The organism is Nocardia sp. NPDC058519, from assembly GCF_042719755.1.
Taxonomy (GTDB): Bacteria; Actinomycetota; Actinomycetes; order Mycobacteriales; family Mycobacteriaceae; genus Nocardia.
Window position 1 is genome coordinate 230,687 of the sequence record NZ_JBHXNK010000004.1, and the last position, 57,671, is coordinate 288,357.

The following is a 57,671-nucleotide window of genomic DNA, read 5'->3' on the forward strand; positions in this document are numbered from 1 at the left end:
GAACTGCCCGGCGGCGGCATCGGCGAGGTCGCGTTGACGCCGGTCCTGGCCGACTTCCTGACCACCGGTTCGAGTGACCGCTTCGCCCAGACCATGGTCCTGGCACTACCCGAGAACATCGACCGTGCGGGCCTGAAGACAACCATCGCCGCGGTCCTGCGCCACCACGACATGCTGCGCTCGCGCCTGCGACGCGACGGCGACGATTGGCGATTGGAGGTCCTGCCGCCCCACGCGATCGATGTGGACTCGCTGATCACCGAGATCGACGCTGGTGCCCGAATGGCAAGCGCGGCAACGGACTCGTCGTTCGAAGCCGAAACATCACTCGCTTCCAGCGACACGGCGATCGCAGATACGCTGACGCGAATCGGCAGCGCCGCAATGGATTCGGCGCTCTCCGCGCTGGATCCTGCCGAAGCCCGGATGATCGCCTTCACCTGGATCCGCAGGAACGGCGCACGCGATGTCCTCGCGGTCGCAGCCCACCACTACGTCATCGACGGCGTCTCCTGGCGAATCCTGCTACCCGACCTCGTTGTGGCGTGGGCCCAGCACGCGGCAGGTCAACAGATCACCTTGCCGCCGGTCGGCACCTCGTTCCGCCGTTGGGCGCACGGCCTCGCCACCGCCGACCGCACCGCCGAACTCGACCACTGGCAACAGGTCCTGTCCACCCCCGACCCGTTGCTCGGCGCCCGCGCGGTCGACAATCGCTTCGACACCGAGGCGACGATGCGGTCGATCACGGTGCAGATTCCGGCCGAGATCACCGAACCCCTGCTCACAACCCTGCCCGCGCAGTACCGGGCAGGCGCCGACCACCCACTGCTCGCCGCGCTGGCCTTGGCCGTGCGCGTCTGGCGTGCGCGTCGCGGTATCGACTCTCCCACGCTGCGACTGCGACTCGAAGGCCACGGCCGTAAGGAGGACGCCGTCCCCGGTGCGGACCTGACCCGCACCGTCGGCTGGTTCACCACCGTCTACCCCGTCGCCCTCGATCTCAGCGCCGTCACGCCCGCGAACTTCGACGACGAAGCCCTCGCCGCAACGGTCCGCACCGTCAAAGAGCAGCTCCTGGCTGTGCCCGACAACGGCTTCGGCTTCGGCCTGCTGCGCGTCGACCCGCAAACCCGAAACCTGGTGTCCGGCAACATCGGCCAGATCGGTTTCAACTACCTGGGCCGCGCGACCACCGCAGCCCAGCCCACCGACGACGCCGCATGGCTGCCCACCGCCGATCTCGGCGATATCGAGGTCGACTACGACCCCGCCCTGCCCGCGCACACCGCCCTCGACATCAACGCGATCGCCGTCACCACCGACACCGGTCTGCGACTGCGGGCGAATTTCCGCTACGCCACCGGCATCCTCACCGAGTCCGAGGTCGAGGAACTGGCCGAGGACTGGACGAGCTGGCTCACCGCCCTCGCCGACCACACCCTCCACCCGTCCGCCGGCGGGCTCACCCCCTCCGACGTTGCGCTGGTACAGGTTTCGCAAACCGACCTCGACACCTGGCGCCGAACCCATCCGGGCCTGTCGGATGTGCTGCCGCTGTCGCCGTTGCAGCATTCGCTGCTCGCCCTGGGCGACATGCTGGACGAGTCGGTCCACGCCTACGTCATCCAGCTCATGGCCGAACTGACCGGCGAGCTCGACACCGACCGGCTACGCCACGCGGCCGCGACCGTGCTGAACCGGCACGCCAACCTGCGCTCGGCCTTCGTCACCGCACCCGATGGCACCCCGGTCCAGCTCGTCGCCGATGCCGTCGAAGCGCCGTTCCGGATCGTCGAAGCCACCGATGCCGAGCTGCCCGCCCTGCTCGCCGCCGATCAGCGAGCCGGCTTCGACCCCGCGATCGCGCCGCTGCTGCGATTCACGGTGTACACCACCGGTTCCGGGCGCAGCCACCTCGTCCTGACCGGCCATCACATCCTCCTCGACGGCTGGTCCATGCCGCTGCTGATGAAGGAACTGCTCGTCCTCTACGCCACCCACGGCGACGCGACCCCGCTACCGCCGGTGCGCCCCTACCACGACTACCTCGAATGGCTCACCCGCCAGGACCGCCCCGCCGCCGAGCGCGCGTGGTCGGAGGTCCTCGACGGGGTGCGCACCACCATGATCGCCCCCGAGCTGACCTGGCCGCCCGCGACCGGCAACGGCTACGGCCTGTGCGAGTTCGAACTCGACGCCGCGCGCACCTCGGAACTGACCGGCTTCGCCGCGGCCGCCGAGGTCACCGCGAACACTCTGTTCCAAACGGCTTGGGGCCTGGTGGTCGCCGCGAGCACCGCGCGCGACGATGTCGTGTTCGGCGCCACCGTCTCCGGCCGCCCGCCGCAGCTCGACGGCGTCGGCGACATGATCGGCCTGTTCGTCGACGCGGTCCCGGTGCGCGTGCGCATCGATCCCGCCGGCAACGTCGGTGACCTGATCCGCGCCGTCCAGGCCGAACAGGCCACCCTGCTCGACCACCACCACCTCGGCCTCGGCGCGATCCAGCGCGTCGCGGGACTCGGCGAACTCTTCGACACCATGCTCGCTTTCGAGTCCTACCCCGTCGACGTCGAAGGCCTCCAACAGGCAGGCGGAGCGCTCGACAACCTGAGCATCGACGACCTGCAGGGCGCCGACCACACCCACTACCCGATCACGGTCCTGGTCTTCCTCGGCGCCCGCACCCAGGTACAGATCAAGTACCGCCGCGACCTCGTCTCCGATGCCGTCGCGCAGGCGATCACCGACCGGCTCCGCACCGCCATCGACCACCTCATCGCGACGCCGAACACCCCCGCGACCACCATCGCCGAACAACTCGGCGCCGACCCCACCGACCCGATCACGCGTTCCCGGTTCTGGCGCCGAACCCTGGCCGACCTGCCCACCCGGTTGACCCTGCCCACAGACCACCCACTCGCCCGGCCCACCCAACGCGACCGTTGGCCCGCGAACTCACTCACACAGGGCCGCCCGGCCGATCGCCGCGAGAACGCCCGGACTCATCCGCAGGATCGCACCCAGGTGGCGATCCCTGCGACGGTGCACCGCGATCTGCGCCAACTCGCCGACACCGCGAACGTGAGCCGGCAGTCACTGATCCGCACGGCCTTGGCCGTGCTGCTCGCACGACTCACCGCTTCCGACGACATCGTGATCAGAACCGGCGCTCCTGATCTGTTGCTACGCACCGCCATCGATCCCACAGCGCCGTTCCTCGATCTGCTCACCCAGGCACACGAGGCCGAGTCCCGAGCGCTGGCACATGCCGGCATCCCGCTCGCGGACTTCGCCGACCTGCTCGGCGTCGAGCCCCGTTCGCTGGGACAGGTGTCGCTGACGATCCGCTCCGGCGCCGGCTCATCGGCGGGTGCGGACAGTCAACTGCCCGACGGCAACGCCGAGACAGCCGGTGAGCTCGCCGTGACGGTGGTCGAGTCCGAGTCGAGCATGACGATCGAGATGTCTTTCGCCCGAACCCTTTTCGATGACCACGAGGCCGGTACCTTCGTCCGGCGCCTGGTCCGGCTGCTCACCGCCATCGCCGCCCAACCGCGCACCCCGGCGGGCGACCTCCCTCTCTCCGATCACGCCGAGTACACCTTCCTCACCCACATCGGCGACGGCACAATCTCCTCGGCTACGTGCACCCTGCCCGAGCTGCTTGTGCGTGGCACCGGTTACGGCCAGCGTCGAATCGCCGTGCGCGACAACTCGAACAGCTACACCTACGGCACCCTCGACGCCGACTCCTCACGCCTGGCCCGAGTCCTCATCGCCGAGGGGATCGGCCCGGAAACAGTTGTTGCCTCCGCCATCCCGCGCTCCTACGAGTCGATCCTGGTCTTCTGGGCCGTCGCCAAAGCCGGTGGCGTGTACCTCCCGGTCGATCCGAACTACCCCGAAGACCGTGTGCGTCACATGCTCGACGACTCGGGCGCGACAATCGGCCTCACCGTCGCGGCCAGGGCGAACGGACTTCCCGAATCCCTGCGCTGGTTGATCCTCGACGAGCCGACCGTGCGGGGCCGCATCGCCGCCTGTTCGTCGACCCCGGTGCGTGATCGCGACCGCCGAGCGCCCTTGCGCCGCGACAACATCGCCTACGTGATCTACACCTCCGGCTCCACCGGCACACCCAAGGGCGTCTCGGTCACCCATGCGGGGCTGGGTGCCCTCGTCGCCCACTCGGCAGCCCTGATGCGTCTGCGCCACGACCACCGCATGCTGCACGTCTGCTCACCCAGCTTCGACCAGTCGATCGAGGAACTCGGCACCGCCTTCCACCGCGGCGCCACCCTGGTCATCGCACCACCGGACACCCTGGGCGGCACCGACCTCGACGACCTGCTGCGCACCGAACAGGTGACGCACACGATCATCACCCCCGCCCTGCTGAGCACCCTGGATCCGACCGCCCTACCCGAACTCCAGTGTGTGTCGGCAGGCGGCGAAGCCACCACTGCCGAACTCCTGGCCGCCTGGCAACCCGGCCGCAGCTTCCTCAACGGCTACGGCCCCACCGAGGCGACCATCGGCGCGACCTACTCGGCGTTGCGTGCCGGAGACCGCGTCACCGTCGGCCGCCCCGTACCGGGCATGCGAGCGGTCGTCCTCGACGCCCGCCTGCACCCGGTACCGGTGGGTGCCACCGGTGAGCTGTACCTGGCGGGTCCCGCACTCGCACGCGGGTACCGCGGCCGCAGCGCCGCCACTGCCGACCGTTTCGTCGCCTGCCCGTGGGCCGGACCCGGCGAACGCATGTACCGCACCGGCGACCTCGTCCGCTGGGTGCACGGCGATACCTATGAGCTGGAGTACCTGGGCCGCACCGACTTCCAGATCAAGATCCGCGGTTTCCGTATCGAACCCGGCGAGATCGATGCCGTCCTGCTGCGGCACCCGCAGGTGAGTTTCGCCCTCACCGTCGGCGCCGAGAATCCCGCGGGTGACACCGCGCTGGTCTCGTATGTGACGGGCCGCGATATCGATCCCGGCGCCGTCGTGCGGTGGTCGTCATCGATGCTGCCCGCGCACATGGTCCCGGCAGCCGTGGTCGTTCTGGACCGTATCCCGTTGTCGGCCGCCGGAAAGATCGATCGAAACGCCCTGCCCGCACCGGAATTCGCGACGCGCACCTACCGCGAGCCCGCGACCGGGCTGGAACGGACGGTCGCCGAGGTGTTCGCCGAGGTGCTCGGTGCCGAACGCGTCGGCGCCGACGACAACTTCTTCGACCTGGGCGGCAACTCGCTGCTCGCCACCCGCCTGACCGCACGCCTGGGCGCGGCCGTCGACATCCGGGTGCCGGTGCGTGTGCTGTTCGCCGCACCCACCGTCGCCGAATGCGCGCACGAGATCGCCGGATTGACCCGCGCGGCCCACCGCCCCGCCTTGCAGGCGCGGCCGCGACCGGCCCACATCCCCCTCTCACCCGCCCAGCAGCGAATGTGGTTCCTCAACCGCTTCGACACCGGGACCGCCGCTTACAACATCCCGGTCGTGCTCCGCCTGACCGGCGCGCTCGACACCACCGCGATGCGGCAGGCATTCACCGATCTCGTCGCACGCCACGAGATCCTGCGCACGATCTATCCGACCGTCGACCACGCCCCGGCCCAGATCGTCTTGCCGATCGACCACCCGGACGTGCCACGCCTCCAGGTCACCACGATCGCCCGGGGCGACAGCGCGGCATCCGATGACACCGGCGGCGAAGACGTGACAACCACAGTGGCAGAACTGGTTTCGACAGTCTTCGACGTCACCGCCGAGGTCCCGCTGCGCGCCACCCTGTTCGAACTCGGCCCCGACGACTACGTCCTGGCAATGGCGGTCCACCACATCGCGGGCGACGGCTTCTCCGGTGGCCCCCTCACCCGCGACCTCGTCCTCGCCTACACCGCACGCGCGCGCGGAAATGCCCCCACCTGGGCACCGCTGCCCGTGCAGTACGCCGACTACGCGATCTGGCAGCAAACCCTGCTCGGCGACGAAGCCGATCCCACCTCGATGTCGGCTGCCCAGCTCACCTATTGGCAGCAAGCCCTGGCAGACCTGCCCGACCAGCTCGAACTACCCCGCGACCGGCCACGACCCGCGATCCAGTCCTATGCGGGCGGCCGAGTGCCGTTCACTCTCGACACCGCCACGCACGCCGCTCTCGCCGAACTGTCCCGCACCCACGGCGCGACCCTGTTCATGGCCGTGCACACCGCCCTCGCGGTGGTGCTCGCCGAGCTGTCGGGCACCACCGACATCGCCATCGGCACCCCCGTCGCGGGCCGCGGCGACGCGGTCCTCGACGACCTGATCGGCATGTTCGTCAACACCCTGGTCTTCCGCACCCGGGTCGACGCCGGTGCGAGCTTCGCGCAACAGCTGACCCGCCAACGCGAAACCGACCTGGCCGCCTTCGCCAACGCCGACATCCCGTTCGAACGGCTCGTGGAAGTGCTCAACCCGGCCCGCTCCACCGCCCGCCACCCCCTGTTCCAGGTCGGTCTGTCGTTCCAGAACCTGGCCGAGGTGCGGATGGACCTGCCCGACATGAGCGTGTCGTCGGTCGAGCTCGACCGTGAGCTGTCCCAATTCGACCTGCACCTGATCCTGGCCGACCGCTACACCGCCGAGGGTTCACCCGCCGGCATCTCCGGCTACTGCACCTACGCCACCGACCTGTTCGACGCGGCCACAGTAGAGGGCTTCCTCGCCCGGCTCACCCGCCTCATCACCGCGGTGGTCACCGACCCCGGCGCACCGCTGCACACCATCGACCTGCTCGCCCCCGCCGAACGAGCCCAGATCCTCGACACCTGGAATCACACCGCGCGACAAGCGGATCCGAACACCACCCTCGTCTCGATGCTCGATGCCACCGTGTCCCGTGCCCCGGATGCCATAGCCCTCGTCGCTGACGACGTTCGTGTGACCTACGCCGACCTCGATGCCCGAGTGAACCGCCTGGCGCGCTACCTCATCGCGGCAGGCGTGTGCCCGGAAACCCGGGTGGCACTCGCGATGCGGCGATCGATCGACCTGGTCGTCGCGATGTACGCGGTCAGCACGGCAGGCGGCGCTTACGTCCCGATCGATCCCGACCAACCACAGGCACGCACCCAGTACATCTTGGACACAGCGGCGCCACTGTTGATCCTCACCAGCGCCGACACCTGGCTCGGCGCTACGGATTCGCCCGTCAACTGCAGTAGCGGAGACGACCGCACCACCGCAGCATCCAGTGATCTCGGCAGTAACCCTGCGATGGCAACAAGCTCCGCCGCACGCAACAGCGCTGGCTCCGACACCGTGACGGCGACCCCAGTTCTTGCTGTCGAGCAGATGGACCTGTCGACATACAGCCCTGCCCCGGTCGCCGACCGAGACCGCCGTGCACCCTTGCGTCCGGCGAATACCGCCTACGTGATCTTCACATCGGGTTCGACGGGCCGGCCGAAGGGTGTGGCAGTCTCGCACTCCGCGATCGTCAACCAGTTGCGCTGGAGGGCAAACGAATTCGGGCTCACCGCCGCCGATTCCGTAATCCTGAAGACCCCCGCGACGTTCGACGTGTCGGTCTGGGAATTCTGGTCTCCGGCGGTCTGCGGCGGTCGACTGGTCATCGCCGCACCCGACGGCCACCGCGACCCGGCCTACCTCACCGAGCTGATGCGCCGCGAAGAAGTGACCACCCTGCACGTGGTGCCCTCGATGCTCGACGCCCTGCTGATCGAGGGACTGCCACCGTCGTTGCGTCGTGTCATGGCACTCGGCGAAGCCCTCCCGGTCGCCTTGACCCGCCGTTTCGAAGCCGCAGCCCCGAACATCGCCTTGTTCAACGTCTACGGCCCCACCGAGGCCGCGGTCTCGATCACCAACCACCGGGTGAGCCCCACAGACACGACCACTGTCCCGATCGGCACACCGGTCTGGAACAGTCAGGTCTACGTGTTGGACGCCCGACTGCGACCGGTCCCCGCAGGGGTTCCCGGCGAGCTGTACCTGGCAGGCGTCCAACTCGCTACCGGCTACCTCGCCCGCCCCGAACTCACCGCCGAACGCTTCGTCGCCAGCCCGTTCCATCCTGGCACCCGTATGTACCGCACCGGTGACCTCGCCGTATGGAACGGCAACGGTGAAGTCGAATACCGCGGCCGCACCGACTTCCAGCTGAAGATCCGCGGTTTCCGCATCGAACTCGAGGAAATCGATGCCGTCCTTGCCGTACATCCCGACGTCAGCTTCGCCGTCACTGTCGGCCGCGAGAACCAGGCGGGGGCAACAGTATTGGTGGCCTACGTGGTCGCCGAGCACGGTCACGAGGTCAGCGTGGACAACGTCGGCTACGTGGCCGCCCAAGCCCTGCCCGCCTATATGGTCCCCACCACGATCATGGTCCTCGACGAACTCCCGCTGACCAGTTCCGGCAAACTCGACCGGGCCGCGCTGCCCGCCCCCGAACTCGCGACCCGCACCTACCGCGCTCCGGACACGGCCATCGAACAGACGGTCTGCGACATCTTCGCCGACATCCTGCGCCTGGACCGCGTCGGATTGGACGACCACTTCTTCGAACTCGGCGGCACCTCCCTGAGCGCCACCCGCCTGTCCACCCAGCTCGGCGCCGCGACGGCCGCCACCATTCCGGTCACCTGGATCTTCACCACGCCCACCCCAGCGGGCATCGTCGCGGCGTTGCGCGTCGAAGGCACCGACAGTGCGGGCTCCGACGCCGCCTTCGACGTCCTGCTGCCCTTGCGCACCGAGGGCACCAGCGAGCCCCTGTTCTGTATTCACCCCATCAGCGGCATCGCCTGGTCCTTCAGCGGCCTCGCCGCCCACCTCGACCGCCCGCTCTACGGACTCCAATCACCCGCGTTGAGTTCAACTGAGCCACTTCCGGATTCGATCGAGGAATGGGCTCTGCTCTACCTCAAGGAAATCCGCGCCGTGCAAGCCGAAGGCCCGTACCACCTGCTCGGCTGGTCCCTCGGCGGCGTCATCGCCCACGCCATGGCGGTTCAGCTACAGGAAGACGGCGAGGAAGTCGCGGTGCTGGCCATGCTGGACAGCACCCTGTCGTCGGCATCGACGGCCGTCGCGACCACCGTGACCGCTGCCGACCTGCTCGGCGGGTTCGCCGGCGTCGACGAGGTGAACCTCGCCGAACCGGTCGACGTGCACCAACTCGCCCGAACCCTGTTCGAACTCTCCGCCCCGCAAGCGACACTCGACCCCGCCCGCATCGACCGAATCGTCGACGCGGCGATCACCTCGGTCGCCCTCGACGCCGCCTATCGCCCCCGCCGTTTCGACGGCACCATCACCTATTTCACCGCGGCCCAAGATGATCCGACCGGGACCACCGGTGCGTCGTCCTGGGACGAGGCGGTGACCGGCGCTGTCGACAACCATCCCGTGGACGCGACCCACTGGCGAATGACCGAGGACCGCGCCCTCGCCGTCATCGCCGACACCCTACGGGGTGAGTGACCCAGATCACTCTTGCGGTTGACCTTGGGTCAAGGTGGACGCTCATGTCATGACTTCGAACGAGAACAACGCAGCGACCACCACCACAACCACTGCCGCACAGGCTTATCCGAACCTGCAGCAGACCATCCAGGAGATCGTCGACAGCGGTTTGGTCGGCTTGCACCTGCGGGTGGACGACGAACACGGCGCGTGGGTCGGCAGCGCCGGGCACAGCGTGCTGGGCGAGCCCGCGGCGCCGCCGATCAACGGGCGCGTCCGGATCGGCAGCAACACCAAGACGTTCCTCGCGACCCTGGTCCTGCAACTGGTGGCCGAGGGCAAGATCGCGCTGGACACCCCCGCCGTGGACTACCTGCCCCGGTTCGCCCTCGACCCCCGAATCACGGTGCGGATGCTGTTGCAGCACACCAGCGGGATCTTCAACTTCACCGGCGAGGTCTACGAGGACGGGACGACCGCGCCGGGAGTCGTGGCCTGGGGTGGCAAGGAATGGGTGGACAACCGTTTCCAGACCCACCACGCCGATGACCTGGTACGTCTGTCCCTGGCCGAGCCTGCCCGGTTCGAGCCCGGCACGGACTGGAGCTACTCCAACACCAACTACGCGCTGGCCAAGCTGCTCATCGAGGCGGTCACCGGTCACTCGCTGGCCGAGGAGATGCAGCGCCTGATCCTGGGTCCACTCGGGCTGTCCGACACCGTGGTACCGGAGACCTCGACCGAGATCGGCGGACCGCACGCCCACGCCTACTACCGCTACGACGACGCGGGCGTGGACAAGACGGTCGACGTCACCGCGCAGAACCCCTCCTGGATCTCCAGCGGCGGCGACATGATCTCGACCAGCAAGGACCTGCACACCTTTATCTCCGCGCTGCTGAGCGGCAAGTTGCTGCCCGCCCCGCTGCTGGCCGAGATGCTCACCCCCGAAGCCAAGGTCGGCTACGGGCTCGGGGTGTTCGTCCAGAAGACCGAGACCGGCACCGTCATCACCCACAACGGCGGCCACGGTGGCCATGCGGCACTGATGTACAGCACGCCCGACGGCTCCAAGACCATGACCGCCGCGCTGAACTATGTCGACGACGCCGACCTGTCCCTGGCCGCGGCGTTCCAGGCTGCGACCCAACGGCTCGTCGAGGAGGTCTTCGGCGGACAGGGCGCCGCGGCCTGAGTGCATCGGCGATGGCGAACCGGGCCGCGTCCGACCGAGCGCGGCCCGCAGACTTGACCGCGTCGACATCGTCAAGGTCAACTTTCCCGGTAGGACTACCCGAGCAAGGCGGACCGATCAGATGAACAACGGCGTCACAATCGGCCAGGCCGCGGCATTCGCCGGCGTCACGATCAAAACCGTGCGGCACTACGAGAAGAACGGTCTGCTCGACGAACCGGCACGCGACAGCTCCGGCTACCGCCGGTACGGCTCGGCCGAGCTGCTGCGGCTGGTGCAGGTCAGAACCCTGGCCGCCGCCGGGGTGCCGCTGGCCGAGATCGGAACACTGCTCGACGCCGACGCGGCATCGTTCGCGACCGAGCTCGCCGATGTCGAGCGGCGCCTCACCGAACGGATCGAGGAGTTGATCGCCCGCCGTGACACTCTGCACCGCCTCGCCGACGGCGACCGCACGCTGCTGCCCGACCGCGCGGTGGCGCTGCTCGCCCGCCTGCCCGAACTCGGTATCAGCCCGGCAGACATCGCCGCCGCCAGAGAGGGCTGGGTGCTGGCCAAAGCCCTTGTCCCGGAAGGCTTCGACGAGTACCTCGCCAACGTCGAGAACGCCATCGGGGACCCCGAGTTCCTCGCCGTGTACCGGCGCGCCTCCGAGGCCATGAGCTGGGAGCCCGACGACCCACGCGTCGACGACATCGCCGACGCGGTCGCCGAGCACTACCTCACCAACCCCGACCACCTCGAGATCGTGACCGGACTGCAAGCCCGCACCGAAGCCGCGACACGCTACAAATTGATCCGTCACCACGGTGAGGAGCCGGAATCGGCCGCGGCCAAGATGTCCGCGCTCGTCGAAGCGAAACTCCGTGCCGCCGGTGTGAGGATCCCGGGACCGAACTCCCGCTGAGTCGCTGCCACCCTCAGATCTGATGCACCCACGCGACGAAGAACAGCGTGCCCGAGGCCGCGAGGACCAGGGCGATCGGAATCGCCCACCACGATCGGTCACCGCCGAGCACCGTCCGGGTCACCCGCAGCTGCAACCGGCCGAACAGGGCGATCATGGCGACGAACACCGGCGCGATCAGCACGCCGAGCACCGCGTGCACCGCCCACGCCCCCGCCAAGGTGGGCCCGCCCCAGGAGTTCTCGTAACCATCGGCGGCGACCAGCGGATAGGCCAGACCGCGGACAAGAACCAGCACGCTGAGCATCGCGAGGAACCAGCCGAGGAGCCCGACACCGCCGGACAACACCGACTGGATGAGGCACCGCGCCAGTGAAACGTTCTGGGCGCCGACAGGTTCGCGCAGCAGTAGTCGCGGTACCCGCAGCCGGGTCCGCACGCGGGTGAACGCCAGTGGCAGTGCCAGCAGTTCATAGACCGCCGACCGTGCCACCGCGCCGATCACCGCAGCGACCCGGCCGCCGCGAGATCGTCGAACAACAACTGGTCGACAGGCGGAACCAGATCGCGGTCGCCGAACCCGAACCAGGCCAGCGCCTCGATCTCGTTGCTGGCCGTGAGCACCCCGCGGTAGTCGGCGGTGTAGCACGCCATCCGGACGACAGCGTGGTGCCCGTCGGCGAGCGCGGCCTCGTAGGTGCCGACGTGGACCGCGCTCTCGGGCGCGAGTTCGACGGTCAGTTCCTCGGCGACCTCGCGGACCAGGGTCTGCAGGTCGGTCTCGGCTCCCTCGCGTTTGCCGCCCGGAATGAAGAACACGTCCTTACCGCGTGGGCGGGCACACAGGATGCGACCGTTCTCGATCAGCACCCAGGCCACCGTATCGACGAGCTGCTGTTGCGCAGGTTCCACCACGGCCCGGAGCTTAATCGGCACGTGCGCGAGGGTGTTGCCCAGTCCCTTGCACACGGCCGCGGGCAAGACGGTGCTTCGCCCGCGGCATCCGCCGGTCAGTGACCGGGCAGCACGCACACGGTGTCCAGCCCGAGGACACGATTGAGGCGGCCGAACGCCAGCCAGGAACCGATGCTCATGCTCAGCTCCACCACCTCGGCCTGGGTGTACTGCGCGAACATTCTGGCCCAGAATTCGTCGTCGAGGCCGTGATGGTCGGTGGCATAACGCTCGGCGTATTCGGCGGCGAGCCTGGCGCGTTCGTCGAACCGGTCGGTGTCACGCCAGTGGGTGACGGCATCGGCGAATTCCGCTTCGACCTTCTGCCCGTCGCGTTCGGTGCGCCAGTCCTGACAGAACAGGCACCCGTTGATCTGGGCGATCCGCAGCCGAGCCGCTTCGAATTCACGCAGGCCGAGGGTGGAGTGCTCGTAGACCGACAGCGAGAACGCCGCCGCGGCGACCCCGATGCCGGGCACCATCTCGCCCCACACGAAACCGATGGGATCTTTGCCCTCGGGAATGTCGATGATCATTGTGGTGTCCTTCCGAGTTTGCCGACCGCGGCACGCAGCGGCACATCCAGTGCGTCATACAGACCCGGTGGCGCCTCGACCAGCCAGTCGATGGCATTGACCAAACGTCCCACCGCCGTGGCGTTTCCGCCTGCCGCGCGATTGCCGCCCTCGTCGGTCGCTTCGACGCTGACCTCGATGCGCGGCGAGCCCTCGATGATCACCCGGTGGGCGCCGTCGCCGTCGGGTGGTGTGGGCCAGTCCGGTGCGCAGCTCGGATGAATGCGGGTGACATGCTCGATCACGATGCGCGCCTGCCCATCGATGATGCCCTGCACCTCGAATCGCACCGCACCCTGCGTGCCCGCGTCGAACGCTCCCATCTGCGCGGTCTGCACGGTCGTATCGAGGGCGCGCCGTTCGACGGTTTCGCGAATCTCGTCGAGTTCGACACCCAGCGCCCTGGCCATCAGCCGAATCTGGCCGCCCCACACCATCGTCGGCACGCTCGCCATCAGCATCGGCGGCTCGTAGTCCATCGGCTGCCCCATCCCGACGAGATAGCGCACCGAGTCGGGTTGGTCATAGGTGGAGTAGTCGAAGATCTCCTGGCAGCGCACCACCTCGATGGTGGCCGCGAGCCCGCTGATCAACAGTGGCAGCACATCGTTGCCCCAGCCGGGATCCACCCCGGAGACGAACAGCGAACCACCGCCCGCGGCAATGGCTTCCAGTACCGGCTCGCGGATTTCGGCCGGTGCGTTGCGCGGGTCGTAGAGGGCGTAGAGCGCGGGCGTGACGACGACGGCCCCGGCGCGGATCGCCCGCGTGATGTCGGCGAGCGCGTCGTCGGGCCGGATTTCTCCGGACGCCGCGTACATCACCGCCCGCGGACCGGCGCCGAGTAGAGCGTCGATGTCGTCAGTGGCGGCCACCCCCAATTCGGTGTCGAGGCCCGCGAGCACGCCCGCGTCTCGGCCGACCTTGTCGGGATTGTGCACGAGCACCCCGGTGAGAACCAGCGCCGGATGGGCAGCCACGGCACGGATAGCGGCGCGGCCGACATTTCCGGTGCCCCAGACGATCGTGGGGATCATCGAGCCACCGTAGCAAGCGCTTGGTTCGGCGTCCGGGGTATCCGAAATCTCAGCCCGCGCGCAGGCCGAGCCCGCGCGCACCGATGGCCTCGGCAAGGCGGTTCACCGCTGCGGACAGCTCGCGCTTCGGGGGTCTGCGCGCACCGAACATCGACACCACGACCTCGTCGCCGACCTGTTCCCAGGTGCCCGCGATCCGGCCGTCGACCAGCACCAGCGGGGAGATCCAGCCCGCCGTCCTGCTCACCTTCGACCGGTGCTCGGCGGGCAGTAGCACGGTGTCGCCGGTTCCCGGCCCCAGCACGTACTGGTCGAACGGGCCGAGCAGATGGACGCCGCCGTCGAGGGTCGCCGCGGCGAGATCGTCGGCGAACTCGCTCGGAATCCAGCCGATCCGACCCTCGACGTCGACCTCGGTCAGCGCCGGGCGCATGGCCGCGAACCAGCCACGCACCACCGGTTTGCGGACGTTGTTGCGACTGAGCCACGCATCGAACGACTCCGGCGTCGCGGGACCGTACGCGCCGAGATAGGCGCTGATCAATGTCGGTGCGGCGCTGTCAGGTTCGGGTATGCCCGGCCACTCGCCGGTCAGGGCGGCCGGTGCGGTGAAGGTGACCTTGCCGCCGCGCGCGGGACCGTGGCACAGCGCACCCTGCCAGGCCAGCGGTTTGAGCACCGCACCCCACCCGGACCGCAATTGCTCGCCGAGGTGGGCGAAGCCGGGTTCGGCGAGCACCGCCTCGACCAGTTCGTCACGGGTCAGGACCTGATCGGCCAGGACGCCCGACACCACCTCCACCAGGGCGGTCACCTGATCGGGAGTCGCACCGAATGTCTTCTGCCACGAGGGTTTCTCCCACGTGCGCGCCGATCCGATCAGCGACAGCGCCGCCGCGGCCTGCTCGGGCACCATCGCGTGCAAGGTGCCGCGCATCGCCCAGGTCTTGATCAGTGTGCCCGCGCCCAACGCCGCGCCGACACCGCGTGAACGGGCATCGGAACTGCGTAGCGCGACAGCCGTCTCCGCCGCCGAGGCCACCTGCGACTGCACCCCCGCCAACCTGGTCGCGACATCCTCGACCGAGCCCGCGGTCGGTGCCGCGACGAACTGACGGCCCAGCCGCCAGGCGAACACCTGATCCCATCCGACACTGAGCATGCGTCCCCATCCCCGTGACCGATCTAGCTGGACCCCCATCAGATCAGATCACTCCGACACCTTCGAGCTAGCTCGCCTCGGTGCGCCGGGTGGCGACACGGCGCAATGCCGCGCGCAATCCCGCGAATTCGTCGTCACTGATCCGGTCGACGAAATAGTTGAGAACGAGGTCGGACCGCCCGCCGACACCGAGGGCTTCGTGCATGAGCTGGGCGCTGTGTTCCTCGCGGGTCACCGTCGGCCAGTACCGGTACGCGCGGCCCTCGCGCTGCCTGGCCAGCCAGCCTTTGCGGTGCAGATTGTCCATGGTCGACATCACGGTGGTGTAGGCGATGTCGCGTTCGGTCGCGAGTTCGTCGAACAGTTCGCGCACCGTGGTCGTGTCCACATCGCGGTCCCACAGCCGATCCATCAGGACCGCCTCGAGATCCCCGAAACCACGCACCGCCGATCGACTCCTTCACCTTGCCCGAACCGGCTTCACAGTACCGGCACTGCCTCGGTGAGAGTCGCGAGCATGGCAATGGCAAGGAGGGAAACCCACTCCTTGCCACTTCTAATCTATAGCGCACCCCGGGGCTTGCGGCAAGACCCCGGTCGTGCCGCACAATCTCTCGGCGAGCCCGCAACCTGCGGAAATCTTGTCGAAGGGGAGTATTCGATGATCGAGGTGATCGTTGCCGGCGGTGGACCGACCGGCATGATGCTGGCCGCCGAATTGCGGCTGCACGGGGTGCGTGTGGTGCTGCTGGAAAGGGACACCGAGCCGACGAAGATCGTCCGCTCGCTCGGCCTGCACGCGCGCAGTATCGAGATCATGGATCAGCGCGGCCTGCTGGACCGGTTCCTCGCGCTCGGCCGCAAGCATCCAGTCGGCGGCTTCTTCGCCGGGATCCCCAAACCGGCACCCGAGCGACTCGACACCGCCCACCCGTATGTCCTCGGCATCGCGCAACCGCTCACCGATCAGCTGCTCAGCGAGCACGCCGCCGGGCTCGGTGCCGAGATCCGGCGCGGCACCGAAGTGGTCGGGCTGAGCCAGGACGACGATGCGGTCACGGTCGAACTGGCCGACGGCACGCAGCTGCGTTCGCGCTACCTCGTCGGGTGCGACGGCGGCCGCAGCACCGTGCGCAGGCTGCTCGGCGTCGCGTTTCCGGGTGAGCCGAGCCGGATCGAGACGCTGCTCGGCGAAATGGAATTGACCGCGTCACCGGAAACGATCACCGAGGTGATGACCGAAGTCCGCAAAACCCAGCTGCGATTCGGCGCGATGCCGCTGGCCGACGGGGTCTATCGCGTGATCGCCCCCGCGGACGGCGTCGCCGAGGACCGTGCGGTCGCGCCCACCTTCGACGAACTGAAGCGACAGCTCATCGCCACCGCGGGTACCGACTTCGGTGCGCACTCACCCCGCTGGCTGTCGCGTTTCGGCGACGGCACCCGCCAGGCCGAGCACTACCGCGTCGGCCGCGTGCTGCTGGCAGGCGACGCGGCCCACATCCACCCGCCCGCTGGTGGACAGGGCCTCAACCTCGGCGTCCAGGACGCGTTCAACCTCGGTTGGAAACTGGCCGCGCGGATCAACGGCTGGGCACCACCGGGCCTGCTCGACACCTACGAGACCGAACGCCACCCCGTAGCCGCCGACGTGCTCGACAACACCCGCGCCCAGATGGAACTGATGTCGCTCGACCCGGGACCGCAGGCGGTGCGCAGGCTGTTGTCGCAACTGACGGACTTCGACGAGGTGAGCCGCTATCTCACCGAGAAGATCATCGCCATCGGGATCCGCTACGACTTCGGCCATGGCGATCCACTGCTCGGTCGGCGACTACGCGACATCGCCTTGAAACGCGGCCGCCTCTACGCGCAGATGCACGCGGGCCGCGGACTCCTGCTCGACCAGACCGGGCGCCTGTCGGTGCGTGGATGGTCAGACCGGGTCGACCACATCATCGATGTCAGCGAAGAACTCGACGCCCCCGCGGTGCTCCTTCGCCCTGACGGGCATGTGGCCTGGACCGGGGAAGAACAACAGGATCTGCTCGCCCACCTGCCCGTCTGGTTCGGCCGACCGGACCTCGACACATCGCGCTGACGTGTCCAGCGATGTCTTCCGACTCACCAGCGGGGATTGCCTTCCGTGCCGACGTGGTTGCGCCGACTCGCTGTCTCCCGGAATCATCGGCGTATGAGGTTCGCAGGGGTGGCCCGATGACCGAGCTCGACACGTTCGCCACATTCCGGCCGCTGCTGTTCACGATCGCCTACGAAATCCTGGGCTGCGCCGCCGATGCCGAGGATGTGTTGCAGGACAGCTACCTTCGCTGGCGCGACGCGACGGAGGTGACGCATCCGCGCGCGTATCTGGTGCAGATCGTCACCCGTCAGGCGATCAACCACCTCCGCTCGGCCAGGCGCCGCCGCGAGGACTACGTCGGCACCTGGCTCCCCGAACCGATCCGCACCACGCCCGACGCGGGCCACGATGTGTTGCTGGCGGAGTCGGTGTCGATGGCCATGTTGCTCGTGCTGGAAACCCTCGGTCCCACCGAACGTGCGGTGTTCGTCCTGTCGGAGGTGTTCGGGCACAGCCACAGCGAGATCGCGGAGATGATCGACAAGTCCGATACGGCCGTGCGGCAGATCGCCCACCGGGCCCGCGCGCACGTGGCATCACGGCGCCGCCGCTTCCAACCCGACTCCGACACCAGCCGCGCGGTGATCGGCCGTTTCCTGCTCGCCGCCCACACCGGTGACGTGAGCGCCCTCATGGCGGTGCTCGCTCCCGATGTCGTCGAGATCTCCGATGGCGGCGGCCGCGTCTCCGCCGCACGCCGCCCGATCATCGGCGCCGAGCCCGTCGCGCGGTTCCTGATCGGGCTGACCCAGAACTCGATGGCGGGCGCGACGGTCGAATTCGGCAGTTTCAACGCGCAGCCCGCGGTACTCGCCCGATCGACGAACGGCGAGCTGGACACGGTGCTGGTGGTCGAGATGGCCGACGACCTCATCACCGGCCTCTACGCGATCCGCAACCCAGACAAACTGCGGTCCATCGATGTGCTCCGCACCCTCGACATCGCCGCCGACCTGCCCTGACCACAGTCGGTGACGCAGGACACACCCCAGCCGTGTCACGCTGAGCCTGCGAGCGGTGTCTCCGAGAGTGTCCAGCAATGCAGCGGAACGAAAGGACCATCCCCATGAAGGTCATCCTCGTGTGCAAGTCGGTGTCACACGGAAACACCCAGCGCGTCGCCGAGGCCATGAGCCAAGTTCTCGGTGGCCGGGTCGTCGCCCCCGCCGACATCGATCCGGCCGAACTCGCCGACTGCGACCTCGTCGGCTTCGGCTCGGGGATCTACTACATGGATTTCCACCCGGAACTGCGCGGATTCATCGCCGCGCTACCGACCGGGCACCGGGGCAAGGCGTTCGTGTTCCGCACCAGCGGAGTCGCGGAACCACCGTTCCGCCGCTACGTCACCAGCCTGACCAAGAGCATCGAACGGAAGGGCTTCGACGTGGTCGATGCCTTCGATTGCCGCGGCTTCGACACGATGCTCCCGTTGCGCCTCGTCGGCGGCATCCGTAAGGGCCACCCCAACGCCACCGACATCACGGCCGCCCGCGCGTTCGCCGAGAACCTGCGGGCCAGGACTACCGCCACACCCTGATCGGCCGAACTCGTCATACCCCGATGCGAACATATGTTCGTGTCCGATTCCGCCGCCCCGCGTCGCCCGCGTATCCAGTCCCGCGCCGAAGCCTCGATCCTGCATGCCGACCTCGACTCGTTCTACGCCTCGGTCGAACAGCGTGATCAGCCGTGGCTGCGTGGCAAACCGGTCATCGTGGGCGGCGGGGTGGTGCTGGCGGCCAGTTATGAGGCCAAGGCGTTCGGTATCCGCACTCCGATGAACGCGGGTCAGGCCCTGCGCTTGTGCCCGCACGCGATCGTCGTGCCGCCGCGGATGTCGGCCTATGCCGAGGCGAGCAAGGCGGTTTTCGCGGTCTTCGGTGACACCACCCCGGTGGTGGAGGGGATCTCGATCGACGAGGCGTTCCTCGACGTCAGCGGGTTACGCCGGATCAGCGGCGAACCGATCGACATCGGCCACCGGCTCCGCGCACAGGTGGCAGAGCGCGTAGGCCTGCCCATCTCCGTGGGTATCGCCCGCAACAAATTCCTCGCCAAGGTCGCCTCCGCCGTCGCCAAACCCGACGGGTTACGCCTCGTCGAACCCGGCAAGGAACTCGACTTCCTGCACCCACTGCCGGTGGAGCGATTATGGGGCGTCGGCAAGGTCACCTCGGCGACCTTGCACGCCAACGGCATCACCCGCATCGGCCAGCTCGCCGAACTCGGCGAACCCCACCTGCGCGCGATCCTCGGTCCCGCCGCGGCCCGTCACCTGTTCGCGCTGTCGTGGGCTCGCGACCCGCGCCACGTGGAAACCGGCAAACGGCGGCGCTCGATCGGAGCCCAACGCGCTCTCGGGCGACGCCCACGCGAGCCAGAGGAGATCGCCGCCTATCTCGACGGCCTCACCGACCGGCTCGGCCGCCGCCTGCGCGCCGCCGACCGCGTGTGCCGAACAGTGGTGCTGCGCTTACGTTTCGACGATTTCACCCGAGCCACCCGCTCCCACACCCTCGTCGAAGCCACCGACACCTCCGCCACGATCCGCCACGCCGCCCGCCTACTCCTGCACACCGCCCAACCACTCATCACCGAACGCGGCATCACCCTGATCGGCCTGTCGCTGACCAACCTCGACGACGCCGACACCATGCAACTCACCCTGCCCCTGGAGGCACGCGCCGAGAACACTCTCGACGCCACTCTCGACGACTTACGCCGCCGTTTCGGCTCCACCGCCGTCACCCGAGCCGCCCTCCTGCGCAGCGGCGAAGGGATCTCGGTCCCGCTACTGCCCGACTGACCCCGCCGAGCTCCTCCACGCCGACCACTGCGGATCCACCATGCGAGCCGACGTGGAATAATCGCCGAATGCCTTACGCCGTCATCGGCTTTCTGACTCTCGCCCTGTGGGTGTATTGCCTGGTCGACATCATTACCAGCCCCGACGCGGGCATCCGGCACCTACCGAAAATGGGATGGATCATCGTCGTCGTCCTGATCCCTACGATCGGCGCGCTGCTGTGGTTGTTCGCGGGTAGGCCCGTCGGCGAGTCACGACCTGCTTCGAATACCCGGTTCGGTGAATACGATCGTCCCGGCCGCCGGGTCGCGTCGAATCCCGACGACGACGAGGCCTTCCTCCGCGGCCTGCGCGAACGCGCCGAACAGCAGCGTCGAGAGGCCCGCAGGCAACAGGAAGAACGCGACCAGGACCCGGCCTGATCACCCGAAAGGTGCTGGGCCGGTCGCGCATCTACGTGCGCTGGTCGTGCTTGGCGGGCCGGAACAGGGATCGCGTCCCGAACAGCGAACTGTCGAACCGCTTGCCCGCGTCCGGTTCCCGGTGATAGCGCTCGATACGCAACACCTCGTTGCGGGACCCGAAGATGAACGGCACCCGCTGATGCACCTGGGCCGGGGGGACCTCCATCATGCGTTCGTGCCCGGTGGTCGCCGCCCCACCCGCCTGCTCGACGATGAACGCGATCGGATTCGCCCTGTATAACAGCGAGACCCGGCCCGGCAGCGCGGGATTGCGGGTATCTCGCGGGTACAGATACAGCCCACCCCTGGTCAGGATGTGGAACGTATCGGCCACCAGCGACGCCACCCACCGCATATTGAAATCGCGCCCGCGCGGCCCCTCCACTCCCTCCAGACATTCGAGCACGTACCGGCGCACCGGCCGCTCCCAGAACCGCTCATTGGCGGCATTGATCGCGAATCCCGAAGTGTCCTGCGGGATACGCATCTGCGGGTGGGTCAACACGAACGCCCCGATCTCCCGATCGAGGGTGAACCCGTCGACCCCACTGCCGGTGGTGAGCACCAGCATGGTCGCGGGCCCGTACAGCGTGAAACCCGCACACACCTGCTCCACACCCGGTTGCAGGAAGTCGGATTCGGCGGGTTCCGCGTCGCCGGCGACAACCTCTTCGGGCGCCCGCAGAATGCTGAAGATCGAACCGACAGGCAGGTTCACGTCGATGTTGCTCGACCCGTCCAGCGCGTCATAGGCCAGGAGATACTTGCCCCGCCGCTGAGCAGCGGGCAACACCGTCGCGTGCTGCTCGGACAACAACCCCGACAAATGCCCGGACCACTGCGTCTGCCCCACCATGATCTCATCGGTCAGCACATCGAGCCGCCCACTCACCGACGACTCGTCGTCGACCCCCGACCCGATGATCGCCCCACGCGTCACCTGATTGGCAATGATCTTCGCCGCCGTGGCCACCACATTCACCAGCGCGGAGAACTCCCCCGACGAACCGGGATGCCGATGTTCTTCCTCGATCGTGTAGCGAGTAAGCGTTTTCAGTCCATTCGGCATCCGGCAACAACCCCTATGAAATCCGGTGTGTCCCTTGCCCTTTCCAGAATGGCTCACAACACGCTCACAATCAATGTGAACCCGCCCGGCAACACGGGCTGCACCTCGATTGGTCGTCATGCTTGACCTTGCCCCTGGGGGCAGCGTTTACATTCGCTGTATGAGGATCGGAGAGCTTGCGCGGCTGGCTCAGCTCAGCCCCAAGGCCATCAGACGGTACGAGGCTTTGGGGCTGGTCGCGCCGGAACGTCACCCCAACGGCTTCCGCGAATACGACGACCACACCGTCCGGCTGGTGCAGGAAATCCGATCCCTGAATCGTCTGGGAATCCCGGTGGAGGAGACCCGTCCGTTCCTGGACTGCCTGGCGACAGGCAGCGAACACGTGGACGACTGCCCCGCCTCACTGGCCGAATACCAGCGGAACATCGACGCATTGAACGCAGAAATCGAAGCACTCACCGCCCGCAGAGACGCCCTCGCTGATCGACTCCGCGACGCCGCGCATCGCCACAGCACCAACCGAAGGCTCCCGTGGCCGGAGGCGGTCTTTGCGCGGCAGCCCCTGTCGGGCCGCGACCGCCCCACCGAACTGAAGGAATCATGATGACCCAGAGTTCCGCGATCGCAGGCACCGTTGCGGTGACCGATGAATCATTCGACCGCGACGTCCTCACCCACCCCGGCCTCGTCCTCGTGGACGTCTGGGCCACATGGTGCCCTTCGTGCAAAATGATCGCCCCCGTGCTGGCCGAAGTCGCCCGCGAACGTGCGGACACCCTCGCCGTTCGCACCCTCAACGCCGACGAGAACCCGCTCACCGCCCGCGATTACCAAGTGATGGCTGCCCCGACGCTGCTGCTCTTCCGCGACGGCCAACTCCTGCGCACTCTCGTCGGTGCCCGCTCCAAGGCGAAGCTCCTCGCCGAGCTGGACGACGCAGCGAGCCACTGATCCCGGTAGACGGGTGTCAGCACCGTCGGTACGGTCGTCGCCAGGGGCGCGGTCGCTTGGGGTGATGGGTATGGGCGCAGGCGGAACAATGCGGTGTTCATCCACCTCACCTCCGCCGCCGAATGGCAACAGATCACCGGTGAACCGGCACCACCCACCCCGATAACCGCCCAGGCCTACGCCGCCAACGGCCTGCCCTGGTTCGACAACTACGCCGCCGACTCCGACGACCTGCCACCTTCGTCCCAACTCGCCGACGTGCAACCGACAGGCAACTGGCTCGCCGACGAACAACCGAATCCGCCCATCGGATACGGCCTTCCGACGATTCCGCTGGGCGACAACGCCGTCGGAGACGGCAACTGGTAGCTCCCGAAAGCCTGCGGCGGAGGTTCTTGCGCCGCAGGCCAACTGCCGGATCCGGCGAACCCGCCACGGTGGCGCCATTCTCGGACGTACGATCCGAGCGTGGCCGAATCCAAAGGTTCCACCCCGCTGCGTGTGCTGGTCTACAGCAACGATGCCGATACCCGTCAACAGGTGATCCTGGCGCTGGGCCGTAGGCCGCGTGCCGATCTACCCGAGCTCGATTTCTTCGAGGTCGCCACCGCGCCGGTGGTCATCGAGCAGATGGATGCCGGTGGGATCGATCTGGCCATCCTCGACGGTGAATCCGCCCCGACCGGTGGCCTCGGTATCGCCAAGCAGCTCAAGGACGAGATCGATCAGTGCCCGCCGGTGGTCGTGCTCACCGGTCGGCCCGATGACGCCTGGCTGGCCAACTGGTCGCGTGCCGAGGCCGCCGTCTCGCACCCGATCGACCCTATGCAGCTCACCAACGCGGTCGCCGGGGTCCTGCTCGCCCGCTGACGGGAGCGTCCGGGCATCGTCCCGAACCGTCGGATAGTCCGCTTCGCACCTTTCTGTCTATCACCACTGGTAATGCCAGTGGTTCGCTGCCGCATGCCCGTTGGCGATTACCCCCGTATCGCTCATGAATCGCGGTACCGATATCGATCAAACCCCGCCCCGGAAACGTGCGGCGGAGCTCCGAAACGGCGGTAGTCTGTGCTCTAGCTCACACGAGCACGGGCTCTTGTATAACGCTCCGCCATCGCTGCACAGCCTTGCGCGAGCCCCCGTTCGGCGGACAACGTTGTCGGCCCCGTCTCGCCGAAAGCTGCCGTCCGCGGCCGGGCCACACGGCTCGGCCTGCTCCAGCGAGGAGGGGAAGTGCAGTCGTGAATATCGAGGTGCCCGCACTCGTACTCGGCGCCATCGCCGCGGCGTTCGCGGTGTTCTCCGTCATCATGGCGTCGCTGATCGGCCCGAAACGCTACAACCGGGCCAAGCTCGAACCCTATGAATGCGGCATCGAGCCGACCCCGCACGCCATCGCCGGTGGCCCGGGAAATGCAGCGGGACAGCGCTTTCCGGTGAAGTACTACCTCACGGCGATGCTGTTCATCATCTTCGACATCGAGATCGTGTTCCTCTACCCGTGGGCAGTGCATTTCGACACGCTCGGGCTGTTCGGTCTCGCCGCGATGGCGCTGTTCATCGTCAATGTGTCTGTCGCCTACGCCTACGAGTGGCGTCGCGGCGGCCTCAGCTGGGAATGAGTGGGAAATAATGGGTCTCGAAGAGAAACTGCCCAGCGGGTTCCTGCTGAGCACGGTCGAGGATTTCGCCGGCTACCTGCGTAAGGGCTCGGTCTGGCCCGCGACGTTCGGGTTGGCGTGCTGCGCGATCGAGATGATGGCCACCGGCGCCGGACGATTCGACATCGCCCGCTTCGGCATGGAAGCGTTCCGCGCCTCCCCACGTCAGGCCGATCTGATGATCGTGGCGGGCCGGGTGAGCCAGAAGATGGCGCCGGTGCTGCGTCAGGTCTACGACCAGATGACCGAGCCGAAATGGGTGCTGGCCATGGGGGTCTGCGCGTCCTCGGGTGGCATGTTCAACAACTACGCCATCGTGCAGGGCGTCGACCACATCGTCCCGGTCGACATCTACCTGCCCGGCTGCCCGCCGCGCCCGGAGATGCTGCTCAACGCGATCCTGGCGCTGCACGCGAAAATCGCCGAGATGCCGATGGGCGTCAACCGCGAGGAAGCGATCCGCGCCGCCGAAACGGCCGCGCTGGCCAGCACGCCGACCATCCGGATGGAGGGGCTGCTGCGATGACCTTCGACTCCCCCGACAACACCGACAGCCCTGCGGGACAAGAGATTCCGGAGGAATCGCCCGTACAGCCGCAATCGAAACCGCCCGAGGACGAGGTGATCGGCACGCGGCGCGGTATGTTCGGCGTCAGCGGCACCGGCGACACCTCCGGCTACGGCGGCCTGGTCACCCCGGTCGCCCTGCCCGCGGGCACCCCGCCCCCGTATGGCGGCTGGTTCGACTCGTTCGTCGGTACGTTGCGTGCCGCACTCGTCGGACGTGTCATCGCCTTCGACACCGTGATCGAGAAGGTCGTGGTGTTCCGCGACGAACTCACCCTGCACGTGAAGCGCGAACATCTCGTCGCCGTCGCGAGCGCGCTGCGCGACGACAGCTCCCTGCGATTCGAACTGTGCCTCGGCGTCAACGGCGTGCACTATCCCGACGACGAAGGCCGCGAACTACACGCCGTCTACCACTTGACGTCGATCACCCACGGCCGCCGCGTACGGCTGGAAGTGTCCGCGCCCGATGCCGATCCGCACATTCCGTCGCTGTTCTCGGTGTATCCGACAACCGACTGGCACGAACGCGAAACCTACGACTTCTTCGGCATCCTCTTCGACGGGCACCCCTCCCTGACCCGCATCACCATGCCCGACGACTGGCGCGGCCATCCGCAGCGCAAGGACTACCCGCTCGGCGGGATCCCGGTGGAGTACAAGGGCGCGCGCATACCGCCGCCCGACGAGCGGAGGAGCTACAGCTGATGACCGACACCGACTTCCGCCGCGACGAACCACCGGTTGTGACTGTCGCAGGCCAGGACTGGGACCAGGTCAGCGAAGTGATCGACGGCGGCGCCGAAGAACGCATCGTGGTGAACATGGGCCCACAGCACCCCTCCACGCACGGGGTGTTGCGCCTGATCCTCGAGATCGAAGGCGAGACCGTCACCGAGGCCCGCTGCGGCATCGGCTACCTGCACACCGGCATCGAGAAGAACCTGGAATTCCGCAACTGGACCCAGGGTGTCACCTTCGTGACCCGGATGGATTACCTGTCCCCGTTCTTCAACGAGACCGCCTACTGCCTCGGCGTGGAGAAACTCCTCGACATCACCGAGCAGATCCCCGAACGCGCCACCGTGGTGCGAGTGCTGCTGATGGAGCTCAACCGGATCTCCTCGCACCTGGTGGCTCTCGCAACCGGCGCCATGGAGCTGGGCGCGCTCACCCCGATGCTGTTCGGTTTCCGTGAACGCGAACTCATCCTCGACGTCTTCGAAACCATCACCGGCCTGCGGATGAACCACGCCTACATCCGCCCCGGCGGCCTGGCCCAGGATCTCCCCGACGACGGCGTCACCAAAGTCCGTGAACTGCTCGACCTCCTGCCCGGCCGGCTCCGCGATATGGAGCACCTGCTCAGCGCCAACCCGATCTGGAAGAAACGCACCCAGGACATCGGCTACCTCGACCTCACCGGCTGCATGGCACTCGGCATCACCGGCCCTGTCCTGCGCGCCACCGGCCTGCCGCACGATCTGCGCAAATCAGACCCGTACTGCGGCTACGAGAACTACGAATTCGACATCCCGACCACTACCGGCTGTGACTGCTACGGCCGCTACATCATCCGGGTCGCCGAGATGGCCGAGTCGATCAAGATCGTCGAACAGTGCCTGGACAAGCTGCGGCCGGGACCGGTGATGATCGACGACAAGAAGATCGCCTGGCCCGCCGACCTGGAACTGGGCCCCGACGGTCTCGGCAACTCGAACAAGCACATCGGCAAGATCATGGGCACCTCCATGGAATCGCTGATCCACCACTTCAAGCTCGTCACCGAGGGCATCAGAGTGCCTGCGGGACAGGTGTATTCGGCGGTGGAGTCCCCGCGCGGGGAACTGGGTGTGCACATGGTCAGCGACGGCAGCACCCAGCCGTATCGGGTGCACTACCGCGACCCCTCGTTCACCAACCTGCAAGCGGTGGCGGCGATGTGCGAGGGCGGCATGGTCGCCGACGTCATCGCCTCGGTCGCCAGCATCGACCCCGTCATGGGCGGAGTGGACAGATGAGCATTGAACACCGTCCGGGCACTGACCTCTCATTGTGCGGAGTAGACCGATGACTACAGAACAGCCTTCCAGCACACCGATTCTCCTGAAGCTCAGCACGCGCCCGGAACCGTATCCACCGCACGTGCGCGAACGCCTCGAACTGGACGCGAAGGAGATCATCACCCGCTACCCACACCCCCGTTCCGCGCTGCTCCCGCTGCTGCACCTGGTGCAAGCCGAGGAAGGCTGCGTGACCGGCACCGGCATCGACTTCTGCGCCGATCACCTGAACCTCACCGGCGCCGAGGTGACCGCGGTCGCCACCTTCTATTCGATGTACCGGCGCACCCCCACCGGCGACTACCACGTCGGCGTGTGCACGAACACGCTCTGCGCCATCCTCGGCGGTGACGCCATCTACGAAGCACTGCAACAACATCTGGAAATCGGACACGGCCAGACAACCCCCGACGGCGCCATCACCCTCGAACACATCGAATGCAACGCCGCCTGCGATTACGCGCCGGTCATGATGGTGAACTGGGAATTCTTCGACAACCAGACTCCAGAATCGGCGCTCGCCATCGCCGATGCCCTGCGAGCGGGTCACCAGGTCCGTCCCACCCGCGGCGCACCACTGTGCACGTTCCGTGAAACCGCCCGCATCCTCGCCGGATTCCCCGACGAGCGCCCCGGCGTGCTCGAAGGAGCACCGGGCGCACCCACCTTGGCGGGGCTCGAAATCGCCGCAGAAGATGACTCGGCAGGGGGATCGCGATGACGACGCTCACCCCGGTACTCAGTGAACACTGGGCCACCCCGCGGTCCTGGACCCTCGAAAGCTACCGCGCGACCGGCGGCTACGACGGCCTCCGCGCCGCCTTGCGGAAGGCGCCCGACGAGGTGATCCAAACCGTCAAGGACGCGGGTCTGCGCGGTCGCGGCGGCGCGGGCTTTCCCACCGGCATGAAGTGGTCGTTCATCCCGCAGGGCCCCGGCCCCGACGGCACGACGAAACCGCACTACCTCGTCGTCAACGCCGACGAATCCGAACCCGGCACCTGCAAAGACATCCCGTTGATGCTGGCCACACCGCACACCCTCATCGAAGGCATCGTGATCGCCGCGTATGCGATCCGGGCCGCGACCGCGTTCATCTACGTCCGCGGCGAAGTGGTGCCGGTGCTGCGCAGACTCCAAGCCGCTGTCGCCGAGGCCTATTCGGCGGGACTGCTCGGCCACGACATCCTCGGCTCGGGATTCGATCTGGAGCTGATCGTGCACGCCGGCGCGGGCGCCTACATCTGCGGTGAGGAAACCGCCCTGCTCGACTCCCTCGAAGGCAGGCGCGGACAGCCCCGACTGCGCCCACCGTTCCCCGCGGTCGCGGGCCTGTACGCATGCCCGACAGTGGTCAACAATGTGGAATCCATTGCCAGCGTGCCCTCGATCCTGCGCCACGGCACCGAATGGTTCCGTTCGATGGGCAGCGAGAAGTCACCCGGTTTCACGCTGTACTCCCTGTCGGGACACGTCGCCCGCCCCGGCCAGTACGAGGCCCCGCTCGGCATCACCTTGCGCGAGCTGCTCGACTACGCGGGCGGTGTGCGGGCCGGGCACACCCTGAAGTTCTGGACCCCCGGCGGTTCCTCGACACCGATGTTCACCGACGAACACCTCGATGTCGCCCTCGACTACGAAGGTGTCGCCGCCGCCGGATCCATGTTGGGCACCAAGGCCTTACAGATCTTCGACGACACCACGTGCGTGGTGCGCGCGGTCCTGCGCTGGACCGAGTTCTACGCCCACGAATCGTGCGGCAAATGCACACCGTGCCGTGAGGGCACCTACTGGCTCGTGCAATTGCTGCGCCGGCTCGAAGCGGGCCATGGCACCGAAGCCGACCTGGACAAGCTCGCCGACATCGCCGACAACATCAACGGCAAATCGTTCTGCGCGCTCGGTGACGGCGCGGCCAGCCCGATCTTCTCCTCGCTGAAGTACTTCCGCGACGAATACCTCGCGCATCAGCGACTCGGCGGCTGCCCGTTCGATCCGGCCGCCTCGACCGTGTGGGCACCAGCGAAAGAGGACCGATGACAGCCATCGCGCCAGGTAGCAGTAGCGGGGTAGTGCCCACCGACATGGTGAGTGTCACCATCGACGACACCACCATCGAGGTGCCCGCCGGAACCCTGCTGATCCGCGCCGCCGAACTGATCGGCGTGCAGATCCCCCGCTTCTGCGACCATCCCTTGCTCGACCCGGTCGGCGCCTGCCGACAGTGCCTCGTCGAGGTGGAAGGGCAGCGAAAGCCGGTCGCCTCCTGCACGATCCCCGTCACCGACGGCATGATCGTGCGAACCCAGATCAGCTCCCCGGTCGCCGAGAAGGCCCAGCGCGGGGTGATGGAGTTGCTGCTCATCAACCATCCGCTGGATTGCCCGGTGTGTGACAAGGGCGGTGAGTGTCCGCTGCAGAACCAGGCGATGTCCACCGGCAGCGCCGAATCCCGCTTCGACGGGGAGAAGCGGACGTACCCGAAGCCGATCCCGCTGTCCACGGCGGTGCTGCTGGACCGGGAGCGGTGCGTGTTGTGCGCACGCTGCACCCGGTTCTCCCAGCAGGTCGCCGGTGACCCGTTCATCGAACTGATGGATCGTGGTGCGCTGCAACAGGTCGGCATCGCCCAGGCCGAGCCCCTCGACTCCTATTTCTCCGGCAACACCGTGCAGATCTGCCCCGTGGGCGCGCTCACCGGCACTTCCTACCGTTTCCGGGCCCGCCCGTTCGACCTGGTCTCCACACCGAGTGTCTGTGAGCACTGCGCCTCCGGGTGCGCGCAACGCACCGACCATCGCCGTGGAAAAGTGTTGCGCCGCTTGGCCGGTGACGATCCGCAGGTCAACGAGGAATGGAACTGCGACAAAGGCCGCTGGGCCTTCGCCTACGCCACCGAACGCGACCGCCTCACCACACCGATGGTGCGCGGCTGGGACGGCGTCCTCGCCCCCGCCTCCTGGCCCGAAGCACTCACCGCCGCCGCCGCGGGCCTGAGCGCCGCGATCGGCAATGCCGGAGTTCTCGTCGGCGGACGAGTCACCGAGGAAGAGGCCTACGCGTACAGCAAATTCGCGCGAATGGTCCTCGCTACCAACGACATCGACTTCCGCAGCCGGGTGCACTCGGAAGAGGAGGAACGATTCCTCGCCGCCCGCATCGCCGGACGCGGTGTCCAGGTCGACTTCGCCGCACTCGACAGAGCCCCCGTCGTGCTGCTGGTCGGGTTCGAACCGGAAGAAGAATCGCCCATCGTCTACCTGCGGCTGCGCAAGGCCGCACGGACACGCGGGCAGCGGGTGATTTCGCTGGCGCCGTTCGCCTCCCGTGGCCTCGAACGCATGTCCGGCGCGCTCATCCAAACCCCGCCCTGCGGCGAAGCCGATCTCATCACCTCGATCATGGCCGAAACTTCCGCCGATGCCACCGAACTCATGGCGATGCTGAATACGCCGGGTGCCATTGTCATGGCGGGCGAACGTCTCGCGGGCAGCCCCGGCGCGCTGTCGGCGGTGACCCGCCTGGCCGATGTCACCGGTGCCGCGCTGGCCTGGGTGCCGCGTCGTGCCGGCGAACGTGGCGCGCTGGAAGCGGGCGCGCTGCCCGGCCTGTTGCCCGGCGGCAGGCCCGTGGTGGATCCCGCTGCGCGCCAACAGGTTCGACATCGGTGGCAGTCCGGAGAACTCCCGGTCACGCTGGGGCGCGACGCCACCGCGATCCTGTCGAGCGCGGCCCAGCTGGGTGCGCTGGTCATCGGTGGTGTCGACCCGGCCGATATGCCGGACCCGGCGGCCGCACTGGCCGCCATCGACGCGGCCCGGTTCGTCGTCAGCCTCGAAATGCGGCACAGCGCCGTCACCGAACGCGCCGACGTCGTCTTCCCGGTGGCGACCGCGATGGAGAAGTCGGGCACCTTCCGCACCTGGGAAGGCCGACCGCGCCCCTTCACCGCGGCCTCGCTCGACACCACCCGCCGCGTCGCCGCCCCGCTGTCGGACCTGCGGGTATTGCAATCGCTGGCCGCACAGATGGGCGTCCCGATCAACCTGCCCGATACTGCCGCCGCCCGCGCCGAACTCGACTCGCTCGGTCCCTGGAACGGCACCCCCCTCCCGGCACCGGAACTGACCAGCCAGACCCGTCCCGTGCCCGGCCCCGGAACGGCGGTGCTCGCGGGGTGGCGAATGCTGCTCGACGCAGGTCGCATGCAGGACGGTGAACCCAACCTCGCCGGCGTCGCGCGCCCGCCGGTCGCCCGCCTGTCGGCCGCGACCGCCGCCGAGATCGAAGCCGACGATGCTGATCACGTCATCGTCTCCACCGATCGCGGCGAGATCTCGGTGCCGCTGATGATCACGGACCTGCCCGACCGGGTGGTGTGGCTGCCGCTGCACTCGCCCGGCTCGACGGTCGCCGCCGAACTCGGTGTGACACCCGGCGCCGTGGTGCGCCTGCGTCGCGCCGACGACAGGATGAAGGAACACCGTCATGAGTGATCGAGTGCTACTCCTCGCGGCCGACGCCGGACCTGTCTTCGGCACCGACCCGCTGTGGCTGGTGGTGGTCAAGGCGCTCGGCGTGTTCGTCTACCTGATGCTGGTGCCGTTGATCGCGGTGTACGCCGAGCGCAAAGTCGTCGCGTGGATGCAGATGCGGGTCGGTCCCAACCGGATCGGGCCCGGCGGCATGCTCCAGTCCGTCGCCGACGGTGTGAAGATGGCGCTCAAGGAAGACATCATCCCGGCCATCGTGGACAAGCCGATCTTCGTGCTCGCCCCGATCATCTCGGTGATCCCGGCGTTCATGGCGTTCGCGGTGATCCCGATGGGCCCGGAGGTGTCGATCTTCGGGACGCGAACCGCGTTGCAGCTCACCGACATGCCCGTCGCCGTGCTCTACATCCTCGCCATCACCTCCATCGGCGTGTACGGCATCGTGCTGGCCGGCTGGTCGTCGGGCTCGACGTATCCGCTGCTCGGCGGCCTGCGATCGACGGCGCAGGTGATCTCCTACGAGATCGCGATGGCACTGACCTTCGCCACGGTGTTCCTGCTGTCGGGCACCATGGCGACCTCCGAGATCGTCGGCGCGCAGGAGGGCACCTGGTACGTCTTCCTGCTGCTGCCCTCGTTCCTCATCTACTGCGTGTCCATGGTCGGCGAAACCAACCGGGCGCCTTTCGACCTGCCCGAAGCCGAAGGTGAACTCGTCGGCGGGTTCCACACCGAGTACTCGTCGCTGAAGTTCGCGATGTTCATGCTCGCCGAATACGTGAACATGGCAACGGTGTCGGCGCTTGCGACCACGCTGTTCCTCGGCGGCTGGCGCGCACCGTTCCCGATCAGCCTGTGGGAGGGCGCCAACTCCGGATGGTGGCCGCTGCTGTGGTTCACCCTCAAGGTGTGGACGTTCCTGTTCGTGTTCGTCTGGCTGCGCGGCACCCTGCCCCGGCTGCGCTACGACCAGTTCATGAACCTCGGCTGGAAACTGCTCATCCCCACCTCACTGGTGTGGGTGATGGTCGTGGCCGCCGCACGGGTACTCGATCTCGAAGGCCTCCCCGGACAGAACCTGATCCTGGTCGGAGTGGGTCTGGTGATCACCGCCGCGATGATCGCGATGTTCCTGCGCGCGGGCCGCAGCAAGGGTCTACCGCCGCTGCCGCCACAGGAGCCCTCGACCTCGTCGGTGTTCCTCGGATTCCCGGTCCCGCCGATGCCACCACGGCCCGCGAACGACGAGCCCCAGATCGGCTTGTTCGAACCGCTCGCCGGTTTCGCGGTCACCGCGGCCACGATGTTCAAGAAGCCCAACACCGAGTCCTACCCCGAGGAGAAGGTACCGACCGCGCCGCGGTATCACGGCCGCCACCAGCTCAACCGCTACGAGGACGGACTCGAGAAGTGCATCGGCTGCGAGCTGTGCGCGTGGGCGTGCCCGGCCGACGCGATCTTCGTCGAAGGTGCCGACAACACCGAGGACGAACGCTTCTCCCCCGGTGAGCGGTACGGACGGGTCTACCAGATCAACTACCTGCGCTGCATCGGCTGCGGCCTGTGCATCGAGGCCTGCCCGACGCGCGCACTCACGATGACCAACGAATACGAAATGACCGACGACAACCGCGCCGACCTCATCTACGAGAAGGACCAGCTGCTGGCCCCCCTGCAGCCGGGCATGACTCCGGCGCCACACCCGATGGCACCGGGCACGGACGCGGCCGACTACTACCTGGGCCGGGTCGGTCCCGCACCGTCGGAGCAGGAGGTACTGCGATGAGCACCGCAACTGTGCTGGCCGCCGAGATCGCCGACACCTCCACCGGTGAGGCCGTGCTGTTCTGGGTGCTCGCCCCGATCGCGGTGCTCGGCGCACTGGGCATGGTAACCGCGGCCAAGGCCGTGCATTCGGCAATGTGCCTGGCCGCCACCATGATCGCGCTCGCCGTGTTCTACATCGCGCAGGGCGCGCTGTTCCTCGGCGTCGTGCAGATCGTGGTGTACACGGGCGCGGTGATGATGCTGTTCCTGTTCGTGCTGATGCTCGTCGGCGTCGACTCCGCGGAATCGCTGCGGGAGACGTTGCGCGGTCAGCGCATCGCCGCGGCGATCGTCGGGGTCGGATTCGGGATGCTGTTCATCGGCGGCATCGGCGCGGCTCTGCGCGACAGCGGCACCAGCTTCCCCGGCCGCGGTTTCGGCGACCGTGACGTGATCGCCGAACTCGCCGAGTTGATCTTCCTGCGCTACGTGTGGGCCTTCGAACTCACCGGCGCGCTCCTGATCACGGCCACCATCGGTGCGATGGTGCTGGCCCACCGCGAGCAGTTCACCCCCAAACGCGGGCAGCGCGAAATGTCGCGCGACCGCTTCCGCACCGCGGGCGAACGGGCGACTCCGCTGCCGACACCGGGTGTCTACGCACGCCACAACGCTGTCGACAGCCCCGCCCAACTCCCCGACGGCTCCTTCGCCGAACTCTCGGTGAGCACGATCCTGCGTCATCGCCGCACCCGAGCCCACACCGAAGCCGCCGTGGCCTCGGTCGGCACGCTGCGTGAGGACGAGATCAGCGACGACAACCCGACGGCCGACGAGGAAGGCAAGCGGTGAACCCCCAGAACTACCTGTTCCTGTCTGCGCTGCTGTTCACCATCGGCGCCGCGGGAGTGTTGTTGCGCCGCAACGCGATCGTGGTGTTCATGTGCGTGGAGCTGATGCTCAACGCGGTGAATCTGGCGTTCGTCACCTTCGCCCGGTTGCACGACAACCTCGACGGTCAGGTGATCGCGTTCTTCACCATGGTGGTCGCCGCCGCCGAGGTCGTCGTCGGCCTGGCCATCATCATGACGATCTTCCGTGCCCGCCGGTCGACCTCGGTCGACGACGCCAACCTGCTGAAGTTCTGACATGGGTACCGCGATGCTGTGGCTGCTGCCCGCCCTCCCGCTCGCAGGCGCGATCGTCCTGCTCCTGTTCGGCCACCGCACCGACCGATGGGGCCCCTATCTGGGGACCGCGGCCGCAGTGGCCTCGTTCGTCGTCGCCCTTGTGGCGTTCTTCGGCATGCTCGCCCGCCCCGATGCCGACCGCGCCGTGCACAAGGAACTGTTCAACTGGGTGCCCGTCGGTGATCTCCAAGTCGGATTCAGCTTGCAGCTGGACCAGCTCTCGATCTGCTTCGCGCTGCTCATCACCGGTGTCGGGTCGCTGATCCACCTCTACTCGCTGGGCTACATGAGCCACGACCCCGCCAAGCGCCGGTTCTTCGGCTATCTCAACCTGTTCCTGGCCGCCATGCTGGTGCTGGTACTCGCCGACAACTTCCTCGTGCTGTATCTGGGCTGGGAAGGTGTGGGCCTTGCGTCCTATCTGCTGATCGGGTTCTGGTACGAAAAGCCTTCGGCCGCAACGGCAGCCAAGAAGGCGTTCGTGGTGAACCGGGTCGGCGACATGGGCCTGGCTATCGCCATGATGGTCATGTTCGCGACATTCGGTTCCTTCGACTTCCGGACCGTGTTCGCGGCGAGCCCCGGCGCGAGCGAAGGCACCCTCACCGCGATCGGACTGCTGCTGTTGCTGGCTGCCTGCGGTAAATCCGCGCAGGTGCCGCTGCAGTCGTGGCTCGGCGACGCGATGGAAGGCCCCACCCCGGTGTCGGCGCTCATCCACGCCGCCACCATGGTCACCGCGGGTGTGTACCTGATCGCCCGCTCCAATCCGATCTACGATCTCGCCCCGAACGCTCGCACCGCGGTGCTGGCCGTCGGCGCGGTGACGTTGCTGTTCGGCGCCATCATCGGCTGCGCCAAGGACGACATCAAGAAGGCACTGGCCGCCTCGACGATGAGCCAGATCGGGTACATGATCCTGGCCGTCGGCCTTGGCCCCGCCGGCTACACGTTCGCGATCATGCACCTGCTCACCCACGGCTTCTTCAAAGCGGGACTGTTCCTCGGTGCCGGGTCGGTAATGCACGCGATGAACGACGAAACCGATATGCGCCGATACGGCGGCCTGCGCACCCTGATGCCGATCACGTTCATCACCTTCGGCCTCGGCTATCTCGCCATCATCGGAGTGCCACCGTTCTCCGGTTTCTTCTCCAAGGACAAGATCATCGAGGCGGCCTTCGATCACGGCGGGTACACCGGGATCCTGCTCGGCGTGGTCACACTCCTCGGTGCCGCACTCACCGCCTTCTACATGACCAGGGTCATGCTGATGACGTTCTTCGGCGAGCGCCGCTGGAAGCCCGACACCCATCCGCACGAGTCACCCACGGTGATGACCGGGCCGATGATCCTGCTCGCGTTCGGATCTGTTTTCGCGGGCGGACTGTTCGTGTGGGGTTCGTCGCTGGTGAACTGGCTCGAACCCGTCGTCGGCTCTCATCACGCGGAACCGGTGATCCCCGCGGCGGTGGTGACCGGGCTGGCACTGACGGCTGTCGCGATCGGCGTGGCCATCGCCTATCGCAAGTACGCCGAAGATCCCATCCCCGAGGTCGCGCCGGAGCCGGTCGGCGTGCTGACCGGAGCCGCGCGGAGCGACCTCTACGGAGACAAGATCAACGAAACCCTGTTCGAGCGCCCTGGTCGCCATCTCACGAGGGCGCTGGTGTTCCTCGACGCGAAGGGCGTCGACGGGATCGTCAATGGGACGGCCGCCACGATAGGTGGGCTGTCGGCGCGAATCCGCAAGGTGCAGACCGGTTTCGTGCGCTCCTACGCCCTGTCCATGTTCACCGGCGCGGCCCTGGTGGCCGCTGCCCTGCTGGCGGTGAGGTTCTGGTGAACTCGTTTCCCTGGCTGACGACACTCTGGCTCGCCCCCACGATCGGGGCGGGTGTGGTGCTCGTCGTGCCCGCCGCTCGCCGCACCGTGGCGCGCGGTATCGCGTTCGCGGTGTCGATCGGTGTGCTCGCGCTCGCCGTCGTCCTGACGGTCCGGTTCCAACCCGGTGGTGAGCAGTACCAGTTCGTCGAATCCCACGAATGGATCCCGGCATTCGGTGTCGGTTACACCCTGGGCCTGGACGGCATCGCCACCGCATTGGTCCTGCTGACGGCGGTGCTTGTGCCCCTGCTGATCCTGGCGGGCTGGAACGACGACACCGTCTCCGGCGACGGCCGCAAGACCACCCACATCTACATGGCGTTGATGCTGCTGGTCGAGGCAATGGTGCTGATCTCGTTCCTCGCCCTCGACATCCTGCTGTTCTACGTGTTCTTCGAAGCGATGCTGATCCCGATGTACTTCCTCATCGGCGGTTTCGGCACCCGCACCACCGACGCCGCGATCCGCGCACAACGTTCACGCGCCGCGGTGAAGTTCTTGCTCTACAACCTGTTCGGTGGGCTGATCATGCTCGCCGCGGTGATCGGGCTGTACGTGCTGACCGCCACGGCAGGCCTCGGTGAGGGATCCGCGGGCACCTTCGATCTGCGTGTCGTGGTCGCCGCGGCCAACAATGGCGAACTCGGGGGCAGCACCGCGGTGCTCAACGCGCTCTTCCTTGGTTTCATGTTCGCCTTCGCGGTGAAAGCGCCACTGTGGCCACTGCATACGTGGCTGCCCGACGCGGCGGTCTCGGCCACCCCGTCCAGCGCGGTGCTCATGATGGCGGTCGTCGACAAGGTCGGCACCTTCGGCATGCTGCGCTACTGCGTGCTGTTGTTCCCGCTGGCCTCGGACACTTTCGCGCCCTTGGTGATCACCCTGGCCGTGATCGGCATCGTCTACGGCGCGCTGCTCGCGATCGGCCAAACCGATGTGATGCGCCTGATCGCCTACACCTCGATCTCGCACTTCGGATTCATCATCCTCGGCATCTTCGCCATGACAAGCCAGTCTCAATCCGGGGCGACGCTGTACATGGTCAACCACGGATTATCCACGGCCGCACTGTTTCTCATCGCCGGGTTCCTCGTCTCCCGGCGTGGAACCAGGATGATTGCCGAGTACGGCGGCGTGCAGAAGGTCGCGCCGGTGCTGGCGGGCACGTTCCTCATCGCAGGCCTGGCCACTCTCTCACTGCCGGGTCTGGCGCCGTTCATCAGCGAATTCCTGGTCCTGGTCGGCACATTCCCGAAGTATCAGGTGGCGGCGGTGATCGCGACAGGTGCTCTGGTGCTGGCCGCGATCTACGTGCTGTGGCTGTATCAGCGGTTGATGACCGGCCCGCTGAAGCAGGGCAACGAGCACCTGCGTGATCTGGTGCCGCGCGAGCTGGCCGTGGTGGTGCCGCTGCTGGTCGCCTTGCTGGTGCTCGGGTTCTACCCGAAACCGATCCTGGATCTGGTGGATCCCGCGGTGGGACACACCCTGTCGACGATCGATAAGCACGATCCCGCTCCGACGGTCCGCGCTCCCGAAGCAGGTGCGGCCACCCCGCCCGCGGGCGGCCACAAATGAGGACGGACTCCGTGACCATCACCGAGCTCGCGGCCATCGCGCCCGCACCGAGCATCGAATACCACCTGCTCGCCCCGATGCTGATCGTGTTCGCGGTCGGTGTGGTCGGTGTGCTCGTCGAAGCGTTCGTGCCACGGCCCTACCGGTATCTGACGCAGTTGGTGCTCGGGTTGGCCGGTGTTGTCGGCGCGTTGGTGGCCGTGGTGCTGCTCGCGGGATCCGAGGGCACGGCGGTGGTGGGTGCGGTGGCCATCGACGGGGTGACGTTGTTCCTGCAGGGCACGATCCTGCTGGTCGCGCTGCTGGGTCTGCTCTTGATCGCCGAGCGCGGCGCGGTGCCGCGGGCGCGCAGCGGGCCGGGCACGTGGAACCGGGCGGCGGCCGCGTTGGATCGAGGGGTCGACGCGTTCACTCCGCAGGCTTCCGCGGTGCCCGGCAGCGCGCACGAACTCGCGGCGGTGCGTTCCGGTGTCTCGACCACCGAGGTGTTCCCGCTGACGATGATCGCGGTCGGTGGTCTGCTGCTGTTTCCCGCGTCGAATGATCTGCTGACGATGTTCGTCGCGCTCGAAGTGCTGTCGCTGCCGCTGTATCTGCTGTGCGGGCTGGCTCGCCGCAGGCGGTTGCTCTCGCAGGAAGCGGCGATGAAGTACTTCCTGCTCGGTGCGTTCTCCTCCGCGTTCTTCCTCTATGGCGTCGCGATGCTCTACGGGCAGACCGGCACGGTGTCCCTGCCGGGAATCGGTGCGGCACTGGACAAGCAGTCCGAGAACGCGACACTGGCCCTGCTCGGGATCGGGATGCTCGCTGTCGGTCTGCTGTTCAAGATCGGTGCCGTCCCGTTCCAGGCCTGGGTGCCCGACGTGTACCAGGGCGCGCCGACACCGATCACCGCCTTCATGGCCGCCGCCACCAAGATCGCCGCTGTCGGTGCGACCATGCGGGTGCTGATGGTGGGAGTGAATGCGCTGAGCTCGGATTGGCGACCGGTCATCGCCGCGGTCGCGGTAGCGACGATGGTCGTCGGTGCGATCATGGCCATCACCCAGACCGATGTGAAGCGCATGCTGGCCTACTCCTCGATCGCCCACGCCGGGTTCCTGCTCGTCGGTATCGTCGCCGCCGACACCGCCGGTGTCGCGGCCGTGCTGTTCTACCTGCTGGCCTACGGCCTCGGCACCGTCGGCGCGTTCGCGGTGGTCAGTCTGGTCCGCGACGCTTCCGGTGACGAAGCGACCGCGCTGTCGCAGTGGGCAGGCCTCGGACGCCGATCCCCGTGGCTCGCTTCGGCATTCGCGCTGTTACTGCTGTCGTTCGCCGGTCTGCCACTCACCAGTGGGTTCGTCAGCAAGTTCGCCGTCTTCGCGGCTGCCTCCGGTGGCGGCTACACCGCACTGGTCATCATCGGCGTCCTCTGCAGCGCTATCGCCGCCTTCTTCTACGTCCGCGTCATCGTCTTGATGTTCTTCACCGACCCCCCGGCCGACGCACCCACCGTGACCGCCCCGTTCGCCACCACCCTGGTCGTGGCCTTCAGTGCGGGCGCCACGGTCCTGCTCGGCATCTTCCCCCAGCCGGTTCTCGATCTCGCCGACCGCTCCGCCCTGTTCATCCGCTGATGCCGCCTACTCCCCGGCCCGACCCCCGCCCACCGACCAGTCACGAACGCCACGCCGGCCAACCGTGGAACGCGTCCTATCTCGACGGCCCAGCACCGTGGGACATCGGCGCCCCGCAACCGGCTGTCGTCCGCCTGGCGGAGGTGGGCGGATTTTCCGGACCTGTCCTCGACGTAGGTTGCGGCACCGGCGACAACGCACTGTTCATCGCCGCCCGTGGCCTGCCGGTGTTCGGCGTCGATGTGGCCGAAACGGCGCTGGCCATCGCCCGGCAAGCAGCCGATGACCGCGACGTCGACGTCGATTTCGCCATGGCCGACGCCCTGCACCTGCAACGCCTGTACCGCCGCTTCGAAACAATCCTCGATTGCGGCCTCTTCCACACCTTCGACGAGGTCGAACGCATCGAATACGTTGCGAGCCTGGCCTCGGTCGCCGACGACGGCGCCACCCTGTATGTGTTGTGCTTCAGCGACATCGGAGCCGACACGGGCCCCCACCCGGTCAGCAAGAAGGCTCTGACCACCCCCTTCGCCGACAGTCCCGCATGGCAGATCACGACCATCGCCCCCGAACACCTCCGAACCCGCTTCCACGATTCCACCCCCGCCTGGCTCGCGACCATTGTGCGCAGGTAGATCCTCCGGGCCTTGACCTGAAGAGAAGTTGAGCTTCTAGCGTCCGTTCCCCAGCGCCCCTCCGCCCCACGACCGCACTACTCACCGACCTCGATCCGCTACCGCCGCAGCGCCTGAGTTCGGTAGCGTGGCCGGGTGCTTCGATCCTGGATACAAACCGCGATGGTAGGACTGTCGATCGGCATCGTCGTGGTCGTTTCCGGGTGTGGGCAGGTGACTTCCGGGAAGGCCGAGCCCGTGGCGCCGAGCCCGGACCTCTGCGACGCGGTCGTGATGTTCGTGCTCGACGTGTCGTTGTCGATGGAGGCAACCGACGTCGCACCGAATCGCCTCGCTGTCGCCAAGCAAGCGATGAAGGAATACGCGCAGGGGCTGGCACCGGGCACGCACCTCGGTCTGGCCACTTTCGCGGGCACCGCATCGGTGCAGGCGACTCCGACAACCAATCGCACCGCGTTCACCACGGCCCTCGACAGCGTGCGACTCGCCGAGCGCACGGCAACCGGCGAAGGCATATTCACCGGGCTGACGGCAATCGACTCCGTCGACAGGGTCGCGCCCATTACGGGACCTCGCCGGATCATCCTGATCTCGGACGGCAAACAAACCATCCCCAAAGACCTCGACGAGCCCCGCGGCGCGTACACCGCTGCCCGCGAGGCGAACACCGTGCACACCCCCGTCTCCGCGATCTCCCTCGGCACCGCAGACGGAGTTGTCGAGATCCCGGACCACACCGGCCGCGCACGAGTCCGGGTTCCCGCCGACCCGGACTCCCTGCGGGAGATCGCCCGCCTTTCCGGCGGCACCTTCCACAGCGCGGCGACGCTGCCCCAACTCACCTCCGCTCTCACCGACCTGAGCTGCCGCACCTGAAACCTCGAGGACCGAGGCGATCACCTCGATACACCACGCAGGTGGACCTGACCCCGGGCTACCGCGGGAACCCGGCAGAAGGTGGTATGTATGAAGACTCGCAGCACACCATCCCGGGCATGATCACCAGAGAGGTCGGGTACGAGATGGCTTCGAGGAACCATCTCAATTTCTCGCCGACAGCTTCGCGGCGAGGCTTCCTGTTCGGCGCGGTGGGCGCGCTCGCGCTGGGTGCCACGGGGTTCGCGCAGGCCGACACCACCCCCTTCCCACCCGCACCGTTGCCATTGCCTCCGCTGCCGCCGCCCTCCTACACCCCGCTCAACTATCATTCGCCGCCGCTGGAGCCGTTCGTCGACGCGCTGCCGATTCCCGAAATCCGGCCCGCCGCAGGCGAACTGGTCTCGATGTCGGGCATGCACCGATACCACCGCGACCTGCCCGAAACCCGCACGTGGGGCTATTCGCAGCCGGTACTGGGTCCGATCCTGGAAGGACACCGGGACCGACCGGCGCACATCACCTTCCGCAACGACCTCGGTAGCCACGTGCTCGGCCCACACGTCGACGTCACGATGCACGCCACCACCGAACTCGACCGCACCGACCCGCGCTCGACGGTGCATCTGCACGGAGGTGTCAACGCCCCGGACTCCGATGGGCACCCGATGATCTCGTGGCGCAACGGCGGTAGCCAGCGCAACGTCTACAGCAACCGGCAGGAAGCCGCCACGCTGTGGTATCACGACCACGCGATGGGCATAACCCGGCTCAATGTCCAGGCCGGCTTGGCTGGGCTGTACTACCTGCGCGACGAGTACGACACCGGGGCCGCCGACAACCCGCTGGGATTGCCGACCGGTGAGTTCGAGATCCCGCTGATCGTGCAGGACCGCACCTTCAACCCCGACGGCAGCCTGCAGCCGATGGTCGGTACGTATATCCAGCAGGGCTACAACCAGTCCGGCCAGTTCGGGGACGTGGCCTGTGTCAACGGGGTGGCGTGGCCGAACTTCGATGTGCGCCGCACCCTTTACCGCTTCCGGCTGCTGAACGGATCCAATTCGCGCACCTACAGCTTCGGGCTGAGCAACGGGATGCCGTTCTGGGTGATCGGTAACGACCTCGGACTGCTCGACGCCCCCGTGCCGACTGCGCTGGTTCGGTTGGGTCCGGGCGAACGCGCCGACATCCTCGTTGATTTCAGCGACCTACGCGACGGTGAGCAGTTCGAGTTGATCAACACCGAACTCAACGACTTCGGCAACACCGTGTTCATGGTCCCGGAATTGCGGCCCATCATGCGGTTCACGGTCGGCGGCGAGGGCCCGCCCGGTCGGGTGCCCGCCGTGTTGCGCGGCGGACCCGGCCTGCCCGATCCCCTTCCGCCACTGGGTGATCCAACCCGCACACGCACAATGACGCTGATGGGTCTGAACGACTCCGACCGCGCGGCCGCGACCTTCCCGACGATGATGGCGATCAACAATCTGCGGTTCCTCACCGACGACATCGAAGTGGCGGAGGCGGGAACTGTCGAGCGTTGGGACATCGTCAATGTGACCCCGTTCGACCACCCCGTTCACGTGCACCTGGCCAGGCAGCGGATCGGCTCCCGTCAAATGATCCTCAGCTCGGCCTACTGGGCGACGCACCCGCCGCCCGCCCAGCTCGGCGTGCGCTGGAACCCGCCCGCCGACAGGTTCGCCTTCGGCCCCGACCTACCGCCCGCACCGTGGGAGGCAGGCTGGAAGGACACCGTGCATTGCCCGGCCGACACCGTCACCCGCGTCTACGTGTACTGGCCCTCGGTCGACGAACTCGGTTTCGACCCGGATCAGCCGCTGCGGATACCGGCCGGTGCGGAAGTGGTGGCGCCACATGCCGCGATGGGCCACGGCGCCGCTGATACGCAGCCCGAGATCCGCGGTTATGTCTGGCACTGTCACAACCTCGACCACGAGGACCACGACATGATGCAACAGATCCGCGTCTCCGGCTAGACGGGGTGCCGGTAAGAATCGTGTCACCTGGTACGTGAATCCGTAGTAGGAGTCGCCCGGTGGTGTGACTGGATGCGCTGCTATCGGAGTCGAGCGTGTCAGAGGCTGCAGCGGGCGTCGGTGGGCGGGGTTTCGAGCTCGAGGAGATACGCGTTGACCACGTCGTCGACGCACTCGCTACCGCCGAGGAGGTAGGCGCCGTGCTGCTTGCCGTCGACGGTGAGCAGGCTTGCCCCGAGTGCTTGCGCCATCGCGATGCCGCCCTCGTGTGGCGTCGCCGGATCACCGGTGGTCGACACGACGAGTGTCTCGGGGAGGCCTTCGGCATCGGCGAGCCAGGGCTCGTCACGCGTGGGCGGTGCGGGCCACGCCTCGCACTCGCTGTGGTAATTCCTCGCCGTGAACACGTCGAGGTCGAACATCGGTGCGACGTGCCCGATCTCGCGTGCGAGCGCTGTGTGTTCCGCGGGCGTCAGGCGGGGCCAGTCCATGCAACGCACGGCGATGCTGGTGTCGAGGTCAGGGAAGCCGTCGAGCAAGGCGAGCACTTCGTCGGCGCGCCCGGCTCCGAGCGCTGTCAGGGCGGAGATGACTTCTGGCCATTTCGCCTCCGAGTACAGGCCACCGCTGATGCCGAGGTAGACGTCCCAGACGCTGGCGGCGCGGCCGCCGGCCGTCGGCGCCGGCGTCTCGATGAGCGGCCGCACGATCTCGTGCAGGCGATCGTTCGTGGCCGCGGGATCGGTACCGAGTACGCAGTCGGGCGATTCGGCGCAGAGCGCGGCGAGGTCGTCGAACCGGGCCTGCAGGCCTTTGAATTGGGACAGGCGGAATTGGCTCGCCGTCAGGTCGGGCGCGACGGCTCCGTCGAGGACGACCGCGCGGACCTTCTCGGGGTAGGTCGTGGTGTACATGGCGCCGAGTTCGGAGCCGTAGCTGTAGCCGAGGTAGGTCAGCTGGTCGTCACCGAGCACCGCTCGCATGATGTCCATATCGCGCACAACGTTTTTCGACCCGGCGTTCACCAGGTTCGCGACCCCACCGGAGCCGTCGGCGCAGCGCTGTGCGAGCTCAACTGCCTGCTCGGCGCTCGTGATGTCGTACACGGCGCCGAATCGCGGCCCGTCGCCGGCGTCGGATTCCTCGTCGGTGTAGCAGTCGAGGGCAGGAGTCGACGATCCGGTCCCGCGAGGGTCGAAGCCGACGATGTCGAAGCGCTCGTGGACGGGGCTCGCCTGCCACAGCGGCACGGTCGACGCGACGAGGCCGGTGCCGGAGCCTCCCGGGCCTCCCGGGTCGATCAGCAACGAGCCCTCGGCCTCGCCCGTGGCGGGCAGGCGCAGGAGCGCGACCTTCACCTTCGCGCCCTCTGGCTCGTCGTAGTCGCGCGGCACCTCCACCGAGGCGCATTCGAGCGCGGGGTTCGCGAACAGCTCGGCGTCCGCCGCGCTCGTCGCGGTGCCCTCGCACCCGCCCCAGTCGAGCTCTTGCCCGAGGTAGGCGCCGAGGTCCGCATCAGCGCCGGAACCCGGTGCAGGAGAAGCGGACGTACAGCCGGCGAGTAGGAGCGTGGCGGCCGCAGCGAGCCCGGTCGTGAGGCGCCGGGATCGATTCGGGAGTCGAAGACGTGATCGCATGCGTTTCCTTTTGTCGAGCCGCGGGTCATGGTCCTGTCCGGGGTGGGGACAGGAAGGAACATCGCGACGAGATCTTCTAGCATGACCATGCCAAACAAAAAATAGCATGCGCATGCTAGAAGCGCTAAGGTGAGGTTCGTGCCCAAGAGAGTTGACCCGGATATCCGCCGGGAACAGGTCGCCGACGCCGTGATCGACGAGATCGCCGAGCACGGACTCCGCTCGGTGACCCTCGCCCGGATCGCCGCACGCACCGGCTTGGCCATCGGGAGCATCCGGTACTACTTCGGCGACACCGTCCGCGAGGTCATGCGTTTCACCTTGGGCGTCCTCATGCAGCGCGCCGTGCGCCGCGCCACGACGATGTCCGACGACCCGGCCACACGGATCGCGGACGTCATCGCCTTCGCCGCGCCCACCAGCGAGCAGGAGTGCAAGGAGAACATCGCCCTGGTCGAATACCGCGTCATGGCGCGCACGGACCCCGAGCTCGCGGCAGACATCGCTGCGACCTCCCTCGCGGGCGCGGAGGTGATCCGCTCGCTGCTGCGTGATGCGCTGGCCGACGGTGCTGTCGACGAGGAGGCGCTGCACCGCGAGGCGCTCCTGTTGTTCACCCTGATCGAGGGCTTCTCGTTCAGTTCGGCGCTGTTCTCCGCCCCGTTGCGCGAGAAGGACATCCGTGCCGTCGTGACGGCGACCATGCACCGTCTGCGCGGCGCCTATCCGCCTTCCGAACAAGCCCCCGAGGACTGCCGAGGACAAGATCGGCCAGCGCGCTGAACCCTCGCCGCTGCTGACGTGGCCGATAGGACGATTTCACGGAGATCTGCAGCGACCAACTCGCGTCGACGTATCCAGCCCGACCGCACCGGCACCCACCAGCCACTGACCCGGCCGCCGAAAACCGACCCGCGGCATATCGACACAGACCTGCGCACCGGCACGAAACCTGGTCGCAGCTACGATCCGCAAGCGCACTCACGCGCCCGGCTCGCCGACCCTGATCCAATACCGCCGTGCCGGACCGAGTTCGGTGTCCTGAATGCTTTCGAGGACACCACCATGGTGCTCGATCGTCTTCACTGACCCGAGATTCTCGGCGGCACATACGGCCAACACGCGACTCATACCAGCCGATCCGGCCTCGACGATGATCTCCCCCAATGCCCAGGTAGCCACCCCGCGTCGGCGTGCGGAGGGCCGGATCCCGTAACCGATGTGGCCGACCCGCTGCACGAAGTCACTTGTCCCGTGCCGCAACGCGATCGCGCCGAGAACCCGATCCCCCTCGACTATCCAGCGATACGAGCACCGCCCGTCGCCACCCTCCACCGATGCGGCAGTGAGCCGCGCAACCCAGCTCTCGAACCCCGCCACCGAGTCGACATCGTCACTCGGCAGCAGACCGAAGCCGTCCTCATGGGCACCGGGACCCCACTCCGAATGCGCCTCGACCCATGCGCTGTACAGATCGGCAGAGGGCGTGATCAACACGGGCACACTCGGACCGTACCTCGAATCGGCTCGAGGAATGTTGGTGGAGTTGTGGCTGCGGACGGCATCGACGAGGTCATCGGAAACCTGTCGGTTTCGGCATCTACTGTCACGCGTGTGCTCGTCCTCTGTTCGATGTTTGTCGCACCGCTGGTCTGCTGGTCGCTCGTCGCGGAAACCGTCCGGGGGCGAATCGTCGGGATCATGGTTCTAGCCGCTATAGGGGTGGCCCAAGTCGCGCTGGGCGCAGGCCGGCTGGGGCACGATTTCCAGCTCACCGGGATCGCGGTGCTGGCAGTGCTGGTCATGGTCGTGCTGATGACTGCGCCGATCATCGAAGCAGGAACGACAGATGATGTTGCCCCACAGGGAATTACGAAGGCACGCATAGCTGTCGGATGGTTCCTCAGTGGCGGATACTGCGTTCTGAGCGGGGGCCTACTCGCCGTCGGCACTCTCCTCGTTCTCGCGATGGGGCGATGGGCGTGGGTACCACCTGTGGACGCCATCGGGTCGCTACCGGAGAGCCTCGTCCTCAGCGAGACCATCGACGCAGGGTGTGCCGCCCGATCATCGAACAGCAGTTGCGACCGGGAATTCATCATCGATGGGAGAGGCGATCAATCACCCGAGGAGATCGCCGCCCAGGTCCGGCTTCACCTCGAAGACACCGCCGCCTGGACATTCACTTCAGGAACCCCGACAAGGGGCGCCTCGGCTTCATGGAACGGCACCTGCCGAATGGAGGGCTGGCTGTTGGACCGTCACGACTCGTGCCTGCGGGTGGCGCTTCGCGACGACGCCCGAATCTCTGTGTATCTGAGCTACATGGACGACTGGTGACAGACCTCTCGACAGCCGGGGCTGCGGTCCCGAGAGTTCCTGTCTTGTCAGGTCTGTTTTCCCGCACCGATGCTGCCCACGATCAGATCGGTCAGCGCCGAGACCGCTTCCTCGGCTGACGTCGCGCCCAGGTTCAGTTCCGCGGCCAGTGTTTCGGCCGCGCCGAGGACGCCGACGCAGCGCAGCCGGAGCGCCGCGGTGGTGAGGGACGAGAACGGTTGCAAGGTGGCGGCCATCCAGTCTCGGTAGCTGTCGAGCATGTCGTGCTGGATCGACTGGACGTCCGGGTTTCCTTTCAGCGCGGCGGAAATCGCGTCGAACTCGGGCATGTCGGTGGCGCAGGCGAAGTAGGCGGCACTCATCACCCGGGCAATCTCGTCGACGGTGGGGGTGGCGTCGCGGACGGCTTGTTCCGAGGCCAGGCGGTGGCGTTCGTCGAGTTGCCGGTACAGCGCGAGCAGTAGTTCGGGGCGGGTGCCGAAGTGGTCGTAGACGATCGGCCTGCTCACGCCCGCGGCCTCGGCGAGGGTGGCCAAGGTCAGGCCATCAGTGCCTTGCTCACGGACCAGCGTCAACGCGGTGTCGAGCAGTTGCTCGCGTCTGGCGGGCTTCGCCAGTCTGCCCGATCGTGTCGTCATCGTCCTCCCTTGCGCCATTCCCTCAGTTTAGCTACAAAGAGTAAGTTACAACTTGTAGCTTAGATGCCGGAGAGGAATTCACCATGGAGCAATCGGTATTGATCATGGGCGGGTCGGGACAGGCGGGGTCGGACACCGCCGCGCTGTTGCGCCGGTGGTATCCGACCCTGCCGTTGACCATCGCGGGCCGCGATCTCGGTCGCGCGCAACGGGTCGCCGACGAACTCGGCACCGCGACAGCGGTGACGATCGATCTGTCCCGCCGCGATCTCGGTCTCGCCGAGACCACCTACTCGGCGGTGGTCGCGACACTGTGGGACGACCGGCTCAACGGCCTGCACTACGCCCAGGACCGCGGACTGCCCTACCTCAGCATCTCCAGCGGCCTCCTCGACATCGGCCCGGAGATCGTCGCCGGCGCGCAAAGGTCGAGTGCGGCACCGGTTCTGGTCGCCAGCCACTTGATGGCGGGAATCGCCGTGCTCGCCGCACTGGATTCCGCGCGCGAATTCGACCGAGTCGACACGGTCCGCGTCGGCGTCGCGCTCGATGACACCGACACCGGCGGACCCGCGGGAATCGCCGACCTGGAGCGCTGGTCGGCGGTCACGTCGGCGGGTCTGGTGCGGCGCGACGGCGTCTTCACCTGGCTCACCGAAGCTGACGCGCAAGCCGACGTACCCACCCTCGACGGCACCACGCTGCCCGGTCAGAGCATTCCGGTTCTCGATGTGCCGAGCCTGGCGATGGCAACCGGCGCATCGAACGTCCGAGTCGACTTCGCGGTCGGTGAGACCCCGAGCAGACGTCACGGCGAACCCGCCTCCGTCGAGATCCGGATCGATCTCGCCGGAACGGACCGGACCGGCGAAGCGCTCGCCAGGACGCGGCATCTCGTCCATCGGGAAGGGCAGCGACCGCTGACTGCCCTCGGCATAGCGCTCGGCGTCGAACGGCTGCTCGGCCTGCGCGGCGAAAAGCCCGCACCGGGCATCCACACCCCCGAGGCATTGCTCGACCCCGCCTACGCGGTCGAGCGGCTGAACGAGATCGGTGCCGTATGGCAACGAGTTAGCGATGACCCCCGGCCGTGACCGGGGGCCGCTGAGCCCTACCGCAACGAACGGAAGAACTCGCGCACATCCTCGATCAGCAGGTCGGGCGCTTCCATCGGGGCGAAATGCCCGCCGCGGTCATATTCGGTCCAGCGAACGAGGTTGTTCTGTTTCTCGGCGATGCCGCGAATCGTGGTGTCGCCGGGGAAGACCGCGACCGCGGTCGGCACTCCGGAGCTGGGCAGGTCGGCGCCCCACTGCTGGGATTCCTTGTACAGGCGCATCGAGGAGCCTGCGGTGCCGGTGAACCACAGGATCGCTGTTTCGGCGAGCATGGCGTCGCGGTCGAGGGAGTCCTCGGGCAGCGCGGCGGCGGGGTCTTTGTAGGTGTTGACGACATCGACGATCCAGGCGAGCAGACCCGCCGGCGAATCGGTGAGCGCGTGGGCCAGGGTCTGGGGGCGGGTGCTGTGCAAGCCCGCGTAGGCGGAGGTCTCGTTGCTGCTCCAATCCTGGAGTGCGGCAAGCTTTTCCTGATCCTGCTCGGTGTATCCCGCGCCGTCGTCGTTCCAGGCGGGGATGGTGATCGCGGCGTTGAGGTGCACGCCAGCGACTCGCTCGGTGTCGACGCGGCCCAGCTGTGGGGCGATGAACGAGCCCGCGTCGCTGCCTTGCGCGCCGTAGCGTTCATAGCCGAGTTCGCTCATCAGCCGGGCGATCAGTTCCGCGGATCGCTCGGTCGCGGCCTGGCCGGGTTGGTGGGTGGGTCCGGAGAAGCCGAAACCGGGCAGGGTCGGGATGATGACGTCGAAGGCGTCGCGCGGGTCGCCGCCGTGCGCGCGCGGGTCGGTCAGCGGCCCGATCGTCGCACCGAAGTCGGTGAACGGCCAGCCGTGGACCAGGACCAGCGGCAGCGCGTCCGGTTCGGGTGAGCGGACGTGGGTGAAGTGCAGGCGCTGTCCGTCGATCTCGGTGACGAACTGCGGGTGGGCGTTGCGCGCGGCTTCGGCGGCGCGCCAGTCGAACCCGGTCCGCCAGTACTCGGCGAGGTCGCGCAGGTAGGCGGTGGGCAGGCCGTAGGTCCAGCCGTTACCGGGCAGGTCCTCGGCCCAGCGGGTGCGGGCGAGCCGCTCGTGCAGGTCGTCGAGGTCGGACTGCGGGATGTCGATCCGGAAGGTGTCGATGTCGCTCATACCGACAACGCTAGGGACCACTTAGGTCAGTATCGTTCCTAAGTTCCCGGCATGATGGAGAGATGTCCGAAACATCCGCCCGGCTGCTCCGCTTGCTGTCGTTGCTGCAGACCCATCGCGCGTGGTCCGGTGCCGAACTCGCGACCAGGCTCGATGTCACCGCGCGCACCGTGCGCCGCGATGTGGAGCGGCTGCGCGGCCTCGGCTATCCGGTGCACGCGTTGCAGGGCAGCGCGGGCTATCGATTGGGGGCAGGTGCGTCGATGCCACCGCTGCTGCTCGACGACGAGGAAGCCGTGGCCGTCGCCGTCGGCTTGCGCACCACCTCGGGCGGCACCGTCACCGGCATCGAGGACGCGTCGTTGCGCGCGCTCGCCAAGCTGGAACAGGTGCTGCCGTCTCGGCTGCGGCATCGGCTGACCACATTGCAGCAGTCGATGGTGCGGGTCGCCGCCGAAGCACCGCGGGTGGCGCCCGAGACGTTGCTGACGATCGCGGAAGCCTGCCGACGCCACGAGCGTCTGCGGTTCGACTACACCGACCACGCCGGTCACACGTCGCGCCGCGATGTCGAACCCGATTCGTTGGTCAATGTGAGCAGACACTGGTACATGGTCGGTTGGGATGTCGACCGGGCGGATTGGCGGTCGTTCCGCATCGACCGGCTCCAGCCGCGTGTCCCGACGGGCCCACGATTCATCCCGCGCCCGGTGCCAGACGGCGACGCGGCGACCTATCTGTCACGCAGGCTGTCGGTCGCGTCGTGGCCGTGCCGCACCGTTGTCACCCTGCACGGGTCGGCTACCGAGCTGGCCGATCGTGTCTGGCCGGGAATGGGTGTCCTCGAAGCGGTCGACGACATCAGCTGCCTACTGCACCTGGGTGCCGACACCCCTGCCTCGCTGGCCTGGATGATCACCGCTCTGGACATCGAATTCACCGTCACCGACCCGCCGGAGCTCGTCACGGCGCTGCGGACGGTGAGCGAGCGCTGCCGTGACGCGATCGTCAATGCACCCGATGCCGATTTGCATCCTGTGCCACCAGGGCACTGACGGTCAACTAGATGCTTACTCACAGAGCGCGTGAGTGAGCATCCCACCGAGATCGACCGAGGACGATTCGCCGGTGTGGACGATGGTGACCGCGCGGCCGGATCGGGTGGCGCCCGCGACGGTGGAGAAGCCGTGGACGCCGCCGATGTGGCCGACGTACTGGGCACCGCACGGCAGTTGGGTGTATCCGATGCCGAGCCCGTAGGACATGCCATCACCGTTGCCCATGTCGATGCCGTCGAGCATCTGCCGGAGCTGGGGCTCGGGCACGACCTGACCGGCCAGCAGCGCGAGGAAGAACCGATTCACATCGGCACCGGTGCTGACCAGGGCACCGGATGTCCACGGCACCGACGGCTCCATCCGTGTCGTGTCGGTGACGGTCCCCTCGACCGTGGTGTATCCGGTCGGATGGGGGTGGCGCAGACCGGTTTCGCCGGTGGCAGGCAGGTAGGTGTTCGACAGGCCGAGCGGAGTCAGGATCCGGTCGCGCAGCTCGTCGGTGTAGCGATGTCCGGTCACCGTCTCGATCAGCACGCCCGCGACGATGTAGTTGATGTTGGTGTACTCGAATCGGCTGCCGGGCGCGAACTTCGCGGGGTGCTCCAGCGCCAGTGCGATCTCCTCGGCCGGGGTGAAGGTGCGGCCGTTCTTCGCCGCTTCGTGTTCGTCGAGTTCGGGGGATCGGGCCGGTTCGGGCAGGCCACTGCGGTGGCTCAGGATCTGACGGACGGTGATCGCGCGACCGTCCACACCGTCCCCGGTGAGCAGTCCGGGCAGATACGTGTCGATGGACCGGTCGAGGTCGACGCGGTGTTCGGCCACCAGTTGCAGCACGATCGCGGCGGTGAAGGACTTGGTGATGCTGCCGACCCGCACATGCTGGGCGACGTCGGTAGCGATCGGAGTCGCTTCGGCCGCATCGCTCAGCCCGGAGCCGACGACGGTGCTCGCGCCGTTCTCGGTGAGCGTGGCAATGGCACCGACGGCGCCCGAGCCGACCATCGCGTCGAGGTCGCCGCGCACGCTGTCCACGCGGGTTACAGCGACAGGCTCGGCCTCGCTCGTCGTGCAGGCAGACAGGATCAGAGCGGCGATGAGGATCGGCACGGTGAAGGTTCGGCTAGGCATGATCGAACGGTAGGAAGCCCAGGCCCGCACACACATTGGACTGCGGTACTACCACCGCATAGGACTGCGGTAGCGGGCAGGGCGGTCCGGTCGCCCTGCCCGCGACGTCATCCGGTCAGTTCCGGCGCAACGCGAGCACCGGAATGGTGCGAATACCCTTCGTCTTCTCCTCGTATCCGGCGAAACCGGGATACCGTCGCGCCTGCTCGGCGAAGAGGCGGTCACGGTCGGCACCGGTGACTTCGGTGACGGTGACCGCGAAGGTCTCGGTGCCGACCTCGGCTTCCGCTGTGCCCGCGGCGACGAGGTTGTAGTACCAGTCGGGATTGGTGGGGGCACCAGCTTTGGACGCGAAGACGTACATGACCTCGGGGTCGTTCTCGTCGGCCAGATACATCATCGGCGATACCAATTGCCGGTCGGTGCGCCGTCCCCGGTGATGAACCAGTGCTATCGGCGCACCGTCGAAGGGGCCACCCACGCGCCCTTCGTTTTCGCGGAACTCCGCGATGATCTTGCTGTTCCAGTCCTGCGATTCGCTCATGCCCGGCATCCTCTCCCCCGGCCTCCGCATATGCGAGTAACCACGCTCACGGCTCGTCGAGTACTTCTTGCAGACGGGCGGCGAAGCTGACGGGATCGTTGACGAATCCGATGTGGTCGCCGGGGAACAGGACCGGGTCGACGCCGAGCGCCGCCGCCAGTTCTCGTGCGGTGTGATCGCAGAACTGGCCGGACGACTCGGCACCGATCCCGACGATCACGCGGGTGGGGATCGAGCGCAGCAGCGGCGGGTCCGGTACCCAGGCGGTGGTCGGGCGCAGTTCGTGAGCGAACCAGAAGCGTTCGCTGGCCACCTGCCGAGGATCGCGGTCGCCGCCGAAGATCTGTTCGAGCATCGGGTCCGGGATGGGAATCTCGGCTTGGGCGAAGAACTTTCGCCAGGCGCCGATCACATCGCCGGTGGCGTAGGTGGCGATGATGTCCTCGGTGAGCGCGCGCTGGGCCTCGGCGTCGGGGAGCAGTTCGCGCAGCGGCGGTTCGTGGGCGACGGCGGTGGTGACCAGGTCGGGGTTGGTCTGGGCCAGAGCCAGCGCGGTGACGGCGCCACCACTGGATCCGAAAACCACGGCCGGACCCGCGTCGAGGTGGGTGATGAGCCGGGCGAGATCCTCGGCGCGGGCGAGCACCGTCGAATCCTGGTCCGGGTCGTCCAGGGGGCTGGCGAAATGGCCGCGCGGGTCGGTGGTGAGGACGGTGTTGGTGATGGCGAGTTGCTCGGCGGCCCCGGCGAACGAGGCGGCGTTCATCGGAGCGCCGACGAGCACGAGCAGCGGTCCCGCCCCACGGACCTCGTAGTACAGGCGGGCGTCCGGCACCACGAAGGTGCCGGTGGTGACGGCGGAACTGGCGGTCATGAGGCTCTCCCGGATCTCGGCTACAGGTAGCACTCATACAGACGGTGCGTGCCGAACGAACTCATCGCTCGCCGCGAAAATTATTTCACGACAATCGTTTCCCCAGGTCACAGCAGCGGAATCCTGAAGCTGCCCCGAGCCGCAAAGTAGCCTGGCACTCAGGCTGATCCGTCTACGACGTCCGGCGCCGTCGCACCCGCGATGGCACGCAGATAGCGGTTGGCCAGTGCGTGAATCAGCTCGACCAACTCCGGCGGATCACCGACAGTGAATTCGATGCCGTGCATCCCCAGCTGTCCGATGTTGATCGCCAGCGCCTCGGGGGTGTCCGCGCCGGTACGCAGCACACAGGTCGTGTCGTCGATCGCTTCGATGGTGCCCGCGGCCGGGGGGATACGGCTGGTGAGGAATTCGGCGGGTGCGTGCACGGTCACCGATGCCCGGAATCGCCAGGCCGCCGCGGATACGCCGCGGGTCACCCGGTCGGTCATGTCGTGCGGCAGTTCACGGGGGGCGAATCGCGGCCCGGTCTGAGTTTTCGGGGTGATGCGGTCCACCCGGAAGGTGCGCCAGTCGTCCCGGTCGATATCGAACGCGACCAGATACCAGCGTCGCCCCCAGTTGACCAGCCGGTAGGGCTCGACCACCCGCAAGCTGTCGCCGTGGTTGTGGTCGAGGTAGTCGAATCGGAGCCGCTCGTGATCACGGCATGCGGCCGCGATCACCGTCAACGTCTCGGCGTCGACACGCGGACCCGTGCCCTCGCCCGGAACTACGACGGTATATGCCTGCAACGCGTTGACCCTGCGCCGCAACCGATTCGGCAGCACCTGCTCGAGTTTGGTGAGAGCCCGCAATGCGGTTTCCTCGACTCCGGCGATGCCGCCCCCGGCGGCGGTGCGCAGGCCGACGGTCACCGCGACGGCCTCCTCGTCGTCGAGTAGCAGCGGCGGCAGGCTGGCGCCCGCGCCGAGTCGGTAGCCGCCTGCCGTTCCCCTGGTCGCGTGCACCGGGTAACCGAGGTGGCGCAGCCGTTCGATGTCGTTGCGCACCGTCCGTGTGCTGACTTCCAGCCGTTCGGCCAGGGTTGCACCGTTCCAGTCGCCCGGGATCTGCAAGAGCGACAGCAGCCGCAGCAGTCGCGCCGAGGTGTCCAACATTTCTTCAGTCTGCCATTTCATTAGGAACGAAGTGTTCCTAAATACCTCCTAGGGTTCCGGACATGACATCGAAGACCACCGCGATCACGCCCTTCCGCATCGATATCCCGCAGGAGGACCTCGACGATCTCCAGGAGCGGCTGGCGCGGGTGCGCTGGGCCGGGGAACTGACTCTCGAGACCGAGGGGCAGGTCCAGACCGGGCCGGTGCCGCCGGGGTGGGAGTACGGAGTCCCGCTCGACTATGTGCAGCGGCTGACCGCTTACTGGCGCGATGAATACGACTGGCGCGCCTGGGAATCCAAGCTCAATGCTTATCCGCAATTCACCACCGAGATCGACGGGCAGCTCATCCATTTCCTGCACGTGCGCTCGCCGGAGGTCGATGCCACCCCGCTGATCCTCACCCACGGGTGGCCGAACTCGGTGTTCGAGTTCCTCGATCTGATCGGTCCGCTCACCGATCCCCGTGCCCACGGCGGGAACCCAGCCGAGGCATTCCACCTGGTGATCCCTTCGCTGCCCGGTTTCGGGTTCTCCGGATCCACTCGGGAGCAGGGCTGGAACCGCTACCGCACCGCCGCGGCCTGGGCAGAGCTGATGAGCCGACTGGGCTACGACCGCTATGGCGCCCACGGCAACGACGTCGGTTCGCACGTCTCGCCCGAAGTGGGGCGAATCGACCCGGACCATGTGATCGGGGTGCATGTCACCCAACTGTTCTCCTTCCCTTCCGGCGACCCCGCGGAGCTCGCCGACCTGACTGAGGCGGAACAGCAGTACGTTCAGCATCTGAAGTACTTCAACGACAACATGTCCGGATATGCCCGGCTGCAGGAGAGCGCGCCCCAGAACATCGCGCACGCGCTGGCGGACTCACCCACCGGACAGCTCGCCTGGACCGCACAGCTGCTGGCCGCGCTCGACGATGATCATGTTCTGACCAACGCGACGCTGTACTGGCTGACCAACACCGCGGCCTCGGCAGCCCGGTTCTACTACGAGGACCACCACACCCAGCACCCGACCGAACAGACCACCGCTCCCACGGGACTGGCCAGCTTTGCCTACGACTTCACCCCACTGCGCCGTTTCGCCGAACGCGATCACAGCAACATCGTGTCCTGGAACGAGTTCGACCGGGGCAGCCACTGGGCGACCCAGGACGCACCCGAGTTGTTGATCGCCGACATCCGCCAATTCTTCAGCGAACTCGAGTAGGCAGCGCCGAAGCACTGTCTCCCTGTGGGGTTGGTGCCCCGCCACCAACCCCACTCGTGTCGAAAGGTTCTACTGAATGACGCAGGTACTCAGTCGCCGGGCGCTCAATCGCGCCACCCTCGATCGGCAGTTGCTGTTGCGCCGCTCCGAGTTGTCCGTCGTCGACGCGGTGCAGCACCTGGTCGGGCTGCAGGCCCAGACCCCGCACACCTGGTACATCGGATTGTGGTCACGGCTGGCCGGATTCGTCCCCGAACAGGCCGCTGAGCTGCTCACCGGCCGCGAGTTGGTTCGAATCGCTTTGATGCGCTCGACGATTCACCTGGTCACCCCGGATGACGCCCGCGCGCTGCGTCCGCTGATCCAACCCGTCTTGGATCGTGATCTCTACCGCAACCACACGCACGGCAAGCCCATCGAGGGCATCGACATGGCGAAACTGATTCGCGACGGTGTCGAGCTGCTCGCCCCGGAACCGTTGACCAACAAGCAACTCGGCACGCTGCTCGGTAGGCGATGGCCGGACCGCGCGCCCACCTCGCTGGTCTACGCCATCCGCAATCAGGTGCCCTTGGTGCAGGTGCCGCCACGCGGCGTCTGGGGCCGCAGCGGGCCGATCGCGCACACCACCGCCGACGCATGGATCGGCACCGACCACACCATTGCCCCTTCGCTAGAGCGAATGATCCTGCGCTACCTGGCCGCGTTCGGCCCCGCCGGCGTGAAAGACATGCAGATGTGGTCCGGCCTCACCAAACTGCGCGAGATTGTCGACCGGATACGGCCGGGCTTGAAGACTTTTCAGGATCAATACGGCCAGCAGCTGTTCGACCTACCCGATGCTGTGCTCCCGGACCCCGACACTCCGGCACCGCCGAGGTTTCTGTACGACTTCGACAACGTCTTGCTCTCCCACGCGGACCGCACCCGCGTGATCACCGACGAGCACGGCGAGCAGGGGTACCGCACCCAGCGCCCCGTTGCGCAGATCCTGCTGGTCGACGGATTCACCGCGGGCGACTGGACGATCAGCCGGGACAACGGATCCGCGACAATCACCATTCGCCCCTATAGCCGGCCGTTCACCACACACGATGCGGTCGCCGTCACCGAAGAAGCTCACGCGTTGCTGGCATTCACCGACGCTGACGCCGAGACCCGCAATGTCGTCCTCGACGGACCCCGTCAACGTGTGTGATCAGACCTGGCGGGCCGTCCAATTGCCCCGCATCTGAGCTTCGTGTATGCCCAAGGCCCTCCGCGGCTACGCAAGCTCCCGACTCCGAGTCCTGACCGTCCATGCCGCGTCCTCTCAGCCGATCGCGCCTCGAGGGTCCCGGCGGCCGACCCCGCCCCAAGGCTGTCTGCGGGCAGGCAGTATTGCTGCAGGCGAAGGAACGACGAGCTCCAGCGCGGCACGACGGCGCATTGCACCACGGCATCGTGCATCCGGACGCAGCGGCGGCGAGCGCAGTTCTACAAAACCGGACAAGTACGGATAGCGTCGGGAGCCGTGTCACCAGAAAATGTAGCGCAGTCCAGCCATCTCACCGCCGCCATACGGGTGGTGGCAGGTCTGCTCGTGCTCGCGTCCATCGTGCAGACGGTGCTGCGCGTATTGAACCCCTACCCGGTGGTGGCACCGCTGTTGTCCAGCGATACCTACGCGGTGCACGTCGACTTCGACACCTTCTGGAACTCGGCCGTGGCCCTCACCCACGGCATCGACATCT

General features: G+C 67.3%; 50 protein-coding genes (2 of these 50 running past the window's edge). 35 read left to right on the forward strand and 15 right to left on the reverse strand.

Features of this window, described 5'->3' with window-relative positions; genetic code table 11:
- The 3 genes from ACFWPK_RS07150 to ACFWPK_RS07160 form a co-directional block, all read left to right on the forward strand.
- Positions 1–9,498, forward strand: the 3' portion of a protein-coding gene (locus ACFWPK_RS07150) for an amino acid adenylation domain-containing protein (protein ID WP_378913674.1). 7,065 nt of this gene lie to the left of the window's left edge; the window shows 9,498 of its 16,563 coding nt (coding positions 7,066–16,563); its start codon lies off the left edge, out of view; it ends in the stop codon at positions 9,496–9,498.
- 49 nt (positions 9,499–9,547) lie between these two features.
- Entirely contained in the window at positions 9,548–10,675 is a 1,128-nt protein-coding gene (locus tag ACFWPK_RS07155) for a serine hydrolase domain-containing protein (protein WP_378913675.1), read from the forward strand.
- Between the two features lie 121 nt (positions 10,676–10,796).
- Positions 10,797–11,582, forward strand: coding sequence for a MerR family transcriptional regulator (locus tag ACFWPK_RS07160; protein WP_378913676.1), 786 nt, complete (start codon positions 10,797–10,799; stop codon positions 11,580–11,582).
- A gap of 13 nt (positions 11,583–11,595) precedes the next feature.
- Here the strand turns inward: ACFWPK_RS07160 and ACFWPK_RS07165 are convergent, their stop codons facing one another.
- From ACFWPK_RS07165 to ACFWPK_RS07190, 6 genes are all read right to left on the reverse strand, one after another.
- Positions 11,596–12,075, reverse strand: a complete 480-nt coding sequence (locus ACFWPK_RS07165) for a hypothetical protein (protein ID WP_378913677.1) — start codon at positions 12,073–12,075, stop codon at positions 11,596–11,598.
- Between the two features lie 8 nt (positions 12,076–12,083).
- Positions 12,084–12,518: an NUDIX domain-containing protein gene (locus ACFWPK_RS07170; RefSeq protein WP_378913678.1), complete on the reverse strand. Its 435-nt coding sequence runs from the start codon at positions 12,516–12,518 to the stop codon at positions 12,084–12,086.
- Positions 12,519–12,592: 74 nt separating this feature from the next.
- Positions 12,593–13,072: a carboxymuconolactone decarboxylase family protein gene (locus ACFWPK_RS07175; RefSeq protein WP_378913679.1), complete on the reverse strand. Its 480-nt coding sequence runs from the start codon at positions 13,070–13,072 to the stop codon at positions 12,593–12,595.
- Positions 13,069–14,148, reverse strand: coding sequence for a dihydrodipicolinate reductase (locus ACFWPK_RS07180; protein WP_378913680.1), 1,080 nt, complete (start codon positions 14,146–14,148; stop codon positions 13,069–13,071). Before ACFWPK_RS07180 ends, ACFWPK_RS07175 begins: the two co-directional genes overlap by 4 nt.
- A 49-nt stretch (positions 14,149–14,197) precedes the next feature.
- A complete protein-coding gene (locus ACFWPK_RS07185) occupies positions 14,198–15,310 on the reverse strand; it encodes a winged helix DNA-binding domain-containing protein (protein WP_378913681.1) in 1,113 nt (370 codons plus the stop codon).
- Positions 15,311–15,377: 67 nt separating this feature from the next.
- Positions 15,378–15,755, reverse strand: coding sequence for a BlaI/MecI/CopY family transcriptional regulator (locus ACFWPK_RS07190; protein ID WP_378913682.1), 378 nt, complete (start codon positions 15,753–15,755; stop codon positions 15,378–15,380).
- Between the two features lie 216 nt (positions 15,756–15,971).
- Here ACFWPK_RS07190 and rox point away from each other — a divergent pair, with 216 nt between their 5' ends.
- The 5 genes from rox (at position 15,972) to ACFWPK_RS07215 (ending at position 20,684) form a co-directional block, all read left to right on the forward strand.
- Complete coding sequence (gene rox / locus ACFWPK_RS07195; RefSeq protein WP_378913683.1) at positions 15,972–17,411, forward strand: rifampin monooxygenase; 1,440 nt, start codon at positions 15,972–15,974, stop codon at positions 17,409–17,411.
- Between the two features lie 116 nt (positions 17,412–17,527).
- Complete coding sequence (locus tag ACFWPK_RS07200; RefSeq protein ID WP_378913684.1) at positions 17,528–18,415, forward strand: RNA polymerase sigma-70 factor; 888 nt, start codon at positions 17,528–17,530, stop codon at positions 18,413–18,415.
- A 104-nt stretch (positions 18,416–18,519) separates the two neighbouring features.
- Complete coding sequence (locus tag ACFWPK_RS07205) at positions 18,520–18,993, forward strand: flavodoxin family protein (protein WP_378913685.1); 474 nt, start codon at positions 18,520–18,522, stop codon at positions 18,991–18,993.
- A gap of 33 nt (positions 18,994–19,026) precedes the next feature.
- Positions 19,027–20,262 (forward strand): DNA polymerase IV, encoded by a 1,236-nt coding sequence (gene dinB / locus ACFWPK_RS07210; RefSeq protein ID WP_378913686.1) that lies wholly within the window; start codon positions 19,027–19,029, stop codon positions 20,260–20,262.
- A gap of 68 nt (positions 20,263–20,330) precedes the next feature.
- The gene (locus tag ACFWPK_RS07215) at positions 20,331–20,684 is read left to right on the forward strand and encodes a PLD nuclease N-terminal domain-containing protein (protein ID WP_378913687.1); all 354 of its coding nucleotides are present in this window, start codon (positions 20,331–20,333) and stop codon (positions 20,682–20,684) included.
- Positions 20,685–20,715: 31 nt separating this feature from the next.
- On the opposite strand, the gene ACFWPK_RS07220 is transcribed toward ACFWPK_RS07215, so the two are convergent.
- Positions 20,716–21,795, reverse strand: a complete 1,080-nt coding sequence (locus ACFWPK_RS07220) for a class 1 fructose-bisphosphatase (RefSeq protein ID WP_378913688.1) — start codon at positions 21,793–21,795, stop codon at positions 20,716–20,718.
- Positions 21,796–21,955: 160 nt separating this feature from the next.
- Between ACFWPK_RS07220 and ACFWPK_RS07225 the strand changes: the two genes are divergently transcribed.
- The 20 genes from ACFWPK_RS07225 (at position 21,956) to ACFWPK_RS07320 (ending at position 43,091) form a co-directional block, all read left to right on the forward strand.
- Positions 21,956–22,402, forward strand: a complete 447-nt coding sequence (locus ACFWPK_RS07225; RefSeq protein ID WP_378913689.1) for a MerR family transcriptional regulator — start codon at positions 21,956–21,958, stop codon at positions 22,400–22,402.
- Positions 22,402–22,749 carry a thioredoxin gene (gene trxA, locus ACFWPK_RS07230; RefSeq protein ID WP_378913690.1) on the forward strand — a complete coding sequence of 116 codons (348 nt, stop codon included), beginning with the start codon at positions 22,402–22,404 and terminating at the stop codon, positions 22,747–22,749. The genes ACFWPK_RS07225 and trxA overlap by 1 nt, the downstream gene beginning before the upstream one ends.
- Before the next feature lie 93 nt (positions 22,750–22,842).
- On the forward strand, positions 22,843–23,118 hold the full coding sequence (locus ACFWPK_RS07235; protein WP_378913691.1) for a hypothetical protein: 276 nt from the start codon (positions 22,843–22,845) through the stop codon (positions 23,116–23,118).
- A 99-nt stretch (positions 23,119–23,217) separates the two neighbouring features.
- Positions 23,218–23,619 (forward strand): hypothetical protein, encoded by a 402-nt coding sequence (locus tag ACFWPK_RS07240; RefSeq protein WP_378913692.1) that lies wholly within the window; start codon positions 23,218–23,220, stop codon positions 23,617–23,619.
- A gap of 371 nt (positions 23,620–23,990) precedes the next feature.
- Positions 23,991–24,371 carry an NADH-quinone oxidoreductase subunit A gene (locus ACFWPK_RS07245; protein WP_056819816.1) on the forward strand — a complete coding sequence of 127 codons (381 nt, stop codon included), beginning with the start codon at positions 23,991–23,993 and terminating at the stop codon, positions 24,369–24,371.
- A 10-nt stretch (positions 24,372–24,381) separates the two neighbouring features.
- Positions 24,382–24,936 carry a NuoB/complex I 20 kDa subunit family protein gene (locus ACFWPK_RS07250; protein ID WP_378913693.1) on the forward strand — a complete coding sequence of 185 codons (555 nt, stop codon included), beginning with the start codon at positions 24,382–24,384 and terminating at the stop codon, positions 24,934–24,936.
- Positions 24,933–25,685, forward strand: a complete 753-nt coding sequence (locus ACFWPK_RS07255; protein WP_378913694.1) for an NADH-quinone oxidoreductase subunit C — start codon at positions 24,933–24,935, stop codon at positions 25,683–25,685. The genes ACFWPK_RS07250 and ACFWPK_RS07255 overlap by 4 nt, the downstream gene beginning before the upstream one ends.
- Positions 25,685–26,998 (forward strand): NADH dehydrogenase (quinone) subunit D, encoded by a 1,314-nt coding sequence (nuoD, locus tag ACFWPK_RS07260; RefSeq protein ID WP_378913695.1) that lies wholly within the window; start codon positions 25,685–25,687, stop codon positions 26,996–26,998. Before ACFWPK_RS07255 ends, nuoD begins: the two co-directional genes overlap by 1 nt.
- 49 nt (positions 26,999–27,047) lie before the next feature.
- The gene (nuoE, locus tag ACFWPK_RS07265) at positions 27,048–27,761 is read left to right on the forward strand and encodes an NADH-quinone oxidoreductase subunit NuoE (RefSeq protein WP_378913696.1); all 714 of its coding nucleotides are present in this window, start codon (positions 27,048–27,050) and stop codon (positions 27,759–27,761) included.
- Entirely contained in the window at positions 27,758–29,080 is a 1,323-nt protein-coding gene (nuoF, locus tag ACFWPK_RS07270) for an NADH-quinone oxidoreductase subunit NuoF (RefSeq protein ID WP_378913697.1), read from the forward strand. Before nuoE ends, nuoF begins: the two co-directional genes overlap by 4 nt.
- The gene (locus ACFWPK_RS07275; RefSeq protein ID WP_378913698.1) at positions 29,077–31,536 is read left to right on the forward strand and encodes an NADH-quinone oxidoreductase subunit G; all 2,460 of its coding nucleotides are present in this window, start codon (positions 29,077–29,079) and stop codon (positions 31,534–31,536) included. Before nuoF ends, ACFWPK_RS07275 begins: the two co-directional genes overlap by 4 nt.
- Entirely contained in the window at positions 31,529–33,319 is a 1,791-nt protein-coding gene (gene nuoH / locus ACFWPK_RS07280) for an NADH-quinone oxidoreductase subunit NuoH (protein ID WP_378913699.1), read from the forward strand. The genes ACFWPK_RS07275 and nuoH overlap by 8 nt, the downstream gene beginning before the upstream one ends.
- Complete coding sequence (locus ACFWPK_RS07285; protein ID WP_378913700.1) at positions 33,316–34,152, forward strand: NADH-quinone oxidoreductase subunit J; 837 nt, start codon at positions 33,316–33,318, stop codon at positions 34,150–34,152. The genes nuoH and ACFWPK_RS07285 overlap by 4 nt, the downstream gene beginning before the upstream one ends.
- Entirely contained in the window at positions 34,149–34,448 is a 300-nt protein-coding gene (gene nuoK / locus ACFWPK_RS07290; protein WP_056819797.1) for an NADH-quinone oxidoreductase subunit NuoK, read from the forward strand. The genes ACFWPK_RS07285 and nuoK overlap by 4 nt, the downstream gene beginning before the upstream one ends.
- Before the next feature lies 1 nt (position 34,449).
- Complete coding sequence (gene nuoL, locus ACFWPK_RS07295) at positions 34,450–36,336, forward strand: NADH-quinone oxidoreductase subunit L (RefSeq protein ID WP_378913701.1); 1,887 nt, start codon at positions 34,450–34,452, stop codon at positions 36,334–36,336.
- Positions 36,333–37,955, forward strand: coding sequence for an NADH-quinone oxidoreductase subunit M (locus tag ACFWPK_RS07300; protein WP_378913702.1), 1,623 nt, complete (start codon positions 36,333–36,335; stop codon positions 37,953–37,955). Before nuoL ends, ACFWPK_RS07300 begins: the two co-directional genes overlap by 4 nt.
- A complete protein-coding gene (gene nuoN / locus ACFWPK_RS07305; protein WP_378913703.1) occupies positions 37,952–39,574 on the forward strand; it encodes an NADH-quinone oxidoreductase subunit NuoN in 1,623 nt (540 codons plus the stop codon). Before ACFWPK_RS07300 ends, nuoN begins: the two co-directional genes overlap by 4 nt.
- On the forward strand, positions 39,574–40,212 hold the full coding sequence (locus tag ACFWPK_RS07310) for a class I SAM-dependent methyltransferase (protein WP_378913704.1): 639 nt from the start codon (positions 39,574–39,576) through the stop codon (positions 40,210–40,212). The genes nuoN and ACFWPK_RS07310 overlap by 1 nt, the downstream gene beginning before the upstream one ends.
- 162 nt (positions 40,213–40,374) lie before the next feature.
- Positions 40,375–41,088: a VWA domain-containing protein gene (locus ACFWPK_RS07315; RefSeq protein ID WP_378913705.1), complete on the forward strand. Its 714-nt coding sequence runs from the start codon at positions 40,375–40,377 to the stop codon at positions 41,086–41,088.
- Positions 41,089–41,207: 119 nt separating this feature from the next.
- A complete protein-coding gene (locus ACFWPK_RS07320; RefSeq protein WP_378913706.1) occupies positions 41,208–43,091 on the forward strand; it encodes a multicopper oxidase family protein in 1,884 nt (627 codons plus the stop codon).
- 98 nt (positions 43,092–43,189) lie between these two features.
- On the opposite strand, the gene ACFWPK_RS07325 is transcribed toward ACFWPK_RS07320, so the two are convergent.
- Positions 43,190–44,728, reverse strand: a complete 1,539-nt coding sequence (locus tag ACFWPK_RS07325; protein ID WP_378913707.1) for an alpha/beta hydrolase — start codon at positions 44,726–44,728, stop codon at positions 43,190–43,192.
- A 138-nt stretch (positions 44,729–44,866) separates the two neighbouring features.
- On the opposite strand from ACFWPK_RS07325, the gene ACFWPK_RS07330 reads away from it, so the two are divergent.
- Positions 44,867–45,511 (forward strand): TetR/AcrR family transcriptional regulator, encoded by a 645-nt coding sequence (locus ACFWPK_RS07330; protein ID WP_378913708.1) that lies wholly within the window; start codon positions 44,867–44,869, stop codon positions 45,509–45,511.
- A 198-nt stretch (positions 45,512–45,709) separates the two neighbouring features.
- On the opposite strand, the gene ACFWPK_RS07335 is transcribed toward ACFWPK_RS07330, so the two are convergent.
- Positions 45,710–46,231 (reverse strand): GNAT family N-acetyltransferase, encoded by a 522-nt coding sequence (locus ACFWPK_RS07335; RefSeq protein ID WP_378913709.1) that lies wholly within the window; start codon positions 46,229–46,231, stop codon positions 45,710–45,712.
- Positions 46,232–46,276: 45 nt separating this feature from the next.
- Here ACFWPK_RS07335 and ACFWPK_RS07340 point away from each other — a divergent pair, with 45 nt between their 5' ends.
- Positions 46,277–47,068 carry a hypothetical protein gene (locus ACFWPK_RS07340; protein WP_378913710.1) on the forward strand — a complete coding sequence of 264 codons (792 nt, stop codon included), beginning with the start codon at positions 46,277–46,279 and terminating at the stop codon, positions 47,066–47,068.
- A gap of 47 nt (positions 47,069–47,115) precedes the next feature.
- Here the strand turns inward: ACFWPK_RS07340 and ACFWPK_RS07345 are convergent, their stop codons facing one another.
- The gene (locus ACFWPK_RS07345) at positions 47,116–47,706 is read right to left on the reverse strand and encodes a TetR/AcrR family transcriptional regulator (protein ID WP_378913711.1); all 591 of its coding nucleotides are present in this window, start codon (positions 47,704–47,706) and stop codon (positions 47,116–47,118) included.
- 83 nt (positions 47,707–47,789) lie between these two features.
- On the opposite strand from ACFWPK_RS07345, the gene ACFWPK_RS07350 reads away from it, so the two are divergent.
- A complete protein-coding gene (locus tag ACFWPK_RS07350; RefSeq protein ID WP_378913712.1) occupies positions 47,790–48,800 on the forward strand; it encodes a saccharopine dehydrogenase in 1,011 nt (336 codons plus the stop codon).
- Positions 48,801–48,817: 17 nt separating this feature from the next.
- On the opposite strand, the gene ACFWPK_RS07355 is transcribed toward ACFWPK_RS07350, so the two are convergent.
- A complete protein-coding gene (locus ACFWPK_RS07355) occupies positions 48,818–49,954 on the reverse strand; it encodes an epoxide hydrolase family protein (RefSeq protein ID WP_378913713.1) in 1,137 nt (378 codons plus the stop codon).
- A gap of 62 nt (positions 49,955–50,016) precedes the next feature.
- On the opposite strand from ACFWPK_RS07355, the gene ACFWPK_RS07360 reads away from it, so the two are divergent.
- A complete protein-coding gene (locus tag ACFWPK_RS07360) occupies positions 50,017–51,009 on the forward strand; it encodes a helix-turn-helix transcriptional regulator (protein ID WP_378913714.1) in 993 nt (330 codons plus the stop codon).
- A gap of 15 nt (positions 51,010–51,024) precedes the next feature.
- Here the strand turns inward: ACFWPK_RS07360 and ACFWPK_RS07365 are convergent, their stop codons facing one another.
- The 4 genes from ACFWPK_RS07365 to ACFWPK_RS07380 form a co-directional block, all read right to left on the reverse strand.
- Positions 51,025–52,140, reverse strand: coding sequence for a serine hydrolase domain-containing protein (locus ACFWPK_RS07365; RefSeq protein WP_378913715.1), 1,116 nt, complete (start codon positions 52,138–52,140; stop codon positions 51,025–51,027).
- A 115-nt stretch (positions 52,141–52,255) separates the two neighbouring features.
- A complete protein-coding gene (locus ACFWPK_RS07370; protein WP_378913716.1) occupies positions 52,256–52,684 on the reverse strand; it encodes a nitroreductase/quinone reductase family protein in 429 nt (142 codons plus the stop codon).
- A 46-nt stretch (positions 52,685–52,730) separates the two neighbouring features.
- Complete coding sequence (locus ACFWPK_RS07375; protein WP_378913717.1) at positions 52,731–53,558, reverse strand: alpha/beta fold hydrolase; 828 nt, start codon at positions 53,556–53,558, stop codon at positions 52,731–52,733.
- A gap of 158 nt (positions 53,559–53,716) precedes the next feature.
- On the reverse strand, positions 53,717–54,718 hold the full coding sequence (locus ACFWPK_RS07380; RefSeq protein ID WP_378913718.1) for a helix-turn-helix transcriptional regulator: 1,002 nt from the start codon (positions 54,716–54,718) through the stop codon (positions 53,717–53,719).
- Positions 54,719–54,780: 62 nt separating this feature from the next.
- On the opposite strand from ACFWPK_RS07380, the gene ACFWPK_RS07385 reads away from it, so the two are divergent.
- The 3 genes from ACFWPK_RS07385 to ACFWPK_RS07395 all read left to right on the forward strand — a co-directional run.
- Entirely contained in the window at positions 54,781–55,938 is a 1,158-nt protein-coding gene (locus ACFWPK_RS07385; protein WP_378913719.1) for an epoxide hydrolase family protein, read from the forward strand.
- A gap of 76 nt (positions 55,939–56,014) precedes the next feature.
- Positions 56,015–57,136: a winged helix DNA-binding domain-containing protein gene (locus ACFWPK_RS07390; RefSeq protein WP_378913720.1), complete on the forward strand. Its 1,122-nt coding sequence runs from the start codon at positions 56,015–56,017 to the stop codon at positions 57,134–57,136.
- A gap of 315 nt (positions 57,137–57,451) precedes the next feature.
- Positions 57,452–57,671: the 5' portion of a glycosyltransferase family 87 protein gene (locus tag ACFWPK_RS07395; RefSeq protein WP_378913721.1), read on the forward strand. It continues 1,046 nt past the right edge of the window; the window shows 220 of its 1,266 coding nt (coding positions 1–220); its start codon is at positions 57,452–57,454; its stop codon lies off the right edge, out of view.

Excerpts from the sequence above, each read along its gene's own strand:
- ACFWPK_RS07215 (WP_378913687.1), top strand. The coding sequence starts at position 20,331 with ATGCCTTACGCCGTCATCGGCTTTCTGACTCTCGCCCTGTGGGTGTAT.
- ACFWPK_RS07380 (WP_378913718.1), bottom strand. The coding sequence starts at position 54,718 with ATGTTGGACACCTCGGCGCGACTGCTGCGGCTGCTGTCGCTCTTGCAG.
- ACFWPK_RS07180 (WP_378913680.1), bottom strand. The coding sequence starts at position 14,148 with ATGATCCCCACGATCGTCTGGGGCACCGGAAATGTCGGCCGCGCCGCT.
- ACFWPK_RS07350 (WP_378913712.1), top strand. The coding sequence starts at position 47,790 with ATGGAGCAATCGGTATTGATCATGGGCGGGTCGGGACAGGCGGGGTCG.
- dinB (WP_378913686.1), top strand. The coding sequence starts at position 19,027 with ATGTTCGTGTCCGATTCCGCCGCCCCGCGTCGCCCGCGTATCCAGTCC.
- ACFWPK_RS07310 (WP_378913704.1), top strand. The coding sequence starts at position 39,574 with ATGCCGCCTACTCCCCGGCCCGACCCCCGCCCACCGACCAGTCACGAA.
- nuoH (WP_378913699.1), top strand. The coding sequence starts at position 31,529 with ATGAGTGATCGAGTGCTACTCCTCGCGGCCGACGCCGGACCTGTCTTC.
- ACFWPK_RS07365 (WP_378913715.1), bottom strand. The coding sequence starts at position 52,140 with ATGCCTAGCCGAACCTTCACCGTGCCGATCCTCATCGCCGCTCTGATC.
- nuoN (WP_378913703.1), top strand. The coding sequence starts at position 37,952 with ATGAGGACGGACTCCGTGACCATCACCGAGCTCGCGGCCATCGCGCCC.
- ACFWPK_RS07285 (WP_378913700.1), top strand. The coding sequence starts at position 33,316 with ATGAGCACCGCAACTGTGCTGGCCGCCGAGATCGCCGACACCTCCACC.
- ACFWPK_RS07325 (WP_378913707.1), bottom strand. The coding sequence starts at position 44,728 with ATGCGATCACGTCTTCGACTCCCGAATCGATCCCGGCGCCTCACGACC.
- ACFWPK_RS07175 (WP_378913679.1), bottom strand. The coding sequence starts at position 13,072 with ATGATCATCGACATTCCCGAGGGCAAAGATCCCATCGGTTTCGTGTGG.
- ACFWPK_RS07375 (WP_378913717.1), bottom strand. The coding sequence starts at position 53,558 with ATGACCGCCAGTTCCGCCGTCACCACCGGCACCTTCGTGGTGCCGGAC.
- nuoL (WP_378913701.1), top strand. The coding sequence starts at position 34,450 with ATGGGTACCGCGATGCTGTGGCTGCTGCCCGCCCTCCCGCTCGCAGGC.
- ACFWPK_RS07370 (WP_378913716.1), bottom strand. The coding sequence starts at position 52,684 with ATGAGCGAATCGCAGGACTGGAACAGCAAGATCATCGCGGAGTTCCGC.
- ACFWPK_RS07315 (WP_378913705.1), top strand. The coding sequence starts at position 40,375 with ATGGTAGGACTGTCGATCGGCATCGTCGTGGTCGTTTCCGGGTGTGGG.
- ACFWPK_RS07355 (WP_378913713.1), bottom strand. The coding sequence starts at position 49,954 with ATGAGCGACATCGACACCTTCCGGATCGACATCCCGCAGTCCGACCTC.
- ACFWPK_RS07200 (WP_378913684.1), top strand. The coding sequence starts at position 17,528 with ATGACCGAGCTCGACACGTTCGCCACATTCCGGCCGCTGCTGTTCACG.
- ACFWPK_RS07160 (WP_378913676.1), top strand. The coding sequence starts at position 10,797 with ATGAACAACGGCGTCACAATCGGCCAGGCCGCGGCATTCGCCGGCGTC.
- ACFWPK_RS07250 (WP_378913693.1), top strand. The coding sequence starts at position 24,382 with ATGGGTCTCGAAGAGAAACTGCCCAGCGGGTTCCTGCTGAGCACGGTC.
- ACFWPK_RS07155 (WP_378913675.1), top strand. The coding sequence starts at position 9,548 with ATGACTTCGAACGAGAACAACGCAGCGACCACCACCACAACCACTGCC.
- ACFWPK_RS07390 (WP_378913720.1), top strand. The coding sequence starts at position 56,015 with ATGACGCAGGTACTCAGTCGCCGGGCGCTCAATCGCGCCACCCTCGAT.
- ACFWPK_RS07225 (WP_378913689.1), top strand. The coding sequence starts at position 21,956 with ATGAGGATCGGAGAGCTTGCGCGGCTGGCTCAGCTCAGCCCCAAGGCC.
- nuoE (WP_378913696.1), top strand. The coding sequence starts at position 27,048 with ATGACTACAGAACAGCCTTCCAGCACACCGATTCTCCTGAAGCTCAGC.
- trxA (WP_378913690.1), top strand. The coding sequence starts at position 22,402 with ATGACCCAGAGTTCCGCGATCGCAGGCACCGTTGCGGTGACCGATGAA.
- ACFWPK_RS07185 (WP_378913681.1), bottom strand. The coding sequence starts at position 15,310 with ATGCTCAGTGTCGGATGGGATCAGGTGTTCGCCTGGCGGCTGGGCCGT.
- rox (WP_378913683.1), top strand. The coding sequence starts at position 15,972 with ATGATCGAGGTGATCGTTGCCGGCGGTGGACCGACCGGCATGATGCTG.
- ACFWPK_RS07220 (WP_378913688.1), bottom strand. The coding sequence starts at position 21,795 with ATGCCGAATGGACTGAAAACGCTTACTCGCTACACGATCGAGGAAGAA.
- ACFWPK_RS07360 (WP_378913714.1), top strand. The coding sequence starts at position 50,017 with ATGTCCGAAACATCCGCCCGGCTGCTCCGCTTGCTGTCGTTGCTGCAG.
- nuoD (WP_378913695.1), top strand. The coding sequence starts at position 25,685 with ATGACCGACACCGACTTCCGCCGCGACGAACCACCGGTTGTGACTGTC.
- ACFWPK_RS07345 (WP_378913711.1), bottom strand. The coding sequence starts at position 47,706 with ATGACGACACGATCGGGCAGACTGGCGAAGCCCGCCAGACGCGAGCAA.
- ACFWPK_RS07385 (WP_378913719.1), top strand. The coding sequence starts at position 54,781 with ATGACATCGAAGACCACCGCGATCACGCCCTTCCGCATCGATATCCCG.
- ACFWPK_RS07320 (WP_378913706.1), top strand. The coding sequence starts at position 41,208 with ATGATCACCAGAGAGGTCGGGTACGAGATGGCTTCGAGGAACCATCTC.
- ACFWPK_RS07255 (WP_378913694.1), top strand. The coding sequence starts at position 24,933 with ATGACCTTCGACTCCCCCGACAACACCGACAGCCCTGCGGGACAAGAG.
- ACFWPK_RS07205 (WP_378913685.1), top strand. The coding sequence starts at position 18,520 with ATGAAGGTCATCCTCGTGTGCAAGTCGGTGTCACACGGAAACACCCAG.
- nuoF (WP_378913697.1), top strand. The coding sequence starts at position 27,758 with ATGACGACGCTCACCCCGGTACTCAGTGAACACTGGGCCACCCCGCGG.
- ACFWPK_RS07275 (WP_378913698.1), top strand. The coding sequence starts at position 29,077 with ATGACAGCCATCGCGCCAGGTAGCAGTAGCGGGGTAGTGCCCACCGAC.